We start from the raw sequence: 57,671 nt of genomic DNA, 5'->3' as shown, positions 1-57,671 counted from the left end.
GAATTCCGACTGGTTATTTCCCGGTTCGCCCGACCCCTGCATGGCAATGACGCCCGGCACGTTGCCGGCGAGCCCGTTCGAAATATTGGCGGTAGGCGTTCGCAGCTGGGCGACATCGACAGATGTGACCGCGCCAGTGACGGAAAGTTTTTTCTGCGGGCCGGCAGCGGTTACGATCACCTGGGTGAGGGCGCTGGAGTCGAGCGACTTAAGCGTCACGTTCAGCAGGCCTTTTGTACCGATCTTTATTTCCTGGGTGGCAAAACCGATATGTGAAAAGATCAGCGTGCTGTACGGTTCGGTACGAACGGTATACCGGCCTTTATCGTTCGTCATGGCGCCGCCGCCCACCTGGTTTTTGATGGTTACGCTTACGCCGGTGAGCGTGTTATTGAGGCCATCGGTTACGGTGCCCGACACCTGTATAAATTCCTGGGCGTGTGCAAAGAGGCAACTACCCAATATGAGCAGTAGAATGGTTATGTAACGTTTCATTGTAACTATATTGGGTTGAGGTTATTCAGTGGAGATAGTTCTGATACGGCGGTTTACCTGGTCGGCAACATAAAAAGTTCCCGAGGCCTGATCGTAAATGATGCCCCTCGGATTATGGAACTGCGCATCGCGTAATGCGCCATCGGCATAACCGCTGTTACGCGGACGGCCGGCAAATGTGCTTACCACGCCTTCAGGTGTTATTTTTCGAATGCAGTGATTGACCACATCGCACAGGTAGAAGTTATCATTTTCATCAAAGGCGCCCTGGTGCGGCTGATCGAAGCGCGCATCGACGCCAACGCCATCTTTATGGCCGGCGCTTCTTCTGCCGCCGACAAAATGCACAGGTGTTTCGAGTTCGCCGGTTTGCCGGTTGTACCTCGACTTAAGTATGTAATGCTGGTTTACCACAACTATATATGCGAAATCGCCGCTGGGTGCAAACTGAACGTTGAACTCCCAGCTTACATCGCCGATACGGTACAGTTCACGCGATACTTTGGCCGTTCTGTCCCATTTAAAAATGGCGCCGGTTGAATAGGCGTTGAAGAAATAATCGCCGGTTTGCGGTTGTGCGGCGCCGCCATTGGTGGTTTGACTGTAAATAAGTGACGTCCACCGGGTAAAGTTATCGGCTTTGGTGGCAACGGCCGTGCTGAGACCGGTCCAGTCCCACTGGTCGTTGGTAATATATAGTGTATCAAAGCCGGGGTTGAACGAAAGCGTCCGGGGCCGGCCCATACCGTTACCCGTTCTGAATTTCGTACTCACTTCGGTTCTATCGGCATTGATGAACCGAAGCCCGCGGTACTCTTCCAGCAGCCAGATATTCTTTTTATCATCGAAGCTCAGCCAGTATGGTTCTTCAAACTGTGCTTTATTGATGGGACCGTCAACGATGGCGGTTTTGCCGTCTTTGTCGGTAAAACCCGCCAGTGTGCTTACGCGGGGATAAAAGATATACCGGAATTCTACCGGAGCAATGGCCTCCTGTGTTGTTGAATGATCGCCAACAACCACTTTTACTTCACCGGAGCCGGCTTTCGATGGCACCAGCACATAGATGGCGGAACCGTTAGATCCTATCACCGGGGCGGGTTTGCCATTGATAAACACTTTAATAAGGGAAGTATCGGAGCCGAAGTTGGCGCCATAGATCATCAGCTGGGTGCTAACGCCACCGCTATCGGGTGTTATGCGGCTGATGGTTACCGGGGAAGAAGGATCGTATGGAACCCCGTTTTCGGTTGTGCTCTTTTTGGTACAGGCACAAAAGATAAACAGTACAAGGGAAGCCAATGTCAGGCCCCGCTTTGGTAAACAAGCAAGTTTAGGCGACATATGCAATCGTTATAAGTAGTTAGTATTAAAATAAAATTACACGAAGGTTTATTCAGCATTTATTCATCGTGTATCATTATTCATTCAAACCGTTTCATTTTGAGGTAACGGGGTTGGATATATTATTTATTTTATATAAATAATGTGTGCGCCATACCCAAAAAAGGATGGCGCACGGGGCTAATGGATTTTAGCTATGCAATAAAGGTGCAATCATGAAGAATAGTATCTTTGCGGCCATTCTATTTAAAACCAGTGAACATGATTATCCGCCATTCAGTTATTGCCGCCTGTTTTATTATTGGGTTAACTTCCTGCGCGCGTAAAATTACCGAAACCGGCAAAGGCTCTTATTATGCCGATAAATTCCAGGGCCGCACCACTTCCAGCGGCGCCAAATTCGACCAGCATAAAATGACAGCTGCGCATAAAACGCTGCCTTTTGGCACTAAAGTAAAAGTGGTGAATTTAGCCAATGGCCGTTCGGTAAATGTCACTATCAACGATCGTGGCCCATTTGTACCCGGCCGCATTATCGATGTATCGAAAAAGGCGGCAAAAAAGCTGGGTATGGTAAATGCCGGTGTGGCGAATGTGGAGATCAGGTATAAAAAGAAGAAGAAGTAAACCTGGATGTGATTTACTGTTTTACGCCTAAGGGAACAAATACATGAGCAGATACCCAATCAGGAATATCAGGGTCTATTATCTCTATTTTGCCATATTTAATCTCCAAAGTCCATTTATAGCTTTCTGCTGAATTATCAAACAGAAAGCAGTATTCATTATTTTTTGTGGCCGTTCCTTAAATTACAATTTATACTCCCCCATCTTCCTTACAAGCAGTTCGTATAACTTATCAAAATCCGTTTGTAAGGCATTCGCTGAGATACTTATCGGCGAACCATAACTTTTATAATTCAATTCCATGCCTTTCCTTTTCAAACCATTTGCCTGCCTGCTGATATAATCCTGCGGGTTCTTAACAATAAACATCAGGAACTTTTGATTCATGATCTGGAAAACCTTGATCTCTTCAATATCCGACCACAGCACAAGTCCGGCAGATACCCCGCTTGAATTGTCAATGATGCCCTTTTCATCGATGATCAAACCCGCTTTATTATCAGGCAGTTTGCGAATTACTACTACAGTCACCAACCCAAAGAATATCACCGATGCAAGTCCGGTTATAAATATGGTAGTGGGATTGCCAATCACCGGATTGCTGATCGTTGGCGGAGCAATCAAAAACCAACAGCCGATCGCAACAAAGCCAATGGCCCCCACAAGGGTCAATATTAATTTCTTTTTGCTTAACGGTATTTCAATTGTTTCAGGTGTCATAATTGAGCATATTGGTTTTATATATACCTGTTATATTTTGAGTTACCTGACAATAATTCTTTATCCATTGTCATGTTTCCCGCTATTATACGTCAATTTCCTGCCGGAAACAATGTTTGTCATATTTTATATTTAAACGCACCTTCCCCAACCAGGTTTTTAATAAAACTTTTCGGATTTTCACTATACCAACCGGGTATTTGAAAAAACTTTTCAGGTTTTCATTATACCAACCCGGTTTTTGAAAGGGCTGGCCGGGTAATTGACTTTCCTGATCGGTTTTTGACTTCACCAACTCAGCATTTGACCTTACCTGTTCACCCAAATCTGGTCACCATTCAGTTCCTGACCGCAATAATTTGTTTTCTGACCTTACCAATCCGGTTTTTACCTGACATTGATCAAATTGTAATGAAGAATGATCAAAGGTTACTTCACACTGATCTATCTACCTCTTTATTCCGGTCGGTTGTACCCCCTTACCTACCGGTAAACTCATTAACCCGGTTAGAGTTGGCCGTTCCTTTTTTGGGGAACGTCAAAAGCTGACCCAATGTATCAAACACCTGATTAGGCAGCCCCTAAACCCGATTAGAGCAAGGCCCGCACTGACCGGTAAAGGCTGTACACCAGCCCGCATACACCTTTGCCGGAAAAGGCGAAACCACAACCTTATCTGCGGACGCATCTCATTTATTATACGCAGGTGAATACAAACCGGCGAAAGCTTATTGCCTGTTGGCAGAAGCATCAACCCTGCCATCCATAGCATCTTCCAGACCAGGAAACAGGCTTACCTGGAAAAACCAGTCACATACCGGATTAGCGTTAGACATACACAAACCGGAGAGATGGGAATTCAGATCATGGGACGGTATAAATAACCGGGAGCTTCAGGTTATATACTGTACTACCTGGCAAACGTGCTGCCCTTCACAGAAAACCAATCACGTACCTGATACACTGCAATAAGGAGAAATAAAACCAATGCCATTTAAGTATCAACTCACGGAAAAAGATAACTTTTTCGCTTACCAACACTTGATCTAAATCAAGTTCATCTAAATATTAGCGCATATAACGCATATAACGCAATAGGCGCATGAGATTTGCCAAAAATTTGGAATTCACTTTTTTGCAATATTATATTTGTATGGAACAAAGACACCTGGTTGATTACCGGTCTCACTGACACTAGTAAAAGGATCCAACGGTGAGAAAAGTAAAACAAACGGGAAGTTCGACCCCCGCGTATTGGCCAATACGTTTTCCATCCGGGCCTTCATTCATTACCATTCAACAACACGTTTGTGTTACCAGCTTTAGCAACTGAGCTAAAGGTATATTACCGGAACAGGGTAATGTAACAGGCACAGGTATAGACGAAAGGTAAGGTTGCAATTAGTAGCGTAAGATCAGTAACCACAATTTTCAAATTTTTAAAACATTTTTATATGATACTCAAAATTAAAAAATCGTACAAAAAGCCAAGCGATACGTATATGCTTAAGTTAACGGGCCGCATACTGGAAAGCATGAAAAACAATCCATACTTTCCCAACCCAATGCCAACCCTTCCTGACGTGGAAAAGGCATTCGGTGAATTTCAGGTATCGCTTAACGTAGCCGGCAGAAACGACCGAACGCTGTCATCAGCTAAAAACGACAAAAAAGCTGTATTGAGCGGGTTGCTCGAAAAACTGGGCGATCATGTAACGTTAACCTGCAACGGTGACAAGACCATGCTGCTTAGCAGCGGGTTCGATATTACCGGGATCGGGGGCGCATCACAGGATTTGACACCTGTTGAACAACTGGATGTTGAGATTGGACCGCCCGGGCAGGCCATCGCCCGGGTGAAAAGGGTTACCGGGGCAAGGATGTATACCTTTCAGTGTACGCCCGACCCCGTAACAACCGACAGCGTGTGGGCAAGTGACACCACTTCCGATCCCCAAAACACGTTCACTAACCTGAACTCGATCGCCAGGTACTGGTTCCGCGTAATTGCCCATGGCCGCGGTAAACAATCGGTGGCCTCCGTACTCGTTTCAAGGGTTATTCAATAAGAAGAATAAACCGACATAGCAGTTACTTCCGGAACAGTCCGTAAGGCTGCGTAGAAAACCAAACAACCCCACTCAGCCTGAATGGGGTTGTTTTATAGTATAAACCCTGTTCGCTGCCGGGTATAACCAGCGGAACTGGCATAATGTAAAAAATTGTTATATCTTGTTGCCTGATTGAAAAATTAACATTGGGTCGAACCCGATCCAACACCCTTAAAATCAATAACATGAAAACAAAGGCCCCGCTCCTTTTGCTTGCCGTTCTTTTGTCATTCACGTCGTTTGCCCAAACTTTTGAAGGAAAGATCGTTTACAAAAACAAGTATAAAAGCAAAGCCCCCAATATAACCGATGCCCAGTTAAACTCCATGATGGGCTCGAAATACGATTATTATATCAAAAATGGCGATTATAGATCAACCACCAACGGCCTGTTACTGCAGTGGCAGTTATATGTGAATAAAGACAATAAACTCTACAACAAAATGGCCAGTGAAGAAGGAGCGCGCTGGAATGATTGTTCTATCAACACCGATTCAATTTTAAAAGTAGAGCTCAATGAAGGCGTAACCGAAATTCTGGGTTATAAATGCGATGAACTGGTGTTTACGTGTAAGAGCGGTATTCAAAAATATTATTTCAACAGGAAGATTGCCGTTGACCCGAAACTGTATGTAAACCACAAGTATTTCAACTGGTATGAATTTGTTTCAAGATCGAATGCATTGCCTTTGAAAGCGATCGTTGATATAAACCAGTTTACCTGGGAAAGCGTAGCAATGGAAGTACAGGAAATGAAACTGGACGCATCATTCTTTGCGTTACCGGCGGATCTTCCCACACAACAAAGCGATTATTAAACGTTATAAAAAAAATGCCCCCGCCAGCTGGCGGGGGCATTTTTTTATTGTATAATACCCTCTACATTATTCGCCCTTCATTTTCTTTGCTTCTTCCTTTTGCTCAAACTCCTGCTCATCAACCTTGTCCTTTTCTTCGTTCTCTTCCATTTTTTCGGCGGCATTATTCATCAGAGAACTAACCGGCCCCTTCATACTTTCCTGCGGGTCTGTTTTATGCAATGTTTCCGGATCGGGTTGTGAAACCGGGTTATCATGCTTTTCTTCTTTCTTTTTCTTATCGGCTAAATTACTATTGTTCTTGTTTTCCATAATCAAGCATTTTGGTATATTATGGAAAAATTGTGCCACGCTAACCAATTGGCAATGGGCAATATGCAATGGGTAAATAAAACCTGTATTCGAGTCCCGGATCTCCTCTTTTGCCAATTGCTTACTGCCTATTGCATATTGCTTATTGCCCAGTGCTAATTGCCAATTGCTTATTGCCCTTTGGTACGTACTTTTGCCGGATGCAGAAAACTACATTCTCCATTGAGAACACACTTTCCAATTTACAGATAGAGGCTTTGAACGAGATGCAGCAGGCATCTTTAGAGGCGAATAAAACGTCGAACGAGGTGGTATTGCTGGCCGATACCGGCTCTGGTAAAACGCTCGCTTTCCTGCTGCCCGTAACGCAGCTGCTTGAAAAGAAACCGGTGACCCAGGCATTGATCATTGTGCCTTCGCGCGAACTGGCCCTGCAAATTGAGCTTGTTTTCAAAAGAATGGGAACCGGTTTCAAGATCACCTGCTGTTATGGCGGTCATAAACGCGAAACCGAGGAGAACAACCTGCTGCAGGCGCCTGAACTGATCGTGGGCACACCGGGCCGCCTCGCCGATCATATTCGCCGTGGTAATATTACTACCACTCATATAGCATCTCTTGTGCTCGATGAGTTCGATAAATCGCTGGAGCAGGGTTTTGAAGATGAAATGTCGTTCATTATACAATCGCTGCCGGCGGTAAAGAAAAGAATACTCACCTCAGCTACCGAAGCGGTGGAAGTGCCGCCGTTTGTAGGATTACAGGAACCGGTTAAGCTCAATTTTTTAACAGGCGAAAAATCTCCGGCCCTCGCCGTTCAACAGGTGCGCAGCGATGACCGCGATAAATCAGACACCCTGTTCAGGCTTATCTGCGCACTGGGCAACCGTTCTACCATAATATTCTGCAACCAGCGCGAGTTTGTGGAAGAGGTAAGCGCATCGCTGAAAGACAAAGGCATCGTAAACGTATTTTACCATGGCGCCATGGAACAACAGGAACGCGACAGCGCTTTGTGTAAATTCCGCAACGGCAGCTCGAACGTACTGGTGACCACCGACCTCGCCGCACGCGGACTGGACATCCCCAACATCCGCTACATTATACATTACCAGTTACCCCCCAACCAGGAATCGTTCACCCATCGCAATGGCCGCACCGCCCGTATGGATGCCAGCGGCACCGCCATTCTCATCCTGGCCCCGCACGAATACCTCCCCGAATACATTACGCCGCCACCCGCAACCATCGAACTGCCCGCCTCACCCGTACTGCCCCAAAAACCGGTATGGACCACCCTGTTTGTAGGCGCCGGTAAAAAAGACAAAGTGAACAAGGTCGATATCGTAGGTTTTCTCGCCAATAAAGGCCAGCTGAAAAAAGAAGATATCGGGCTGATAGAGGTAAAAGATTTCTTCTCCTTTGTGGCCATACGTAAATCGCACGCAAGCCATACCATTACATTGATCAAAAATGAGAAGATCAAGAACAAAAAGGTGAAGATAGATATAGCGAAGTGATAACCGTCCACGGCCGCTGGTATGATTATTTAAGCGAATTCAGAAGATAAAAACTGCATTACAGTTGAAACTGATGAATCGCCTGAAAACCATATGGAAAGTGCTGCTGAAGTCTTTCAAGAGTTTTATGGAAGACAAGATCTTAAAATACAGCGCAGCACTCGCCTACACCACCGTTTTTTCGATGGGCCCACTGCTGGTAGTGATCATTTTTTTATGCAGTATTTTCCTGGGACAGGAAGCCATACAGGGGCAGATCAATGAACAGTTGCAACAGTTTGTTGGCCGTGAGGCGGCGTTACAACTTCAAACGATCATCAAGAACGCATCACTGAGCGGCAAGGAAACCTTTGCCGCCGTGATCGGTATTGTTACACTGCTGTTCAGCGCAACAGCGGTGTTTGCCGAGATCCAGGACTCCATCAATATCATCTGGGGCTTTAAAGCAAAACCGCAAAAAGGGTTTTGGCAATTTATCAGAACACGGTTCTTATCGTTTTCAATCATTGTGAGCCTCGGTTTCCTGTTGCTGGTTTCCCTGGCTATTTCAAGCGTCATTGAAGCATTGAGCAACCACTTAAAAGACAGCTTTCCAAACATTACCGTAGCGGTATTTTATATTTTAAACCTCCTCATCTCTTTCACCGTTATCACTTCGCTGTTTGCATTGATCTTTAAAGTACTGCCCGATGCAAAAACCAAATGGAAAGATGTGCTGCCCGGCGCCATCGCTTCCGGCATATTATTCATGATCGGCAAATTCGGCGTCTCCTTCTATATAGGAAGAAGCGATATCAGCTCAACCTATGGCGCAGCAGGCTCGCTGGTAGTATTGTTACTATGGGTTTATTACTCTGCCATCATATTATATATAGGCGCTGAATTTGCAAAAGCATGGAGCGCGCATAAAGGATCTTCCCTTCAACCCAATGATTATGCGGTATCGCTAAAAAAAATTGAAGTAGAAACCGATAAAGACAACAACACGTCAGTTAAAGAGATCAAAAAATAGAAACCGCCAAAAAGGTTATCGATACACATCCCCTTTTTGAGTTAGTATATACACGCAACAGTTATTCACAAAATGCATCCATATGTTTTTATTAACAGCTTTTATTTTTTAATCATGATCAATAAAAACTGTTTCTATTCTTCTTTTTATAAATTACCACAATGTGGTATTTGGTAACAAGAATCAATACACTACCTTTATTTTATTAATTGCTGATTTATTACTTCTGCACACATACCCCCCGTACCCAGCCGTTAGAAATACCCGAACACAGATTAGCACATTCAAAGATTCCTAAAATTCAATAATACTGTAATCATATAATGATATGATTCATGATGCTATTTCTTTAATCAGAAAAGAACTGGTAGTATACCTTGCTGCCCATGGTTATAGTCCTGAGTCGAACGCCGATACAATGGTGGTGGTGGAAAACATCGCCCTGTTTGAATCGAATTCGCCGGCTAACCTCGACGATAAGATCGTGTTTACCCTTGTAAACATAGAGGAAGAAAGTACGCTCAAGAATACACCGTACCAGAAACGCAATGGCGGCAATACCGCGCGATACGAGAACCCGCCGGTATATCTTAACTTATACCTGCTGGTGACATCGTGTAACAAAACCGCCGGACAAAACGATAACAATTATCTCGATGCCCTTGAAAAGTTATCGCATGTGATCAGGTTCTTCCAGGGCAGGAATTCATTTTCACTGGCCACGTCCTCATCTTATGATCCCGACAAATTCGTAAACGATGATCTTATCAATATGAGCATAAAGGCAGAGTTGTACACCCTTTCATTTGAACAGATCAATTATCTGTGGGCTTCGCTGGGCGGTAAACAAATGCCCTTTGTAATGTATAAACTACGCCTGGTAGCCATTACAGATCGCAAGCTGGTAAGGGAAGTACCATTGATAGAAGAGCTTACCAACAATTCCTCCTCAACGAAAATGCCGCCTGCCTGATGACCACCATATATAAAATATTATTTGAAGTACAGGTGCTGCATGAGTTCTACCTCACCAACCAGGACAATACCACCATCTTTGAAGGCACCGCGGCCGCGCGCCAGTTGTTCCTGGGCGACCGGTTCCTGAAAAATGCCCGCAGCATCAGCAGCGATCTGCGGTATGTAGTGCCGCCCTCCATGCAGGGCGTATTCAACAAATACCGGCTCAAACTCGTCACCGGTTATTCAGGATTTAAGATCGGGATAGAAGTAACCCCGGTTATCCTCGGCGGTAATATCAAAGCATATCGCCCCGTAGTGGAACTGCCCGATGACCTCGATATCAGGGTATTGTTGCTGCGTAAAGACCACAGTATCGATATTTACACCAACCGCCGGCTTCGCACCAGTCTTAAAACGGCCGGTTATTTCAGCAACGACGATCTGCCCGGCGCTAAAACCTTTCCATTCCTGAGCAACCCGGTAGCGGCCTTCGATGCAGCAGCGGTATATGAGCAGGGCGAACTCTCCGCTTTCGGCGCCAATGATACCCGCGCTTTTTTTGTTGATAACAGCGGCGGCGACCAGTTTTTGCCGGTAACGCCCGGTAATTACTACAACGAAGCAGACAACCTGCTTACCTCTCCTTATATTAATTATACATTTCCAACAGCCAATACCGTAACACAGGCCGGCTTTACGCTGAAAGACAACACCAATGCCACCATTCAAACCATACAGGCCGGCAGCGGCGGCAACCGCCTGTACACGGCATCGCTTGCATTCGATATTACCAAACTAAAAACAACCGCCGGCAACACCATCGATAATACACTGCTGTATACACTTGAAGTAAATGCCGATGACGGTTACAGCAATACCCATCCTTTATTATTCATCAGGGAACCGGGCATCGATGCAAAAGACATCTGGGGTATGGTGAATATAAAACCGGCGCCCGTCAATGCCGCATTCAATTTAATAGACGGCTCCGGTTTTTTGATCACCCGCCGCAATGAGGCCAATGCCGTTACCGTTTCGCCGCCCATTTTTGAAATATGGGTAAAAAGCCGGTTGAGCTTCTGGCGTTACTCCAGTATGGATGGCGGGGTGTTGAAGACCGGTACTCACGCCGACCTGCTTTTCTTTAATAACGGGCAGTTGATCTCCGACGGTCCGCGTTCACATAGTTACTACCCGACATTATATAAAAAAGCCGACAGCTCACTGCACTATCTGCCCAACCCGAAAGCGTACGAGCCGGTGCGGGTAGAAGGCAACAGGCTGTTTACAGAAATACCGGTACCAACCTCCGAAATGTTTCCACTGGGGCCATGAATAAAGCAGTCGTGCCACAGCCTGCCCCGATTAAGCCGGGGGGTACGATTGCGTCGCTGGCGAAACGTGGCCCGACTAAAAAAACAACAATCAGCACATCAAATATTTAATCCTTAAAACAATCGCATTATGCAGGAATATAAAACACCCGGAGTGTATATAGAAGAAATACCCAAACTTCCCCCTTCTATAGCATCTGTTGAAACAGCCATTCCGGCCTTTATTGGTTACACCCAGATCGCAAGGTTAAAAGAAGACAACGATCTTTTATTAAAACCGAAACGCATCAGCTCTATGCTGGAGTATGAACAATACTTCGGCTTTCCGGAACCCGAAACCACTATTACGGTAAACATCGATACCACCAATCCTTCGCGCATCGATGTACAGGGAAAAGTGACCACCCCTTCCAAATACCTCATGTATTATTCTTTACAAATGTTCTTTATCAATGGCGGCGGTCCCTGTTATATTGTTTCCGTTGGCGATTACTCGGGCGGCGGGGTGATCGACCTGGCCACATTACAGAATGGCCTCGATGAAATTGAAAAAGAGAACGAGGTTACCCTTATTCTTTTCCCCGACAGCATGAATATGAGCTCGCTCGGCGATTATTGCACCCTGCACCAGGAAGCGATGGACCAGTGTTTTGAATTGCAGGACCGCTTCACGGTTATGGATGTATGGCTCGATGCCGACCCCACCGTGGATAATATCACTGAATTCAGGAATACCATAGCGGGCGATATCAACCGTTTTAAATACGGCGCCGTTTATTATCCGCGTATATATACCCGCCTCGATTATTACTATAAGGTTCCGGGCACCGTGAACGACAACGATGCATCGGTAACCATCACCGGTATCGGCGGCGTGGCCAATCTCGATGAATTGAAAAGCTTCAATAACGCTTATTATTTCATGGCGAAGAATGCCATTAACCAGATAGAACTGTTGCTGCCCGCTTCTTCTGCCGTTGTAGGCAAATACGCCGTTACCGACAATAGCCGCGGGGTATGGAAAGCGCCTGCCAACGTCAGCATCGACTACGCATCGCGCCCCGAAGTTATCGTTACCAATAAAATGCAGGAAACGCTGAACGTTGACACTACCGCCGGTAAATCGATCAACGTTATCAGGTCATTTACCGGTATCAGTCCGGCCCTGATCTGGGGCGCCCGCACACTTGCCGGCAACGACAACGAATGGCGTTATATCTCCGTTCGCCGATTCTTCAATATGGTGGAAGAATCGACCAAGAACGCCACCCAGCAATTTGTTTTCGAACCCAACGACCGCAATACCTGGGTACGGGTAAAATCGATGATCGAAAATTATCTCACACAACAATGGAAGGCCGGAGCCCTGATGGGCGCCAGCACCAAAGAAGCCTTCTTTGTGCATGTGGGTTTAGGTGAAACCATGACCGAGCTCGACATCTGGGAAGGAAGAATGATAGTGGAAATAGGCATGGCAGTTGTTCGCCCCGCAGAATTCATCATCCTGCGCTTTATGCACAAAATGCTTGCAGAATCGTGAGACGGGAATCGGCAAGCGTGAAACGGCAGACGCGAAACGTGAAAGGGTTTCCGGCGTCCGGGATTGCGGTTCCAATAATCAGCAACCGTTGCCGCGAACCGTGGAACCTGTAACATGGGAACTGTATTCCCGGCAACCGGTAGCCCGCAACGCGTAGCTGTATTCGCTTTAGGCCTTCGGCTTTCAGCTTTCAGCCTGATGCTTAAGTAACCCAATAAACTTGCTAATGTGTCAGCCCGTTAATTTTCAACTTGAAACACTAAATTATCTATAATGGCCTATCAACAATCAAATACAAAAAAACCACCGGCCGAAAAGCCGTGTAACGATAATGGCAAAACGGCCACCAAAAGAACCATCAAACAAATAAAAGACACGTATTGCCAAAACCTGCGGGTGCTTACCGGTGAACTGAGCCAGAGCGAAGTCACCCATGAAGGTTATGTACGGGCATACCACCGCAAAAAATGCAGTTTCATTAAAACGGAAAAGAACTACCGCATCGTACGCAACCTCGAACTGAAGGTAGGCATCGAGCTGGTACAATCTTCCGAAGAAATAAAGAAGAACGTTGCCTCCTACGTAAAAATGAACGACGACCTGGTAAAGGCGTTGAAAGACGTACTGGCAGCCGCCAAGGAATCCAAGGCAAAATTCGGTGAACTGCGCGATGCGGCCACCAAACTCGACGCCGCCCGCAAGGATAGCTGCAACGCTTCTCAAATGATCATTCTGGGTTGCAAAAGCGGCGAAGAATGCGGTGATAAAAAAGACAATGACCAGAACGATAAAAAACCTGACGCCTGCGATAACGTTTGCGAAATACTCGATGACCTGGTAGAAGTGCCCGAAACACTGGCTAAAGACATCGATATCATTTTCACTTCCGCCGCAGAGATCCTCGGTATTCAAAGCTTCTCGAATATCAAAACGCTCGACAAATTCCAAACAGACCTGGCCGCCGCCGCCAAAGCATTCGACGATGTGGTGGCCGACAGAATGAAAGCCGGCGCTACCGCAACCACCAAAGCGCAGGAAGAACTGACCGCTGCCATTAAAACGCTTGCCACGGCCGGCCACGCCCTGTACAACAAACGCAACGAAATAGAAACCGACGACGACACCAAGGACTTCCTGTGCCACCACGATTGCGATTGCATAAAAGATTGCGGCTGCGATGATGACGACAACGATCGCCGCGACGATAACGACAACGACCGCAATAAAAAAGACCGCTTCAAAAAATGCAAATGCGAGATCTGCGATATCTGCAAAGACGTGAAGGACATTTATTGCGAAGACGAGCACAACCATAATCACAATCACCAACAGGCGCAAAGCCGCTGACACCCATTATTAACCCAATTAAAAATTCAGCCAGCATGTTAAAATATAGTACGCTGAGCAATATTGAAGAAGACATCTTCGATTGCTGCAAACAGGATAATGGCGGCGATACCCCCGGTGGTGATTGTTGCAATGACACCTGGAAAAAAGACCTGGTGGAGGTTACGGCCGACTGGAAGGAAGCCCTGGCCATAGCCAGCCATAAAGAGACCGAATACACCCTCGTCGTTGAATGGCGCGATAAACTGAAAGCCTGGTGCGCCGATTGGGAGCTCACCGATGAAAAAGCGGATGCCTTATGCCGCCAGCTCGAACTGTTCATCCTGCACCTTGAGAAGGTTTGCAAGATCACCGGCAAGGTGAACAAGGCCATTGAAATTCTCTTTTGTATGATCGAGGACCTGTACAAACGGGTCGACAGGCTGAAGATAAAATACGACGAGCTCATTCAGTGCATCAACTGCCTCAAACGGCCCGAGCTGGCCCCCGGCACCGGCATCATGAAATATATTGAAGAATATGGCAAAAAGCTCGACGCGGTGATTGCCACACGCGATAGTCTGATAGGAAAAGTGGTGATCGCCATCGAGCTCGCCTATGGCCTGCACATCCACATCTGTGAAGAATACGGGTTGAAGGAAGTGCTGAAATACTGGAAAAGCAAACTCAACTGCGGCTGCGATCCTGTAGAAGAGGATGAGCACGAAGATGAGCATGTGAAAGTGGATGACGGCAAATGCGGCGGTTACAAACACCATTGCCACCTGAAACCGAAGATCCGCTTTCCGCTCGACGACGATCCTTATTACAAACAGCTCGAAGAAGATTGCGACAAGGCCAAAGAAGAAGTGGAAGTGCTTAAGAAAGAGCTCGACAAAGCCAGGGAAAAACGCGATGCGTTGCAGGCATGCAAGGAAGCGCTTGAGAATGCTATTGCGCAAGTGGAGAGCAAGTGCAAATAAGGCAACGAGGCATCGAGGCATCGAGGCAACGAGGCATCGAGGCATCGAGGCAACGAGGCAACAAGGCATAAAGGCATAAAGCGAATCGCATCCCACAGTTTAACCGGTGCCCATAAACAATAAACCATAAACTAAAAGAAAGCGAGGCCCGCAATTAGTTATGAGCTTCGAATAAAAGAACCACAAACAACAAACCATAAACCACAAACTAAGAACCCAGTCGCGAGCTCCGAATAAAAGAACAATAAACAATAAACTAAAAGAAAGCGAAGCCCGCAATTAGTTATGAGCTTCGAATAAAAGAACCACAAACAACAAACCATAAACCACAAACTAAGAACCCAGTCGCGAGTTCCGAATAAAAGAACAATAAACAAAAAACAATAAACCATAAACCCAAAGAAGCGAGCCTTGCAATTAGTCTTGAGCTTCGAAATAAAGAACCACAAACAATAAACAAAAGAAAACGCCTTGCAATTAGTCTCGAGTTTCGAATAAAAGAACTATAAACAATAAACCATAAACAATAAACTAACAACTATGGCTGACGATCCAAAAAAGAACTATCCGCTCCCGAAATTCCATTTTCAACTCGATTGGGGCGGAACACGTATCGGTTTCACTGAAGTAACCGGTCTTGACTTCGAAACCGAAGTGATCGAATACCGTGAAGGCAGTAGTCCAACCTACAATAAAACAAAACAACCCGGCCTTACCAAGTTCAGCAACGTCACCCTTAAACGCGGCACCTTCCTGGGCGACTTCGAATTCTTTGAACAATGGAAAAAAACACAATTATTCCAGGAAGGCAAAGAAAAGTTCAGAAGAGATGTTACCATTCGCCTGCTCGATGAAGAGCACCAGCCCGTTATTTCCTGGACGCTTTCAAAAGCCTGGCCTTCCAAAGTCCAAAGCGGCGATCTGAAGGCCGATGCCAATGAAGTGGCCATCGAAACCATGGAACTGGTGCACGAAGGGTTATCGATTGTTGAAGCCAAGAAATAAACGCAATGGCTGAGAATTTTTATCAAACGGTCAATTTTCATTTCAGCGTTCAGTTTGCACTGGGTGAAGCAAAGGAAGTGGATGTAAAGTTTCAGTCGGTCAGCGGTCTCGATGGCAACGTCGATACCGAAACCATCAGGGAAGGCGGCGAGAATCATTTTGAACATGTGATCCCCACCCGCCGCAAATACGGCCCGCTGATATTGAAACGGGGTTTGCTGAAACCAACAGATTCCGGTCTTACCACCTGGCTGCAGAAAGCGTTCGACGATGGAAAATACGAAGTGATCCGCACGGTGCAGATCAACCTGCTCGATGAAGATCACCAGCCGCTGATGTATTGGGTCATCAACAATGTGTGGCCCCGCAGCTGGAAGCTGGGTGAACTGAATGCCGAACGCGGTGAGGTATTGCTCGAAACGCTGGAACTGAATTACAACAAGCTGTTGTTCAATCACGGTTAAATTTTCACATATGCCAATAGAAGTTCGCGAACTGGTGATAAAGGCCGTAGTAACGCAGGATAGCCCCAACGGTCAGTCGGCCGGCGCCTCCCAGGGAAGCGGCGGCTCACAGGAAGAGATCATCCAGGCCTGCGTGGAAAAAGTGATGGACATCTTAAAAGAAAAAAATGAGCGATAACAGCCTCCGCAAACTGGTGATCAAATCATTCGCCAACCGCGATTTCACAGGTGAAGACCCCACGCGGCAGTTTGCCACGCCCATCAACCCCGAATCGTTCTCACAAACCTATAAGGTGAATGTCGATACGCAAACGGGGCATGGCAACCAGGGCAGCGAAGCGCGGTATAAAAGCACCGCGCCCGAAGAACTGCGGCTGGAGTTCATTCTCGATGGCACCAAAACAATGGAAGGTTATGGCGGCGATAACAAAGAATACATCAATAAACCCGTGCACGACCAGCTGGCCGATCTCAAAAAATGCGTGTACAATATGGATGGCAACATTCACCGGCCGCGCTTCCTGATCGTACACTGGGGCTCGGAGATCGATTTCAGGTGTGTGCTTTCGAATCTCGAGCTGAACTTCTCCCTGTTCGAACCCGATGGCAAACCGTTACGGGTAAAAGTGAACGCCACCTTCCTTGCGCATAAGTCGAGGGAAGAGATCCAGGCAGAATCACGGCTTAGCTCACCCGACCTCACGCACTACCGCGCGGTTAAACAGGGCGACCGGCTCGACCTGATGACCTGGAGCATTTACAACGACCCGAATTATTTTCTGCAGGTGGCCAAAGTGAATGCGCTCACTACTATCAGAAAAATAAAACCGGGCAACGAGCTCTATTTTCCACCATTCGATAAAAACGAAGCCTGATGGAGGAACTGATCATACCAAACCCGTCGCAACACGATGTAAGCACTTTCAATATACTGGTGAACGAAACGCCGGTGAACCCATCGTACCAGGTGCTGGGTATTTCCATAACCAAAGAAGTGAACCGCATACCCACGGCAAAGATCATCCTGCGCGATGGCGATGCCGCGCAGCGCAGTTTCGACATCAGCAACAGCAATGATTTTGTACCCGGTAATAAAATAAAGATCAAAATAGGGTTCGACAGCAACAACAGCCAGGCTTTCAAAGGCATCATCACCCGCCACTCGGTAAAAATAAAAGAGAACGGCAAAAGCGAACTGCATATCGAATGCCGCGATGAAGCGGTGAAGATGACCATCGGCCGCCATAGCCGCTATTACGAACAGGTAAAGGACAGCCAGCTCTTCGACACGCTGATAAGCGCTTACAGCGGGTTATCAGGCGATGTTCAAACCACCACCCTAACACATAAGGAAGTGGTACAGCACCATGTGAGCGACTGGGACTTCCTGTTGCTGCGCGCTGAAGCCAACGGCATGCTGGTGTTTGTAAACGATGGTGAAATAAAGATCACCAAACCGGTTACCGCTGCCGAGCCCGTTATACAGGTAACCTACGGTTCATCGATCCTGGAACTGGAAGCATCGATGGATGCGCGCACGCAATGGAAAAACGTGGAAGCCGCCTCGTGGGATTATGCCGGTCAGCAATTGTTCAAAGCCGATGCCTCCGAAGCGCAGGGGTTTACCGAGCCGGGTAATATCGCTGGCAGCCACCTCGCAGAAGCTATTGACCTCGATAAATACCTCGTTCACCACAGCGGGCATTTACTGGAACAGGAACTGCAGGACTGGGCCGACGGCATTATGATGCGCAGCCGCCTGAGCAAAATAAGAGGGCGCGCACGCATCACCGGTTTTTCAGGCGTACAACCGGGCGATATGGTAAAGCTTGCCGGTATCGGCGACCGCTTTAACGGCAAAGCGCTGGTGACGGCAGTTGTACAGGATATAGCCAATGGCGCCTGGTATACGCATATCCAATTCGGTTACGACCCAACACAGTACGCGGCCAAAACCCCGCAGGTTGATGACATGCTCAGCGCCGGGCTGGTTGGTTCCATTCACGGTTTGCAGATAGGGATCGTAAAACGCCTCGCAACCGATCCAGACGGTGATGACCGCATCCTGGTTAAAATACCCGTTATCGATAACAATGCCGAAGGCACCTGGGTGCGCGTGGCCAGTCTCGATGCCGGTGATACGCGCGGCGCCTTCTTCCGGCCCGAAATAGGCGATGAAGTGATCGTAGGATTTATCAACGACGATCCGCGTCATGGCATTATGCTGGGCCAGTTGAACAGCAGCGCCAAACCCGCGCCCCTGCAGGCAGCCGATGCCAATGATGAAAAAGGCTTTTTTACACGCAGTAAAATGCGCATTCATTTTAACGACAATACAAAGACCATTACCATCGATACCCCCGCCGGCAACAGCATTCAGCTCGATGAAGCCGGAAGCAAAATAGAGATCAAAGATCAGAACAACAATAAAGTGACCATGGGCACCAGCGGTGTTTCGATAGAAAGCCCGCAGAATATAGAACTGAAGGCGGGTGCGAACCTCACCCTCTCGGCAGGCGCTACATTATCAATAGGCGGTATGTCGCTCTCGGTAAAAGCAGATGGCAATTGTGAAATACAGGGCGCCATGACGAAAGTATCGTCATCGGGCATTACCGACATCAGCGGTTCACTGGTAAAAATAAACTAACCAAAAAACAACAACATGCCCGCAGCAGCAAGAATAAGCGATATGCATACCTGTCCGCTTTCAAACGGGCCGGTACCACATGTAGGCGGCCCCATTACCGGTCCGGGTGTGGCCACGGTGCTGATCGGCAATATGCCGGCGGCAGTAGTGGGCGACTTATTGATCTGCACGGGTCCGCCCGATACTATTGTAAAAGGCTCTGTTACCGTATTGATCGGTGGCAAACCCGCGGCCCGGCAGGGCGATCTTACATCGCATGGCGGTGTTATCGTAGCCGGTTTCCCAACAGTACAGATAGGCGGATAAAAATTATTTCGTATGAACAAGGTATTCAATTCTTTTCTCGGCACAGGCTGGTCATTTCCGCCCACCTTCAACCGCGAAGCCGGTTCCGTTGAACTGGTAAGCGATGAAGAGGACATCAGGCAAAGCCTCAATATATTATTGTCGACAACACTCGGTGAACGGGTTATGCAGCCCCGTTATGGCTGCGATCTTACCAACTATGTATTCGAAACCATGAACAGCTCGGTGATCGGTTACCTGAAAGACAGGGTTAAGAATGCCATCCTGTATTATGAACCACGGATAGTGGCGGAGAAAATTGAAGTAACCGCAGCGGAATCGTTCGACCTTATAGAAGGTAAGTTCACCATCAGCATCGATTACAGCATACCGGGTACCAATTCAAGGTTCAACTATGTGTATGACTACTATAAGAACGAAGCGTTAAAGCCAGTATAAACTCGTTAACTCGTCAACAATGAATTGCCAGTCCCTGAAACATCCCTTTCAAAACGACCCCGGCGTTAGTCAGCAGCAGCGGGTAATGCACGAACTGCTGCAGGGCGAAGCCGCTATCGACGGCCGCACCCTGGCCGACCTGCTCGACTATTTCGTACAGCTCTCACAACACATCAACTACTACGACACCCAACTTAATATAAAAGACTGGCAGCCGTTCTTTCGCAGCAGCGCGCCATTTATCATTGCCTCCATCATTCGCTACAACAGAACCGCCAACGAAAACAAACTGGCCGCGTTCAAAAAAGCATTTGTAAAAAAACCATCGAAAGCTGGTTTGCAACTGTTGTTGAACTATGTAAACAATCAACTGATCGACAAAATAAACGAGTGGCAGTTAAAACTACCCGATGCTACCCTGCCAGTAAAAGTAACGCTGGGCAGCCTAATCAAAAACACACTCACCGATACCGTACGGCAATTCATGCTGTACAACAATGCCGCCGTTAAATGGTATTGCGTAAAGCCCCAAACCTTCAACCAACTGCTCGATAACGAAACCTGGGAGCTCGACATTACCGATGCATATGCCAATTTTACCAGCGAAGCATTCGGCGCAAAGGGAAAAACCAAAAGAAAAAGATTACTGGCGCTGTATAAAGATATAGAACAGCTGGTACCTGCCTTTTTAGATGCCATTCGCATTATCTCGGGCAGTGCTGAACAAAGCCTGCAACAAAGTTTGCTGCCCTTACAGGACGACCTGCAGGAGAAACACCACCCGCACCTCGCACTGCTGTTCTCCTTCCTGAAATTATTCACCCACCTGCAAACCGACCTGAACAGCTTTTCGAAAAAACACCTCGACTTCTTCTATAAAAAAGTATTGAAGCTGCAGCCACAGCAGGCTGTGCCCGACAAAGCGCATATTGTTTTTGAAATACAGAACCAGCTGAACGCTTACCTGCTGCAAAAAGGCCTGCAGTTGAAAGATGGCAAAGACCTTAACAAACAGGAAATACTATTTGCCACCGACCAGGAAATTGTAGTGAATAAAGCACAGGTAAGCGATATACGAACCCTGTTCCTGAACAACAACACCATTTCAACCACCACCTGGCTCGAAGGTGTTTACATGGCGCCCGATGCCCGTAAAGCCAATGGCATCGATAAAGAATTTAAAGAGGAACCGAACAGCTGGCCAACACCCGGCGCCCGCTACAGCAAATACACCGATCCTGAAAATAAGTTCATTCACCCCTACCCCAATGCCCGTATTGCATTTATACTGGCATCGCCCGTATTGCTGTTGAATGAAGGCACCCGTAAAGTGACCATCACCCTAAGCTGTTTGCTAAAGAACAATTATTGCAGCGGGCTGCAACCGGTAACGGGCGTTTCCAATTCCTGTTGCGATCCCGGTTCAACAACAGGGGGCGGCACAGCCAGCAGCGGCTCGTATAACAGCCTTGTGCCGGCCGATACGCTGTACAATGACATAAGGGCCCTGCTGGGCCAGTCGTTCTATTATCTCAACAGGACCATACTGGCGGCCATTGTAAAAAAAGGCATCTGCAAAGACCTGAACGACCGGTTGAACAAACTGCTCACCATCCGTTATATAAAATCGGAAGCCGAACGCAGGGATGCCAGCGACCGGCTCGATACGGATATCTGTTATTGCGCCCGGGAAGAAAAAATATTCGAGACCACCATTACTAAAACGCAGTTTGAAAGCAAATTCAATGAAGCGGAAAGAATGATCCTCGCTGAATTCCTGCAGCCACGCAAAGCATTAACCGTTTCGTTCAGTGGTGAAAAAGAATGGATAATGCCCGAAACGCCACCGGTGATCACAATGGCGCCCGGCGCCATGGCGCCATCAGGTTCAGATAAACCCTTCACCCTTACCATAACCGCCGAACTGCAGGCCCATCAGAAAGCAGTTACGTTTTATAATGCAGCAAACCTGAAAGAAGAACTAAGCACTACCCTGCCTGTGGTAAAGGTTGAACTGGATGATAAAATAAAACTGTTCGAAACCATTACGGCCACCGCAATAAAAGAACAATGCTGCGAAAGAAAACCTGAAGAGCGGGAACAACCGGTATCGCTGTACCATTTCTTCAGGAATGTGATCGTTGCCGGCGACAACCTGTCGAAGATAGAAACAACGGTATGCGGACTGAAAAACTTTATTGTACAGAACGATGAAAGTTTACAGAACGTAAACGCGCCGGTATATCCGTTTGGCACCCGGCCCGTAGTGATCGATTTCGACGTTACCAATCCACCACCCGTTCCCGTACCGAACCCCGTTCCCAAACTCAACCTGGTTGGCCCGAATTTCTATATCGGCAGCCAGGAAGTGTTTGGTAAAAAATGGAATGAGGTGTTTGTGAACATCAACTGGAAAGACAAACCAACCGATTTCAACAAACATTATAAAGGATATCTCGTAAGGGAAAATTATCATAATTGTGAAGACCCAGCGAACAATGACAAATCGATCTACGGACTGAATGAGTGCGATTTTCAAATGAACCTCGCGCTGCTCGAAAACGGCAACTGGATAAAAGAAAAAACAGGTACGCCATTCACCACAACCGTATTGAATGAGTTTACCAAAGACAATAACCGGCAATTGTTTGAACAGGGCATTTCATCGGTAACATGCCATCCGGTAGTACTGGAAGATCCTGATGATCCCTCCAGCGCCATTCCCCCGTTCGATCAAACGATAAGGCTGTTTCATGATGCTGCGCTGGCATCGGCGCCGCAATTCGATGTTACCCAGGCGTTCAACATCACGGGTGAACCGCTAAGCCCTTTTGGCGTGAACTCGAGAAATAATTTCCTGCGGATCAACCTGCAGAACCAGGATTTCCTGCACAAGAACTATTCGTATGTGCTTGCCCGGCAAATGATGGCCTTTGGCCGTTACCCCGACCTTATTAACGGGGCCGTGTATGACGACGAGAACGCCATTCCATCGGTTTTCGATATTTCTATCTTCTTCGGCAATATTGGTCCGCGTGTAATACAGGTGGCCGGCCAGGTGGTGAACTCCGCCATAGAAGACGTTTTACTCGACCTCATCAGCGTAGTGGAAAGCAAGATCGACGAAGGGGTGAACGTACCCTTCCTGAACAATGTAATTGCCGATTGTAAAACGGTGCTTGACAATATTGCAGGCATTGCATCGCTCTCCATCACCGATCTGTTCAATAATGATTTCGAGACCGGCGATCTTACCGCATCGGAGCAGGACAATGTAAATGCAGAAGTAAGAGCTTTCTTTACCAGCTTGTTCACATTACTGAACACCGACCTCACCGGGGTGGCCGATGACCTGAAAGGCATCATCAGGGGTAAGTTCAACGATATTCTCGACGATATCGACCTCGGCGATTTCTTTTCAGGAAGTTTTGGCGAGAAAACAGTGGTGATCCCCAACGAACCCTGGACGCCGGTGATCAAAGAAATGTCTATCGATTACAAAGCCACCGCCGCTATTACCGATATCGATCTTATTCATTTATATCCATACACCGGCACCTACAAAGCCGAAGAACTGGAAACGCGGCCTTCCCTGTTTCCAACCTTCTGCGATGAAGGCAATTTATACCTCGGCCTGAAGGACCTGCAACCCGGCAGCAACCTGAACATACTGTTCCAGCTGGCCGAAGCCACCGCCGATTCAGAATCGCAGAAAGAAGACATCCAATGGTATTATCTCGAGAACAATACCTGGAAACTGCTGCGCACCGGTTTTGAAGTGCTGGAAGATGCTACGGAAGGATTGACCACCTCGGGTATTATCCGGTTCGCGCTTCCCGGCAATATGACCAATGAGAACACCGTATTGCCCAAAGGCCTGCACTGGATAAAAGCGGCCATCCCCATCAACAGCCGCTCGGTGGCCGAAACCATCGGCATCTTTACACAGGCGGTAAGGGCCACCTTTACCAATGACGAAGCCAACGACAAACAGCGGCTCGATGAAACGCTGCCCGCCGCTTCGCTTACAAAACTGAAAGTGGCCGATACCGCCGTTAAAAAAATTACGCAGCCTTACGAAACCTTTGGCGGCCGGGTACCCGAAGAAACGGGGCAATACTATGTACGCGTAAGCGAACTGTTACGCCATAAAGGAAGGGCCATTCAAAAATTCGATTATGAACGGCTGGTGCTCGATGCCTTTCCACAGGTGTTCAAAGCCAAATGCATCAACCACAGTTTTGCGCTCGATGCGCATAAGTACAGGAACGATCACCCGGTAGCGCCCGGCTACGTGCTGCTGGCAGTAATACCCGATATGAACAAGCTTAAGGCCATGCAGCAATTCGAGCCACGCGTGCCGGTAAGCATGCTGGAATCGATACAACAATACATAGCGAAAAAAACGGCGCCCTTTGTGCGGTTACGGGTAATGAACCCCCGTTATGAAAAAGTGCAGTTCTGTTTGCGGGTGAAATTATACCTCGGTAAGGACGAGCATTTTTATAAAGAAAAACTGCAGGGAGACCTGCGCGAATTCCTGGCTCCCTGGGCCGTGGGTGTATACGACAAACTCACGTTTGGCCAATGCATCAACCGGTCGGATATTATCCGCTTCCTGGAGTCGCGCGATTATGTAGACTATATCATCGAGCTGAGAATGCGGCATGAGGACGATGAAACCAATGCAGCGCCCATCGACCAGGCAGCCGTTTGCCCCGTTACCCCGCGGTCGATCCTGATCGCCGGCGAAATCGATGTATGTATTCAGCAACAGGATTGTGAAACCTGGCATCCGCAACTGGCATGCGATAACCAGCCGATGAAGATAAATACCATATGCAAATAATATTGAAAATGGCAATCCGGTTATGGCAGACGAACTATTAAATACAAAAGTGATCAGCAAGAACAACTCCGGTTTCCCCGGGTACCTCAACTTTGACGAACTGCGCAGCGAAGGCATTGCCTACCTGGGTAAACTGAGCGGGAAAATATGGACAGATCATAACGTGCACGACCCCGGTATAACCATACTCGAAGCATTGTGTTATGCCCTGCTCGACCTGGGTTACCGCACCAATTTGCCGGTAGAGGATATTTTATCACGCGCGCCCGGCGATACCGGCAGCGACAATAATTTTTTCACCGCTGCACAAATACTGGGCTGCAACCCGCTCACCATAACCGATTACCGTAAACTGCTGGTTGATATCGATGGCGTGAAGAATGCCTGGCTTGAAGTGGCCACCGATCAAAAAGACTGGTGCCGCAACTCCAACCAGCCGGCACCGGACCCCATACCCGGCACCGTTCCCGGTGCAGCCCGTAGCGCGTGCACCGAATACCTGAACGGGTTATACCACGTATATATTGAAACCGAAAAAAATCCCGATAAAGATTTTACCACCGCTGCCCAAAAAGCAGCCTACATAAACGATATAACCTGCCGCGTGAAAAAAGCGCTGATGGCGCATCGTAACCTCTGCGAAGATTTTGTCGACATCTACGTCCTGTGTAAACTCGAAATGGGTGTTTGCGCCGATCTTGAACTGGAATCCGACGCCGATGCCGATAAAGTTTACCTGGCAGTTGCGCAGGCATTACGCGCCTTCTTTTCACCTGCCCCGCGATTTTATACCCTGCCCCAGTTGCTCGACAGGCAATTGCCTGTTGAAGCCATCTTTGCGGGCCGCCCTTACAACGTTACCGAAAGCCATGGCTTCGTAGATACCGGCGAGTTTGAACAGATAGAACTGAAAAAAGAGATCCACCTTTCCGATGTGTTCAATGTAATACTGCAGGTGCCCGGCATTCGAAAAGTAAAGAACCTGCAACTGCGCACCTGTAATGGCGCGCCGGTGAACCCAACCGGCTGGAAGTTCAAACTGCCAAAGAATTATGTACCGGATTTCACCATCGGCTGCTCAGGTTTTCAGTTCTCGAAAAATGGCCGGCCCGTTACCGTCGATACCGCCAAATACCAGGGATTGCTGAACATCAATTTCAGCAACACCGGTAAAATATTATATACAGAAGCACTTCCCAACCTCGACAGCGCCATACCCGGCGGCATCTATCGCAGCGACCTCAGCGATTATTATTCCATTCAAAACGATTTCCCGCGGGTATATGGCATAGGCGAAGGCGGGTTGCCCGACTCGGCGCCGGCAACCAGGAAAGCGCAGGCCCTGCAGCTGAAAGGTTACCTCCTGTTCTTTGATCAGCTGTTGGCGAATTACCTGACGCAGTTAACGAATATCCGTTCGCTGTTTGCCTTATCGGCCCCCGGTGACAATGAACGGCATACGTATTTTCTCAATTCGCTCAATTCGGTGCCAGATCTTGCCAAACTGTTGCGGATGCCGGCCACCGATAGCGATGCACTGGCCGCAGGCACCCAGGGAAGCACGCTGGTATATCCCGTTGCAAAAAACGACCTGTTGCAATGGATCGCCGCTCATCCCGATACCACATTCGATGCCGGTGCATTACCACCATACACCGTTGGTTCGCTTGCCGAACAGGAGATCATTTTGCAACAGCTGAAAGAAGACCTGTTACAGCAACAGTACACCACCGGTTATATAGGCAACGCGCCCGCCATTCATTATTACCTGCTCACTTCGCAGGATGATTTTGCGTTGGTGAGTAAAAAACATTTTGCTGCTACTGCGGAAGCAGATGCAGAACTGGGCACCGTGATCTACATTGCCGGTTTCGATGCCAATTACCGCACCTATATCACCGGCAGCAACCGCGTAAGCTTTGATTTGGAGTTGAACCTGGTATCCTTTGCCAGCTACCTGCAGGAAATAGTAGAGGACGATGCCCTGTATGCCACCCGCCGCAATACGTTCCTCGATCACCTGTTAAGCCGGTTTGCCGAACAGTTTACCGATTTTGCGTTATTGTCGTATAAACAGTATACAACCGAAGAGGCCGCAACACAGGCCAACATAGAAGCGAAAGAAAACTTTTTGACGCACTACGATACTATCAGCCGCGATCGCGGAAAGGCGTATGATTATTTTGAGAACAACTGGAACACCGGTAACATTTCGGGGTTTGAACAATCGGTTAAATATATCAGCGGCATAGAGAACAAACTGGCGCACAGCCTGTGCAATTTTATTGTAACGCAATACGATGAGCTGTTCCAGGTGAACATCACCATTGCCAACCGTGCGTTTATGTCGTTACCCGGCAAATTCAACAGCCGGCCCGAAGCACAGGAAACGGCGCGTTCGGTTTTCAATGCATTGGGTAACCCCGGTAATTTATCAACCCGCTACCTGGCGCATGAGAGATTGTACACCCTGCAATTGCAATACGGCAATGGCAGCTTTGCCAATGTAGCTTATACCTGGCCCACCGAACAGGAGGCAGATGAAGTGCGCGCTGCGCTCAGCAGGGCATTCGATCTGCAACCACGGCCGGATGATGTTTTTGTAAGCGAACACATGTACCGGCTGCAATTGCAGAACAATACCGGCATTGTAATACGCACCGCCGTTGACTTTACTACCGTTGAACAGGAAGCGCAAAACGCTTTACAGCGATCAAACGAAGGCATCGATGACAACACCCGGTGGACACCCGTTGCGGACGCCGCGCAACCTGGTAACTTATACCTCGTTGCGGTTACGGCCAATATGGTTGAGTTCATCGATGTACATGCGTTCAAGATAGATATAGATAACACCATCGTAGGCCATCCCGATAATTTCACCTACGAAGTGCTCGACCGCACCAATGCCTTTAAATTCACCCCTGTTGAAATGTTCAATTCAACCGAAGAAGCGCAGGCGCATTGTTACAGTGTGCTGGCGCTGGGCGCTATTGAAAGCAATTACCAGGTGGGCAGAAATATGCCGCACCGGAAATTCACGCTCGGTATTACCGGCAATGGCATTTTACAGGCTATTTGTGCAACGGAATTCGATACTGACGAAGACGCCATTCGCGCCAAAGATCATATTCATCAAATAATCCGCAACTGGGTATACCAGGTAAACATAGATAAAAGCCCGTATCGCTGGCGGTTCAATTATTACCTGGGTTTTGAAGAGAACGCCCGTTTTATTTTTACCAGCGTAGAAGAATATGCCGCATCGTCAGCAGCGTTACGGTCGGCCACCCTGCTGCACCAGTCGGCCAACGAATTACAGGTACGGCACCAGGAAAACCGCATCCTGTTGACCGCCGGCAAAAAAAACGGCCATGTGCCCGTGGTAGCAACCCCGGTACAACCGGATGGAACACCCACGGTAGCCGCCGTTTCGACAGCGCTGGATACGCAAAAAAGCATTACGCCCATGCTGGGCAACCCTAACCCTGAAGTGTACGACCGGTTTGTAGAACCCGATGAAATAAGCCGGCAGGGTTTGTACGTATACCAGTTGGTTGATAAAGACAATGTATACGCTGCCTATTCCGAAAGCTATGGCAGTTTTACGCAGGCCGATGAAGCCCGTAAAAAAATGGCGGCCTGGCTGCGGCAGCATGCCGTTGCGCAAACCGATGCCATTAAAAAAGTGAAATACCGTTCGCAGCAATTTTTCGATCTGTTCCCCTGCGAAGATGGAACGGTAATACCTCCTTGTAGTTGCTCAACCGATCCCGAAGCAGATTATGTGTACTATTTCAGCCTCACCGTTGACGCCGCCGGCAATACCGCCTGGCGCAGCCTGCAGCACTATGCTACCGAAGAAGCGGCCCGTAAAGACTACCAGTTCTTCCTTATCTTATTGAAATATGCCGGCAACCTGTTTGTTCATTGTGATAACTGCAACAAAGAAGGCAAACGCACCTGGCGCATTTATATTCGCGAAGTGCTGGCCGAAAGCGCCCGCCGTTTTATGACGGAAGAAGCCGCCTGGAGCAATGCAGGAATTGAAAAATTCATTTGCGCGGTACAATCGGGTTTGGGTTTTCATAACTACCTGCGCACAACCGATTGTTGTTATTCTTTTTATCTCAACTGCGGAGCCGACCTTATCGTTCACCCCTGTAAATACGATACGGCCGCTAAACGCACCGCGGTTATGCACGAAATGTATTACCGGCTGCAGCGGTTTATTGAATCAAGGGCATACTCCACCCGCTGGGAACAGAACACCCTTGTACTGCTCGATCATACAGCGCAGCCCTTTGCCCGGCATACCTTCGACAGTGCCGATGGCCAGAACCTGTGTAACTGGCTGGTGCAACTGCCCAATGAAATAACCGACAGCCGCAATAGTTATATTCTAAAGGATGGTACGTTATACCTGGTGGATGCCGGCGGACAAACCATTCTTCAATCTTACAACAACAACTACAACCTCGAAAACTGGAAAACCGGGCTGCAACAATTCGCCTGTTATTTTCCAATAGTGGCAAACACCGATGAAGCCACCGGCCGCACCTCGTATTGCATCGAAATAAAAATACCCGGTTTCAATAGCTGCCCCGATGACCGGCTGGAACTGCAGCCCTGCGGTTGCGGCGACCAGGCGCCGGTAACGGAACCGGATTGTTACGTTGCGTGGAGATCGGTTTGCTGTTACGACAGTTGCCAGCAGGCGCAGGCGGCGCTGATCTATGCCATGCGCCTGTTGCTGAATTTCGAAAACTACCAGGCGGTGTTCGACTGCGAATGCAATTCATTCGGCATTGCCCTGAACTATAGTATCACCGGCCGTGAGCAAACCCCAAACGACCTGAAACCGGGCGGCGAACTGATTGCATACAACCCGCAATGTTATCCAACGCCCGACAGCGTATGTGATGCCGTACGCCGCGCCAAAAAACTAACCAATGCCGAAGGACTGCATGTGGTTGAACATATTTTATTACGGCCGCTCAATTACGACGACTGCCATTGCCGCCGGGAAATTGGCTGCGGCGAGCGCATGCGCGACTGCGATTTTGTATGGAAAGTACCTGACGAAGATCCCTGCAGCACCGAACAGGATATTTGTTTTGTACCCGGCGCCGACCCGTATTCATTTATCGCCACCGTGGTACTGCCCGCATGGCCCGTTCGCTTTCGCACACCCGAAGGCCGGCAGTTGATGGAAAATATTATATACCGTAGCGCACCTGCACATGTATTGCTGCGCATCTTATGGCTGGCGCCGCACGATTTCTGCTGTTTTGAAGGAAAATATAAAAACTGGCGCCGTCACCTGGCGCAGAAACAGGTTTGCAGTGATAACTTCTCTGTATGCGACCTGCTCGATTTTCTATTCCGCAGAAATTTTGAATGTTTGCCCGATTGTACCGACTGCGGCCCATGTGCCAGTGACCAGCCCCAGGTACAACCCTGCTTCAGTGAAAGCGGCAACCGCCCCGAACAAGACCAGTACTGGTTCACCAACCTGGTGAATGAGACCTTCTGCTGGCAACAAATAGTTTGTGAAAAATACCGGTATACCCCCTGCGATCAGCCGGTGATAACGCGGGTACCCGGCACTGTTGACGAGGTTTCGCCGTTATTGGTTGAGGAAACCCCGGCAGAAACAGTTGCAGCAGAACCGCCGGCAACGCCAGATGAAACAACGGCGCCGGAAGAACCGGAAACAACCCAGCCCGCTGAAACGGCCGCTGCCGCAGAACCGGTAGCAGCAGGCACAACACCGGGGGAAGAAACGGCAGCGCCATCGGCCAGAACGCTTTTTATAAACAGCCGCATGGCCGGTTACCAGGCAGTTGCCCGCGATGTAACAGAACGATCGAACAACAACCCGTTGGCGGTAATGGCACAGGCATACCTGAACGATCCCGACCCTACCCCGCAAAAAACAGATACGCTGATCACCCGTTTGCTCAGTAACGCCAAACCCGAAGATGCAACCGTAAAACGCCTGAGCCGCGATATGAAAAAAGACATCATCACCGCACTCGTTTGGTTCTACCTCGACAAAATAAGTTTTGAGCACATGGAAGTAAAACATATAAAACAGTCGGCCAAAACATTTGAAAAATTACGCAAGGCCAAAATAGGCATCCAGGGCATTTACGACGACTGGAACGGTGTGGAAGTAAAAAAATACGAACCCGGTGTAAACCTCAACCTGTTGCATGAAGTAGTGACCGGTATCAAAAAATAACAGGCAGTATGCAGCACCTGATAAAAAAACAGATAATTGAGCTCACGATCGACAAACGCCTCGATGCGTTCGATATTCAGCAGCAGGTAAGCGACTGGTACTGGCATCATTTCCTGTCGCTGTTGGAAATTGAATTGAATAAATTATCTGCACCCGGAACAGTACAATACATCGACCGCCTGGAAATTGACCTCGGCGCAATCGATGTACAACAATTACAAAAAACACAATTGCATAAAATAGCAATACCGGCCATCACTAATAAGCTACAGGAGCACATAGACGTTCACCATACAACAACCGGTAAACGTGCAGGCCCGCAACATGCATTTACCCAATGGCTGCATTACATGCAAAAAGGCTATCTGCCCTGGAATGTGTTACGCATATCGGAAGATTGGCTGCACAAAGTGCTGGAAGAACTGGCGGTTAATCATCACAGCGTAACCATGCTACGCGAGGAAATAAGGAACAACAAGACCGTAGCCATACGAATTGCACAGCAGCATACCGCTGCCTGGCTCACTCAACTCATTACCGTATTTACTGCCAGTGATCAAAACCGGTTACCCGGGGCCATTGCAGAAGCAGAACAGTTTTTTAACAGCTTACAGAAAGCAGGCGCAGCGCAACTGGCTGTACCAAACCGTAAGGAATGCTGGCAGCAAATAATAACCCTTGCCGCCGCAACCGGAACAACGCTTACAACCACCCAACTGGCCACTACCATAATACAGGAAAATCTTACCATTGAACACCTGCCTGCACTGGAAAAAATAATGCCGCAGACGGCAGGTTACACCCAATTACAACCGGCGCTGGCGGCAGTTCAGCACCAACTGCAGCGGGAAGCAGGCGCCCGGCAGCGCGAGGCCGGCGATACAGCGATCAGTCGTGATAAGAAGAACATCGCTGACAACGGCGAACAACCCGCAGCTGATAGCAAACGGCGGTGGCTGAAGGAAGAAGACGGAATGTTTGTTCAACATGCCGGCCTGGTACTGGTACATCCCTTTCTCCGCTCGCTGTTCTCGCTTTGCGGCCTGCTCGGTGGAAAACATTTTTCCAATGCGGCCAGCCGGCAAAAAGCCATTTACCTGTTGCATTACATAGCCACAGGCGCAACAACAGCTGAAGAGCATGAACTGGTTATACCGAAAATATTATGTGGTTATGCTATTGAAGAACCGGTAAACACAGACATAATTCTTACCATAAACGAATTACAGGAAGCCGACGATCTCCTGCGCGCGGCCATTTCGCAGTGGAACATTTTGAAAAACACTTCGCCCGATGGATTGCGCCAGGGCTTTCTGCAACGGAATGGTAAACTGTATACAAAAAATGAACAACTGTACATAGCGGTAGAAAAGAACGCCATCGATGTACTGCTCGATCATTTGCCATGGAACCTGAGTTTGATCAGGCTGCCATGGTGGGGTGAAATTATCAGAGTTGAATGGAGATAAATCATCTGCCATGAAAACACACGCTACAAAAACCACGGCGCCTGCGGCTGCCACGGGCAGCGCACCTTTCTTTAGCAAAGGTGGCGGGCAGGCTATGCAGAACAGGGAAACGGGCGGTTCGTTCTTTAATACAGGACAAACACCCGCCATACAAACCAAAACGGCCGGTGATAAACACGAACAGGAAGCGGAAGGCACGGCCGACCAGGTAGTGCAGCGTTCGGGTGAAACACCGGCGCCTGTAGGTGAAACAAGCGGCGCCCCGGCCATACAGGCCGATTGGATGCTGGGCGACCTATGGCCTTCGGAAGAGCCGCCAACCGACGGGCAATGTCATGTGATCCTCGGCGGCCGAAGGATCGATCACTGGTCGGGGTATGTGCCGGCCATGCGGCATTTGTATATTGATTACTATCTGAACAGTTCCGATTATGGGGTTATAGAAGCAGGGCCGGTTCCTTCGCACGCAACAACAGGCGGCGGTCATAGCGGCGCCTGGGTAAAACCAGGCACCTGGGAAGCACGCGGCGTACAATGGGACATTACACCAACCGATTGTCCGGCATTTATCAATTGTCTCAAAACGCGCACCGCAGCTTATCATGCTGCAGGCCACCCATACCATGCTACCAGCGGCCCCAACAGTAATTCATTTGCCTGGTGGGTATTGAACCAATGCGGTATCAATGTAAATTTCCTTTTGGGGCCATACCCCTATCTCGGCTACAATTACTGGCAAACCCATACGGCTGCCACACGCACCCCGGCTCCCGCTGGAACGCCGGTTCCAGCGCCGGTCCCGGCCGAAGTTCAACCCAAATTGACAGTGGGCCAACCCAATGATAAATATGAACAGGAAGCCGATTCAGTAGCCGACCATGTGGTACAACGTATGTCCGGTACCGGTAATATTCAAACCAAACCCGTCAGCGGTATTACGCCCTTTACACCCGGCCTGCAAACAAAATGTCCGGCCTGTGAAAAGGAAGAAGCAGTGCAAAAAAAGGGAAGCGACGGAACAGCGCCGGCCAATATAGAGCAGCAGCTGTCATCTTCCCGGGGCAAAGGGGCGCCCCTGCCCCCACAGGTACGCAGTAAGATGGAAAACGGCATTGGCAGTGATCTCAGCAAGGTAAGAGTTCATACCGGCGGCGATGCAGTACAAATGAACCGGCAATTACATGCACAGGCATTTACTCATGGGAACGACATTTACTTCAACAGCGGAAAGTACAATACCGACAGTGCGGCCGGGCAACATTTGCTGGCGCATGAATTAACACATACCGTACAGCAATCGGGCAACGCTTCGGCTCCGGTACAACAAAAACCAGAAGGTGTGCCCAATATTCAACGCGTTGCGTTCCTTGCACCGCTGGCTGGCATTGGCGCGCGCTACGTAGCGGGCCGGCTGATAAGGTGGGGCGTTGAAAAACTGCTCGACGATAATGAAGAGGCCGATATGGTACGCATGGGTAATCATATCATCAAAACCCTGCTGGCCATTCCTATCAACCTGAAGGGCATGCCATTATTCGATCCGCCCTCGTACATTGCCAATCACATCAAAGCCTTTGCTACACTTGTACAATGGTATGAAGAAAACAAAACCACCGCAACCACGTTCGGCATCTCATTCGACGACCAGTTAAAGAACGGTGTTCTATTGAATATCAAATACGGTAACCTCGCTTCGAAAAAAGGCGTTCGTATCCGGTACCATCTTGCCACCGGCCACTACGAAATGCCGGCACAGTTCATGGAAATGACGCACCCTGCGTTCAACATGGAAGGCAAAAAAGAAAATACTTATCTCGCGGTTGGCATAGACGGTACAGACAGTTCCATTTACGGCGGCATTGCGGTGCTGCCCCGCGGCTGGATGGTAAGGGCCGCCGGTAAAACAGCTATGCAACAATTGTTTGATGAAACATTGCTGATAAAACTGGTATTTGGGGAAGACTACCCGGTTGAACTGTTTACAAAAGTAATATACCAGAATGCCATTACCGGCGGTATGCTGCAGTTCAACCTGGCCGGTTATTATAAGATCAGCGACGGACAGGTGCTGATCGGCAGCATTGCCATCATCGATGACATTTTCGCCTGGGATGGTTCGCTGCGGCTTCAGGTGAAAGGATTGGAAGATAAAGAAATGCAGCTTGAACGCGATCGCCGCGCAAAACTGCACGGGATCATCCCCGACATGCAGCTGAACAAGACCTGGAACATCAATAATATCACCGCTTCGCTGCATGCTTCCTATGCAGCCGGCATACTCGACATTCGCGGCGAAGCAGCATATATACCAACAGATAATAAGGGCCGGGTCAAAAGCGCAAAAGCCACGCTGATAGTAACTACAATAGAAAAAGCCTGGGAAGAAGTTGGTCAGCAGTTACCTGCCATGGAAGATGACGGTCCTGTATCGTTATCTACCCTTTCAGCAACAGGAAATGAGCTGGTGGTGGCTGGTTGGGGTCTTATAGAATTATCTATCGTCAAAAACGAGGACGGCTCAGACCTTGTAAGCGGGAAAGCTGGGGTTGTAATAGATCCTGATGGGCATATAACCGTAAGCGGCAGCATTACTGTTGAAAAAATGTATACGCTGATGCACCCAACGGGTACCGACTGGGAACCGGTACATCCCGCGCTGGAAAAATCGTTTGGTCCATATATGATCTATATACCAGGTGTGCCCGCCGGTTTGTATTTCAAAGGCCACGGCGGTTTGTATTACAAATACATGCTGGGGCCATTGACATTACACGACATTACCATTGCCGGCCTTTATTCAACCAACCCGGCTATCAACAAGGAATTATCCGTGTCGGCACGGCTAAATCTCTCTGCTGAATTGAATGGGAAAGTGAATATCTGGGCGAAAGCCGCAGTGCGGGTGGGAACAAAGATCCCTTACCTGGGCTTTAACCTGTCTTCAGTTGTAGTGGATGTGGATGGTGAAGCCGCTCTCAAAACCTATCTCGACCTTGCGGCCACTTTTGGCGTAAGACAAAAAACAAAACCAGGCACCAAAGATGAAAAAGTGCCAAGAACCTATATCAAAGGCGCGCTGCAACTGGCAGGCGAATTAACACTTGCACTAAAAGGGTTAATAGATTTTTCCGTAGCGGGCGGCACGGTAACCGACCCGAAGATCGACAAACAATGGCCTGTTGCAAACGCCGGCCTGACGGTTGACTTTGACTACGATATCGGCGACAAACTCACCAAAGAAAAGCTAAGGGAAATAGTCAAATTCAGACGCTCATCGTTCAACAACAAGAATTTCGTAAAGGGCGTGCTGCAAAACAAAACGCCCAAAGAAACGAATGCGAACAAAAGCAAATTCACTAATGAAGAAAGCAAAGAGGTAACGGAAGGAAGCAAGGACCCCATACCTATTCCTGAGAAAACGATACCGCCTACTGCCATTAAAGACGACTTCCAGATGGAAGGCGTATGGCATTATCTTGAACTAACCGCAGGCGAACCCGGCCAGCCGGTTACTCTTAAAATGGCAAGCACACCAAAGGAATTGTCTGAAAAGATAAGAGCAGAACGGGACCGCACGGTTATGTTACTAAAAACTGAAAAGGACGATGACAGGAAAAAAGAACTGCAACGGAAGCTCGACGACCTCGACGAATTACAGAAAAGCGCCGGCACCCTTATTAACCGCACCCGCGATAAAGGGCTCGACCCAAAAACTTATGAAGTTCCCGGATTTCATCCATTGAGCAGGCAGATCGCTGATTTTGGCAAACGGTATGGCATAAAAGACCTGGGCGCCACAGCAGCATCAACACCTTCGCCGGGAAGCGCAACACCCAATGCAGCACTGGGCGATGGCAGTTATGAATACCCGATCCCCATCAGGTGGGCTAAACGCGGTTATCATTCGCCCATTACGTTAACACCCTATTCGCCGAGATGGGGAAAGATACCGCCGCCGCCTGAGGTCACCGCCGCATGGGATGGGAAAACAAAACTCGAACTGCCACCCACGCAAAATAAATCATTCCCAGGCGATGCAAAATCTGAAACCCGTAACGGGCATACAGTGAAATTCATTTACATTGGAATAGACCCCCTGTACCAGGCAAAACAAATAAGGGATAATAAAAAGCGATTGAAACGAAGGAAGTCGCCGCAAAAATATAGCGTGTCGAATAAAGTAAGGACGCTGTTTGAGAACTATAATTATAGCTGGAAGCTGGGACCAACCGATGCCGACCACGCATTGGACCAGGGCCTGGGCGGCAATGATACATTGAATAATGTATGGCCCATCTACGATACCATGAACCGCCAATATGCAAACGAGATCTATGATCAACCGGTACAATATATAGAGAACGGCGAAGTGAAACAAAGCACCCCGCGGGAACTGTATGGAAAAATGTTCATCATCAATTCCATTGGCGATCCTGATAAACCCTGATAAAAACAACCGGATTTGAAAGCGCATTCACCAACCAGCACCACAACCACTGCCCCCGGCAGCAAACCTTTCTTCAACAGGAAAGGCGGTGAAGCGGCTTTCAACAATGAAACTTCTTTTTTCAAAAAAAGCGATCCGCCTGTTCAGGCAAAACTGAATGTAGGCCGGCCCAATGACAAATATGAACAGGAGGCAGATCATGTTGCCGATAAAGTAGTGCAGCGGCTGCACGATCCGAAGCAACAAACAAAACCGGTTACGGCAACCACTCCGGTAACGCCCTTTGTTCAAACAAAATGCGCCGAATGCGAAAAAGAGGAAAAACTGCAGCAAAAAGAAGAAGGGGAAACAAACAATGAACCGCCGTTGAAGAACACGGCTCCCCCGCCCCCGCACGAATTCCCTGAGGAAAAAGACGACGGTGTTGTGCAAATGTGCGGTTGCCACGTAGAAAAAGATGTACAGAAAAAAGGAGATGACGATTCAGGAACACCGGGCCTGGAAGAACGTTTATCGGCCACGGAGGGCCAGGGCGCTGCACTACCCGACCCCGTGCGCACTAATATGGAAACCGCGATGGGCGCCGATCTCAGCGATGTGCGTATTCATACCAACAGCCATGCCGCTCAAATGAACCAGGGCCTGCATGCACAGGCTTTCACGCATGGCAACAATATTTACTTCAACGAAGGCAGATACGATACGAACAGTGTGGCCGGGCAGCACCTGCTGGCGCATGAGTTAACGCATACCATACAACAGGGAGCAGTACCCCAACGGCAACCCGCCGCCAGTGAAACCGGTACAAATAATTCATTATCGCCGGAAACAGCGGTTGAACCGGCATCACCCGCGCCAGCAACGGCTGTACCTGCTCCCGCCGCCCTGCCCGAAGCCGTAACCGCTCAACCGGAGATGCCGGCCGCTAATTACCAGGCTACGCCGCAGCAAAGCGGCAACCTGCCTGCCGTGGCGAAAGCACCATCACCGGCACAACAGGCTGCACCACCTGCCGTGGCTGGTGCACCATCACTGGCGCAAGCGGCACCTGCAGCAGCGGCCGCTGAACCCGCGCCGGTTCCACAGGGCGCACCTGTACCGGAAGCAACAAACGCCGGCATGGAAGCAGCAACAGCGGTGGGTGAACAAATACCCGGCGGCGAACCCGCACCGGCAACCAGGGAAGAGCAGTCAACCGGCAACGAAACAGAAGAAGGGCTGTTAATGAACCGGCTGGCACAGGCGGAAGATTCACCGTTAAAACAGGAAGCGCAATCGCAGGCGAACTTTATGCGCCAGGATGCATCGATGTCGGAAATGGCGGCCAACCGCATTGCCTTCCGCAGATCGGTTGAGTACAGTGCGTATTTTGGTACAGTGCGGGAAAATATTACCGGTTTTGTGCTCGACCGTGTTCTGCAGGTGCAACTATCGCTCATCAACAGCCGGCAGTTCCTGTCAATGAATGCCGAAACCGTTAAAGCGCATATCAGCGCCATGGTTACCGGCGCATTGACGCGCGGTTTAACCACCAGTCTGCAATTCGTAAACAATATTTCATCGTTCGTAACCAGCACCCAACAAAGCATCATCGGGGTAATCGGCGGTATTGCGGGCCGCATATCCGCATTGGTGCAATCGATCAGTTTGCCCAACCTGCCCGGCGTTGAAACACTACGCAACAGCATTGTCAGCGTCATTAACCGCATCACCGGTTTTATCAATACGGCGCTCGACACCGTAGTGTCATTCATTACATCGATGCTGCAAAAGGCGATGAACGCCATTGCCCTTATTGTTGAAAAGCTGAACCAGTTTGTAAACCGCTTGCTCGATATAGCGCTGGCAGCGGTTAACCGGCTTATCAGTATGGTCTTTGGTTATCTCGAACGTATTGGCGCTGCCGTCATAAACACCCTGATGGGCATCCTGAACAATACGGTATTCCCGGTTTTGCAGCGGGTTGAAAGAATGATCCTGCAAAAGATCGAGCTCACGCGCAGGCAGATCATCCGCATGATCCGCAAAAATTACCGGCAGGCCCTTCAAAGGATCGCAGACCTGGTATCGCCCGGCCCGGCTGCACAAACCGCCGGTCAGCATCAAAACGGAGCTCCCCTTACCATTCAACAACAAGTTCAACAAATAAGCGCTGTTGCGTACCAGTTTGCCACCGCCAACGCTTTTATAATCGACGACTTCGAACAAAAGACGGCAGCTGTATTTTCGATGCTGGTGCAGCAACTGTTATCGGCCATACAACAGGTTAAACTGCAAATTCAGGTAGCCATTGCCCGCATAGCGGTAAGAATAGCGCAGTTCATCTTACGCATGATCGATCAGTTGGGACGTATTATAGATCTGGTAGCCCGCGCAGTAGACCGTATAATACAATCTGTGATCGATTCGTTTACGCGGTTGTATGAAGCGATAACCAACCTTATCGGTAATCCTGTACGGGCCCTGCAACTGGCGGCGCAGAACATATGGGAGCGCATACAAACCTTTATCGGGGATGCCGTCAGTAATTTTGTAACGGGCGGCGCATTTGATGTAAACAGTTTGAGCGGCGGCTCGCGTGCGTTGTTTGCACCGCCGGCTTTACTGGCGCCCGCTTTCCTGGCGCCGCCGGTGATCGTAGAAGTAATCATTGTAACCGTTGTCGTAATTGGCGGCGCCGTCGTTATATTCGTTGAAGGATCTGTGGTCATCATCATTGGCGGAGTTGTCATCATTATAGCGGAAGAAGTGCTGATTGCCATTATCATCATTATCGCTATCATAATTATCATCATCATCCTGATCCTGATAGCGATCCTGCTCTATTTGCTGTACAAACTGGTGCAGGCAATACTAAAACCCGCGCCGATACCTGTACCCGGTCCTGGCCCCGGCCCTGGTCCCGGTCCCGGACCGCAGCCGAAACCCAAGCCCAAACCCAAACCCTGTCTTGTATATCCCCTCGGGTACCACAGGGGAGGAAATGCAAGGCATAATTTCTGTGCCGATACGGTTCCGCCCAACGTATTCCCGGGTAACGATATTGAAGTGGTACACCCCGCCCTGGGCAGAAAAAGTTATGATGCGATAGACCTGGCCGATCGTTTGTGGGAAGTGAAAACAAATAATTACAGTAATTATGGTCCGTGGTTACGCCGCATTACCATTAACAAGGCGCTGGCTGAAATTGCAAGGGAATTGCCGCTGGCAACGGCCTGTTTGCATGGTTATGTTTTTGCAGTAACCGACCAGCAAATGTACCTCGATCTGTTACCAAGGATACCACCGGGTGTAAATTTGCTATTGATAAATTGTTAATTTGTAGTATGAGCAAACTGGTAAAATTATTTTGTCCTTTCAATACGCCTGTGCCGGTTCAGCCGGTACTTGATCTGCTGACCCGGCAGTTCCCCGGCGATGCCTTTGATAAAACAATTGATATAGAAGGAGAACTGGTACTACTGGAAGACGCCCCGTTATTTATTAAAGATACCATTCACCATAACGAACGCATACCCCTGATCACCAATGGCAACGAGCGGTTGATGGTTGAGCTTTCCGGTTTTGCCCTTAAAAAACCATTTGGTTATGCAGGTGAAAATGTATGGTATATCCTTATTGAAATGTCGGATGAAGTGCAGCCGGCCGCTTCTTACCTCAGTTTCATGGAAGAACTGATTGCCCTGTGGCGCCCATACTGGGCTGTTATGAACGACAGCAATACAGAAGGGTATGCAGCCCTGCAGCTGCAGCCAGTGGGGTTTGAAATAGCCGCGAAGCTGGGCCTGCCCCGGTTAAAGCCCCCTGCAAAATACCGCGGCCCTTTTATTCCTTCCGGCATGGCGTGGATCAATTACTGGAGCAAAACAACCGTTGAGCAGATGCGGGTAAACTACAATACACTTAAAGAACAGGTGTTCTCAGTAAAACAAACCGCTGATGCGGGACTGTTATTTCAGCTCACCGAAAACGTTTTGAGTATTGAAAACCGCGAAGACCTGCAACTGCTGATCAGCATGTTCGATGCCTACCCCGATGTGGGCGGCCGGCTTATACAATAACAAATACCGATCGATCAAAACACAAAAGCACTGTAATGAAAGAACTCATATATCTTGAACAACTGGTCAGGTACCGGCTCAACGGATATTTTCCATCGGGCAGTGAGGAAGCAGAGCCGGTGATGCCTACCCTCGACCAATGGCATTATCCGCTGGCCGATTTTGTGCACCGGAACAAACTCAACGTACATGAAGCAACGCTGCTGCTGGTAGCGCTGGCGCCGCATGTACAACCCGATCTGTTCGATAGCGCCGTGGAAGGCAAACTGAGCGACCCGGGTAATTTTCCAAGGATCGGCGGCGTACGGGGAAAGAATTCGCGCACCTTTTTACCCACCGGTGAAACGCTGCTCTTCCTGCTGGCTGGCGGGCAACTGGCCCAGCGAATGCAGGTGCAACAGCTATTCGGTTCGCAACACCTGTTTGCAAAGAAAAAGATCCTGTGGCTGGAAGAACTGCCGACCGGCGAGCCGGCCATGAGCGGCCGTATTATTATGTCGCCCGATTATATCGACACCTTTTTAATTGGCAAACCCTCCCCACCCCATTTCAGTACCACGTTCCCGGCCAAACGCATCGGGGAAAGCAGAACATGGGCCTCACTGGTGATCAATGACGACCTGAAAAAACAGATAGAAGAGATCAGGAGCTGGCTAAAATACAACCAGCAATTGATGAATGAATATGGCATGAAAGACCGGATCAAAAAAGGCTACCGCGCCCTGTTTTATGGTACACCCGGCACCGGCAAAACACTCACCGCCGGCATCCTCGGCAATGAAATGGGTAAAGAAGTGTATAAGATCGATCTGTCGATGGTGGTGAGCAAATACATAGGCGAAACCGAAAAGAACCTCGAAATGCTTTTTGCCCGCGCCGAAGACAAAGGCTGGATCCTGTTCTTTGACGAAGCCGATGCCCTGTTCGGCAAACGTACCAGCGTTCGCGACGCACACGACAAATACGCCAACCAGGAAGTATCGTACCTGTTGCAGCGTATTGAAGATTACAATGGACTGATCATTCTGGCCACGAATATGAAAAGCAATATCGACGACGCCTTTATGCGCCGTTTCAACGCCACGCTTCGCTTTCCTTTCCCCGATGCCGGCGAACGCATGCAGATCTGGAAAAAATCATTTCCTGAAAATGCCTTATTTGCCAAAGAACCGGCCGCCCCCGGCAATGACGCCGGCAGCGTAGACGTTCCTGATCTGGTAAAGAAATATGAAATGGCCGGCGGCAGTATCATCAACGTAGTGCACTATGCCAGTCTGAAAGCGCTGGAACGCCGTAACGGGCACGATAGCGACGCCAACGACAAACTAACCATTTACCTCAGCGATGTACTGCAGGGCATTCAGAAGGAAATGATGAAGGAAGGGAAGCCGTTCCAATAGGCCGGCAGCCTTCGGAACGAAATAATTACTTTACGAAAAATGCTCAAGATAAACGTATAACTCCTCCGGATCGCGGTAATAAAAATTCACCGAGCTAATATTGCCATTCTCGAAACGCCACACATCGACAAAAGTCATACTGCCGATACTGGCCCCGGGAACAGTGATCTGGATGTTTCCCAGCACAATGATCATACTTCCCTGCTCAACGAAATGATCTGCGTTCTTTTTGATACCGGTGCCTGGCCGGTAAAAGGCCGGCACCTGTTGCAGTATACCTTCGCGGCCGCGCCTGTTGCCGCCCATACACTGCGCGGTGTATACCCAAACGCCATCATCCAAAGCAATCACCAGTTTGCCAATGTTTCCCTGCTCCATGGATGCATACAGATCGCGGATAGTAAGTAAGGCCAGCGTCATAAGTTGTTTCAACCCGTTGTTTTAGTCGAACAACAAAATGATCAACTACTATACCACCTTACAAAGCGGCCCCGGGGCGCCGGTATAATTGCCTGATCATGTTCAACATTGCCCTTTGCCCCATAAAATGATGTTACCGGCATTCATTATGCTCCGAAAATCCCGGAGTACTCCGAAAATCTCCGAAATTCCCGTATTTTTAAAGGCGATAGCTGCCGGACTATAGGCATGAACGTTACCCGCATTTATTCTCCGGCAAACGCAATCCAATGATCTTTATAGAATACGCAACCGGTTAACCGGCCCCGTTTACTTTCTTTAGCAAGGCTGGACGATTTTTTGCCTGTAATCATACTTAAACCAAACAACTGTTTTGTGCGTAACACCCGATATGTCATTGTAGCGGTTTCCATCTTACTCACCTGCTGTGCCCGGCTGGCGGCACAAAATAATTTAGCGGCTGAACGCGACAGCCTGATCGGGCTGATCGCCAAAGCGCCGGATGATACCGCCAAAGCGAACAATTACATAAAACTGCTTGCCAACTATTATTCGAAGTACTTTTATCAGGGTGCAGAAGATTCGGTCACCTATTTCAAAACGGCTGCTGCTGCTGCCAGGCTTTGCAAAAACTGAATTATGAGCAGGGCCTCGGAAACTGTTACCTCTTTGAAGCCAAAGGATATCATGTTAATAAAGATCAGGAAAAAGTAAACAGCCAGCTGCAAAAAGCAATGGCTTCCTATACAACGGCAAAATATAACCCGGGACTCGCAGATGTCTGCCTCTTCAGGGCAAGGATAACCCCCATGGACGATTCATTAAAAAAAAGCCGGTTGTTCGATAGCGCATTGCATTTTATCAGGGAAGCGGGAGATGTAATAAAGGAAGCGTTTATCCTGAAAGACATTGCCGACTTCCATTTAAATCAACGTAAATATGAACTGGCCATTCAGGAACTTTTGAGCCTTTTGGAATTCCAGAAAAAAACAGGCGACATAAAGATCCACTATACCACCGATCTGCTGGTACCCTGTTATAGAAGTGTTGGCAACCGCAAAGAAGCCCTTCGCTATGCTATAGCAACTATTGATCATTCCCAAAAGGTTAAAGACACCGCCTATATCTTTACATTTTATCAGCGGCTGGCACAGATCTACTTTGATCTTGGGAACTTCGACAAAGCGGAAATTTATTATAAAAAGGGACTGGATTCCTATACCCATGGCAGGTGGGATCCTGGCAGCAGGATAGCGAGACAGTTTATGAATAATATAATTTCAACGCTTGCAGCCCGGTTAAAATGCGATGAAGCCCTGGATCTTTTAGAAAATTACCTGGCACCGGCTGCTAAAGAAGTTGCTGACGCTATGGATAATGTGAATGCACTATATACAGACATATATTTCTATAAAAATGATTTCAAAAAAGCTGAATCTTACTTTTTAAAAAGATTACAATATCAAAACCGGCCTTCATATAACAAAGAGCTTGAGGGCGTGTTTATGTCTAGGGGGGCAGAAATCTATTATGGGTTGAAACAATACGACAAAGCCAAATACTACAATGACAGCGCCTACCAATTCGGCAAAATGCTTGGCTCCGTTTTCATCCTGGAGGTTACTAATAAAATTCATTATAAACTGGATAGTATAACGGGCAATTATGCTTCGGCGCTCAGGCATTACCAGGAATACAAACGGTATTTCGATCTGTTGCAGGAAAACCAACTCGACAGGCAACTGATCGAGATCGCGGTGCAATACGAAACCGATCAAAAGAACAGCGAACTGAACCTACTGAATACGCAGGCAAAATTGCAGCAAAAAGCCATTCAACAGGGAAACACCCTGCGCAATTTCATGATCGCCGGTTCGGTGCTGTTGCTTTTGTTACTACTTGTGATCTTCAACCGTTACCGGGTAAAACAACGGGCCAATCAACTGCTGCAGAACAAACAGGCCGAGATCAACCGGCAAAACCAGGTGCTCGAAAAAATGGTGCAGGAAGAAAAAATGATCACCGCCGAAAAAGACAAACTGCTGCAGGAAAAAGAATGGCTCATGAAAGAGATCAACCACCGTGTTAAAAATAACCTGCAGGTAGTAATGAGCCTGCTGAACACCCAGTCGGCTTACTTAAAAGATGAGGCGGCACTCAACGCCATTCACGAAAGCCGGCATCGCGTACATGCCATTTCCCTCATCCACCGCAAACTGTACCAGAGCGATGAGCAGCTAACCGAAATAGATATGGCCTCGTATGTGAAAGAAGTTGCCGAATACCTGGCCGACAGCCTCGACACCAGCCACCGCATAAACTTCCGGTTGCTTATAGACCCCGTAAAGCTCGATGTAACCCAGGCGGTGCCAACCGGCCTTATCATTAACGAAGCGGTGACCAACGCGGTTAAATATGCCTTCCCAAACGAACGAAAAGGACAGATCGATATCAGCATGTATAAAAAAGTAAAAGGCCCCATTGAACTGACCATACAGGACGATGGCATTGGCTTACCGCCGGATTTCGACTGGCAACAAACCGAATCGCTCGGCATGAGCCTGATGCAGGGACTTTGCCGTCAGCTCGATGGCACCTTCGATGTGCTGCAACAGAATGGCGTTACGATTAAAATTTCTTTTGAACCGGCCAAATCAATGCTTGTATGAACAAAAAAATATTGATCGTAGAAGATGAATTTATTGTAGCTAACGACCTTCGCATCACGTTGAAAAATGCCGGTTACCAGGTATGCGCCATCACCGATACGTTCAACGGCGCCATGCAAGCTATTGAAACGCACGATCCTGAACTGGTCATACTCGATATCTATTTAAAAGGGAATAGAACAGGCATCGATCTGGCCCGGGTGCTGCATGAGAAAAATATCGCCTTTGTTTATCTCTCCGCCAACAATAATGAAACCGTGATGGAGGAAGCCAAAACCACCCAGCCTTATGGTTTCCTGGTAAAACCGTTCCGCGAAAAAGATGTGCTGGTAGCCCTCGAAATTGCACATTACCGGCATGCACATAGCATAGAGGCCAAACTGCGTAAAGAACAAACACTGCAGGTAGAGCTTACCAATATAATGACCAGTAAGGCCGGTTGGGAAGAACGTTTGCAGCAGATGGCCGCGATCCTGCAGCAGGCCATTCCCTTCGATTACATTTTGCTGGGTATGAACAATGCGCCTGAAGGGCACAATTGCGCCTGCAGCTTTTTCAGGCTCGGTTTTAATGAATACCAGCGCATTCGCCTCGCAGAATTGTCAAACGTGGCCAATATTCAACCAGAACAACTAACCGGCTTCATCAACCAAATGATAACGAACGAACCCGGTTTGTATAATCTCGATGCGTTTGAAACCCTGTGCGCACGGGTTCCCGAAAAGCGGTCACTTGCCCGGAAATTTTCTCTCGAAAGCAATCTCGACATAGCACTGCCACTCACAAAAGGCAGCATTTTTCTCTTTTCATTTTACAGCCGCCGGCCCGACACCTATAAAACGGAACATATTCAGTTATTACAACGCCTGCAAAATGCGTTACAGCTAACCATCGACCGGCTGATCGCTTTTGCTGAAATAGAGCGGCTGACCGAACAGCTTGAACGTGAAAAGAATTATTTACGCGAAGAAGTAAAAACAACGGCCAACTTTGAAGAGATCATTGGGTCCAGTTACAATATGCTGCGGGTATTTGATCTGGTTACCCAGGTAGCGCCGGTAGATACGTCGGTATTGCTACTGGGCGAAAGCGGAACCGGAAAGGAACTGGTGGCCCGCGCCATTCACAATTTATCGCCCCGCAAAGATAAATTACTGGTAAAAGTGAACTGCGCCGCCCTGCCCGCCAATTTAATTGAAAGCGAATTGTTCGGGCATGAAAAAGGCGCCTTCACCGGAGCCCATGACAAACGCATTGGCAAATTTGAACTGGCCCAGGGCGGCACTATTTTTCTGGATGAAATAGGCGAAATGCCGCCCGATATGCAATCGAAATTATTACGGGTTTTACAGGAAAAAGAAATTGAACGTATTGGCGGCCGGCATACGATAAAAGTTGACGTACGTATCATTGCCGCCACCAACCGGCACCTTGAAAAGGAAATTGCCGCCGGTAAATTCCGCCTCGACCTGTATTACAGGCTGAATGTATTTCCCATTACCCTCCCTCCCCTGCGTGAAAGAAAAGAAGACATTCCCCTGCTGGCCGGCTTTTTTGCACAAAAATTTTCGAGGAAAACCGGTAAAGCCTTTCATGGCATAAAACCCGAAGCGCAGGAGGAAATGATGCGGTATAACTGGCCCGGCAATATCCGGGAAATGGAGAACATCATTGAACAGGCATTTGTACTGAACGATGGCAAAAGCCCGCTTCAATGGGGCCGGCCATTGATCAATTCACCGGAAACGGCAACATCGTCGCCCACCATCATAACGCACCCGCGCACCCTCGATGAAGTAAAACAACAGCAACAGGATGCAGAAAGGGAATATATACTAGCGATACTGAAAGAAACGAATGGCCGCGTAAGAGGCGCAGGCGGGGCGGCAGAAAAATTAAACATGAAACCCACCACGCTTGAATCGAGAATGGAGAAGCTGGGCATCAAAAAAAACCATACGCCCAAAACAAAGGAAAACGGGAACTGATACAAGCGCCTCCAAAAAATTCGGAGGCTTTTTTATTTTCTTCGGACTTTTTCAGAGTTCCATAAAACAATCGCATATACGGTAAATGTAAAAACGCGACAAAAACGTTTTATACAACGGAAAACCGAATTCACCTGACCATGTTGTTCTGGCACGCAAATGGGAAACTTTGGTTAAATGTTACAATTATGCAAACCGCAAACATAAGAACGCAACACCATATGGTACCGCCACATTTGCCAACCCTGCATCACGAGGAAATGATCGGCGAAAGCCCCGCAACGAAAAAAACGCTGCAGCTCATCTCAAAAGTAGCCCCGTCTGCAAGTACCGTGCTGGTGCTCGGCGAAACGGGTACGGGAAAGGAACTGATAGCCCGCGCTATTCATCAGCGTTCGCCCCGTTATAAAAAACCAATGATAAAGGTGAACTGTGCAGCATTGCCGGTGAACCTGATAGAAAGCGAACTATTCGGGCATGAAAAAGGCAGCTTCACGGGAGCGTATGATCGCCGGATAGGTAAATTCGAACTGGCGCACGAAGGCACTTTGTTCCTCGATGAGATCGGCGAACTGCCAATAGAACTGCAGGGAAAATTATTACGCGTATTGCAGGAAAAAGAACTGGAACGTATAGGTGGCAATACAAGTATAAAAACAGATGTACGTATCATTGCCGCTACCAACCGGGTGCTGGAAGAAGACATTGAAGCCGGCAAATTCCGCCCCGACCTGTATTACCGGCTGAATGTATTTCCCATACAACTGCAACCGCTTCGACACCGGCCCGAAGAAATTCCTGTGCTGGCCCGGCATTTTATTCGCCTGTACAGCGAAAAGAACAACCGGGTCATTTATGATATCGATGAGAAGGCCATGGAACAGTTAGTGAACTATACGTGGCCCGGGAACATCCGCCAGCTTGAACACGTAATAGAACTAAGCGTATTGCTCACTGATGGGAGTACAATCAATCATATACAGTTACCTGCCGCTACCCCATCCCGTGATAATTATGACAGGCTGCTCAAAACGATAGACGAGAATGAGCGCGATCATATCATCCTGATCATGAAACATTGCAAAGGGCGCATTGCAGGAAGAGACGGCGCTGCCGGTATCCTTGGCGTTCCGCCCAGCACGCTACATTCAAAGCTGAAACGGCTGGGTATTACAAAAGAACACCTGTAACAACTGCTGATATAAAGGCCACGGGGCCGGCCTTTCTGTTGAATGAAAAGTAAGATCATCCCTGTTGCAGTTCATGCTCATCCCGATCGGGCCGTAACGGGGTACCTAACAGTTGAATGGCCGTAAACGACATCAGCCCCATACTGGTTGCCAGCGCTTCCTCATCTACATCGAATGTCGTTGTATGTAAAGAAGAAGTGATCCCCTTTTGTTGATTGCCTGTTCCCAGCAAATAAAAACAGGAAGGCGCCAGTTGCGAATAACGGGCAAAATCTTCGGCAGCCATCCATATTTCGGCTTCTTCTACGTTACTGCCGCCAAGATATGTATGTGCACAAGCGGTTAAATGTTCCGTTATCACCGCGTCGTTGATGAGAAAAGGATAACCCCGGTTGATGACGAAGGAACAACTGCCGCCCATGCTTCTGGCAATGCCTTCGGCCATTTCTTTCATTCGCTGATGTGCTTCATTGCGCCAGTCTTCATTCATTGTGCGGAAGGTGCCTTCGAGGTACAATTCATCGGGGATAACATTAATGGCCCCATTGGCAATCACTTTTCCAAACGAAAGCACCGTTGGCATGGAAGGATTGGCAAAACGGCTTACCAACTGTTGAAGCGCAACCAGCACCTGGGCTGCGATCATTACCGGATCGATATTGCGATGCGGCTGGGCGGCATGCCCGCCCTTTCCACGAACGGTAACAAACAGTTCGTCCATCGATGCCATGAATTTTCCTTTGCGTACTGCTATTTTACCCGACTCAAGAAAAGGAGATACATGCTGGCCGATCACTGCCAATGGAACAGGATCTTCCAATACGCCTTCTTTGATCATTTGCAATGCGCCGCCGGGAAGTACTTCCTCTGCCGGTTGAAATAATAATTTTATATGCCCCCCGAATAAATCACGCAATGAATGAAGTATTTCTGCAGCGCCTAACAAAGAAGCGGTATGAAAATCATGTCCGCAGGCATGCATCACGCCGGGGTTGGCAGAAGTGTAAGAACATCGGTTCGCTTCTGTAATGGGCAACGCATCCATATCGGCGCGCAGGGCAATAACGCGGTCTGAAGCAAGCTTTCCTTTTACGGCAGCAAGCACCCCTGTTCCGGCAATTGGTTTCCATTCGATACCCATTTCATCCAGTTTGCTCTTAATGAACGCACTGGTTTGGTATTCCTGGAACGACAATTCAGGATGTGCATGCAGATGCCTTCTGTAACCAGTTATTTTCTCTGAAAGTGCTGCAGCCTTTTGTTGTATTGCACCGATCATGCTCCTTATTTTTTATACGCCGTTTTTGCCCGCGTCATCATTGTACCCAGCCGTACGGGTTTGCCGCCCGTTTGTTTACTTTTTTCCGCCGCTTCCAGAAAAGCGATCAGCTCCAGTGTTTCTTCTTTTGCTACCGGGCTTTTACCGCTGTTGAAAAATGCGGTTACCTGTTGTAGCAATGCTTCATATCCTGTAAATGTTCCCAATGATACAATGTTCTTTTCACAGTAACAAGTTCCGCCAAAGTCTGTTTTACCGGCGCGCAATCCCCTGAATGTTCCAATGCGGCCATCTTTCCATGTGGCAGTTACAAAATCACTATCAGTTGTAAAATGACGCTGCACCGAAATACACCCCATGCCCATCAATGCATACAGCATTTCCACGCCGTGAATGCCGTACCAGAACAGGTCGGGATGCGTAGGTTCCAAAAAAGCCGGACTAAAGACATCCGCTCCGGTTATCTTTCCGTACCTCCCGGTTTGTATCTCCTGAACCGGTTGCAGGTACCTTAATGCAGATGAACTGAACAGGGGAATATTATACTTTTCTGCCGCAGCAAAAATAGCCAGCGTATCTTTTAATGACGCTGCAATGGGTTTATCGATAAAAACGGGTTTGCCGGCCCGAAATACTTCCAGCGCCTGTTCTTTGTGCAGGCGGCCATCGTTTGTTTCGAGCAACACCACATCTACCAGGCGCAATAACTCCTGTATGCCTGTTGTTACCTGTACCCCCAGGGTCTTTATTTCTTCGGTATATAAAGGGATGCGTTTTTGGCTTAATGCAAGCTCCCTGCTGCCGAAAGGATAAGCCGCCACTACCTTATAGCCATCGTATGTATCGCCTGCTGCAGCATTATTCAGCAGCCTGGTAAAAGCGATACTGTGCGAAGTATCGAGCCCGATAATACCAACCCGTTTCCCTTTTTCAACAGCAGGCAGGGCGGTTCGCTCAGCAAACACCTTACTCCCTGCAAACAACGCCAAAGCGGTACGAAGAAATACTTTCCGGTTCATACGAACTTTTTGTTTGTTAAAGGATGGTTGCAGCACATTTCATGCGGCCTGTTCACTACAGACCTCCTATGGCCTGTATTTCCAAAGCTCCACGGAACGGCGGAAATAGATCGTTCCTTCTTTATCCATGGCAAACAAAGAAGCCTTCGTATTCAAAATGGTCACTGCCCTGGTTTGCGGATCGATTGTAAACAAATTGTTATTTCCCGTTCCATAAACCATACCCGAAGGATGTATGGCCATTGCGGCACTGCGCCAGATGTGGCTGTTGAACGGCGGATAATCGTACAATTTATTGGTGGAGATCACTGCTCTTTTATCTGCATCAAAAATAAACAGGGTACCATCGGCCACCCCCCAGATATGATTATCAGGTCCTTTTATTAAACAGGTGATAGCGGCCGCACCCGGTACCGGAACCAGCTCAAATATCTTTTCATTACGGGCAATATCCCATCCAAATAAAACAGCTTCTTTTGTTGAAGGTTTGATACCTAACCCACCCGATATGCTGGTACCGCCAAGTACAGTAGCTTCGTTCTGCACCAGGCTAACCACCGACTGCTGCGCCACCGGTTGATCAAACACGGTAAATTTATTGTTCTTCTCATTGTAAACAACCAATGCACCGCCCAGTTTTCCATACTCGGGCACGGTGCCGAAAAATATTTCCTGTTCAGTTGCCGTATGTATTTTCAATACGGCAAACGCACGGCTCTGTCCTTCCGCTTCACCTATCAATACAGGATTATTTTCTGCCACATTCCAATGGCGTTTTGTATCATACATGTAAAAACGTCCCCCGGGATAAATGCCGAAGAATATTTTGCTGCCGCTTACCGTCATTCCTTCCGTTTGATCGAGCCCGGTATATTTTGTATTGACGCCGGTTCGCGGATCGTAGGTGGCATGACCGCCGGCAAGGTAACCGCCCATCCAGATCTTTTCATCAGGGCCGTACAGCAATGCATTGATAGGAATGGGCTGCGGCGGTATGTGCAGTTTCATTTTTTCAATGACGCCTGTTGAAAGATGATACTTGACAAGGTCAGCGCCTGACGTAAGCATATACAAGATGTTCTTTGCACCAAACGCAAATGCATTGGCCGTTCCTACGCCGGCTGCCAGTTGGTTTGCAGTAGCTGCGGGTTTCGAGGCGTTAAACTGCATAAGCCTTTTACCGGATGTATAAAAAACAGTTTGTGTTTTCTTATCGGTCAATACTGCTTTCATATCCATTCCTTCAATTTCCTGTTCAACCTGTTTTGTGTGCAGGTTATATACAAGCGTGGTATTACCGGTAGTGAGTAATGCGAGTAAACGATCGTGCCCTTTTTTACCGGGCGCCAGTTCAAGCCCATACACAAAATCTTTATCGCGGTATTTTTCCGGAAGCAGTTCTTTTTTTTGCCCGGTAACCGGATCCATTTCCAACAGGTGCGCATGCGATCCTACACCTGCATAAAGCAATCCTGTTTTCGCATCGTAGGCCAGGCTGCGTACATAGTTCTCTCCTTCTACCAGCGGGCCTTTGCCTGCATCGGAAAACCCTTGTTTGGGATGGTAGCGAAACACCCTGCAGCCCGGATAGGTTGCACCAAACACTTCTCCTGCTTTACCGGAAACGAGATTCCATACATAGGTTTGCCCCGGCAATGCCTGACCAAGATTTTTCACTTCCCCGGTACCGGGTTTATGACTAAACAAAAAACCACTGGCGCCGGGTATATACAAGGTGCCATCTGTTGCCACTGCCAGGTCCCAGGCGCCATCGGCCCCTTCAAGCGGTGCATCGAGCAACAGTTCACCCGTGGCTACATCGTACGCCAACAGGTGCGCAGGTTCGCCCCGTACCACCGTATAAACCAACGCTCTTCCTTTGCTATCTTTTAAAAAGATGCTACCCTGGATCATGGAGGCGCCCAGCTGCGGGCCAAGATTGGTAAACGTTCCCGGTTGATCCTGGGTAAAACTATTTACGGAATATAAAAGCAGCAAAAGCACCATCAGTTTGTTTCTCATAACAACCCTTTTTCGCTTTTGATAAATTCTTTTACAAACGCATCATCATGTAAATGCGGGTATGCATCGTACACCCGGCTGATGGCTTCGCTTTGCAGGGCCGACAATTGTTCATCCTTATCCAGGCACCAGGTCCCTTCCAGTAAACCCTGCCTGCGCAAAAATTCATGTATACCGGGTATACAACTGTGAAACTGGTTGGCAGCATCGAACATGGCGGCATTTACATCGGTAACTTCTACCCCCCGGGTTTGCAGCGCAGCAAGCTTAAATGCATCGGGGTCCTTCTTCACCGCTTTCACTTCTTCCAGCAGTTCAACGGCCTTCTTTGTCCACACAGCCCAATGCCCTAACAAACCGCCCACAAATTCCTTTTCTACTATTGTATCATTTACGGTAAAGCGATACTTCGTCAACAGGTCGGCAACAATATTATCATCGTTACCGGTGTACATTGCAATTTCATCTTTGCGGTGGCTGTTACAAACGGCACGCATTACATCCAGGGTCTGATAGCGGTTGAAAGCGGCCACTTTAATGGCTTCAACATTGGGAATACCGGCAAAAGCTTTCCAGAAATCATAGCTGAACACCCTGCCCCCAACAGCCGGTTGCAGGTAAAAACCAAACACCGGTATTACCGCCGCAACAGACCGTACACGGTCGAGAATGGCTTCTTCAGTAAGGCCTTTAAGACCACCCATACTCAGCAGGCCCATATCATAACCAAAACGTAAAGCGGTTTCCGCTTCGTTGAGCGCCTGTTGGGTAGGACCACATAAACCGGCTATTTTCAAAAATGGTCTTTGCAAACCGGCCTTTGCTATTTCCTCCGCTGCCAACTCCAGCACGGGCGCATACAGATCGATCCCCGGCTTTCTGATCTCAAATTGTGTTGAATGAACGCCCACCGCAATACCGCCGGCGCCGGTTGCCATATAGTACCGTGTTAGCAGCCGTTGCCTTTGTTCATCTAATTTTCTTTCTGCATTTAATGCCAGCGGATGCGCAGGAATAACAGTACCGGCATGAAGATGTTGTTTCAGCGACTCGTTTAATTTTTTCATCAGAATTTTCCCTCCCTTTCCTGGAAATGAGTAGCCTTGCCCGAAATGGCGCCGCCCTTTTGCATCCAGGTAGCCGTGATGTCAATAATTTGTTTTATACTAACCGAAGGATAACCGAACAGGCGATGACATTCGCCCGCATTGCTGAGTAAAGCTGTGGGTTGTTCTTCGTTTATAAATAAGGGTTCTTTACCGAAGATGGCTCCAAACTGATGCGCCAGCCAGCGTATAGAAAGCGTTTCGGGGCCGGTTACATTCAACAACCTCGCCGGTGTGGCGCAATGCAGCAAAGAACGGATGGCGATCTCATTGGCATCGCCCTGCCAGATCACATTTACATTTCCGGTACGCAGGTCAATGGCACGGCCTTCCAGCACTGCCTTCGCCACCTCCAGCACCACACCATAACGAAAATCAACGGCATAGTTCAACCGGTAGATGAGTGCAGGTGTCTGATTCAGGTTTGAAAAATACTGGAAGATGCGCTCACGGCCCAGGCAGGATTGCCCGTACTCGCCCAATGGCGCCGGCGTTGCGTCTTCCGATAATCCTCCTGAACTAACAGGAACAAAAGGCAACACATTGCCCGTGGAAAAAGCAACGATCCGCGACTGTTTGTATTTCTCAGCTACACGACCGGGTAAGTAAGCGTTCATGGCCCAGGTAAACGGCTCTTTACCCGTGGTGCCGAATTTATGCCCCGCCAGGTAAATTACATTTGGTACAAAGGGCAACGCAGCCAGCTCCGCTTCATTAAGCAGGTCGGCTGCAATGGTATGCACGCCGGCTGCTTCCAGGCTGGCCCTGAGCTGTTCATCGGAAAAGCGCGATACTGCGATTACCCGATGGGGTAACCCGGCCTTGTGCATTGCCTCTTTTGCCAGCAGGGCAAGCGAGGGGCCCATTTTACCACCGGCGCCCAGTAACAAAATATCGCCATTGATGCGCCGCAAATCATTCAGCAACGCCTCAGAAGGCGCCAGCAGTTCTTTTTCAAACAACAAAAGTTCATTCATAACAATTGGTTCCTGATATTTAGTTCGCAATAGCATTTAACACATGAGTTGATAAAAATTCCACACAGCCAAACCGGTTAACAACAACAAACCGGTTGCACCGCTGACCTTATAAAAACGGTTATTCACACGCTGCCCCATAATGGCGCCATCGTTGGCAACGGTGTACATGGCAAAGCCGATCAGTGGTACAAGGAAAATGGTTACGCTCTGCGCAAAAATGATGAGCTCCAACGGCAGCTTTCCAAACACCAGTGCAATGGTGGCACCGGCTATCATCACCAGGGCGATCAAACCTTTCACTGCAACATCGTTTAATTTACTTCCCAGCCCCAATGCATCGCCCAACAAACTGCCGCCCACCGTTGCATTGCCCACCAGCGATGAAAATGAAGCCCCGAACAAACCGGTAAGGAAAAGATTGGCCGCATACGAACCGAATAACGGGGCCAGCGCACCCGACATTTCAGCTGCACTGTTTACACGTTTCCCCTGCGGATGCAAAACAGCCGCAGCACAAATGATCACTACCGTACTCATTACACCCAGTAACAGAATGCCGGTACTGCTTTTGCTTTTTCCATTACCTGTACTGGCGGGCCTGTTTTCCTGCTCGAGATACGATTGATAAAAAGCACCGACAATAGAAAAACAGGAGGCCATAAAAGCGATAAGCAAACCGGCGGAACCGGCGGGAATATGCGGAACAAGTCCGCCCGCAATGGCAGCCGGGGAAGGTTTGACAAGAAAAAGCGTGGTAATAAAAGAGAACAACATAAGCGCTACGAGGGCAATCATCAGTTTCTCCAGCGTTTTATAAAAACTACGGAAAAACAACAACCCTATTCCCAGCAAATTGAACAATACAACCCACCACCACACAGGCGTGCCAGTTGCTTCCGAAATGGCAATGCCCACACCTACGGAATTACCGGCCTGGAACGAGGTGGTCACTAAAAACACCCCGGCGCCGATGAGCAGTGTGATCCTGTTGCCCCACTTATTACGGATATGGCCAAGTAAACTGATATTGCTTCCGGCACCGATGCGCGCGCCCATGGACGTAAACACCAGCATAAAAAAAATAGCCACTGCCACAATCCAAAGCAGGGAGTACCCGTAATCGGCGCCCAAACGTGAAGTGATGGTCATCTTACTTGGGCCAAACACCAATGCGGCAGTAATAATTCCCGGAACTATGGCCCGGGCTTTGTTCATGATCGATCTTTTTAGATGACTTTTTTCCATTCTATTTACCGGCGGGTTTGTGTAATTGTTTTTTTGCTTACTGCTGTTGCTTTGTTACCCCAGCTGCTGCGGATGTAATTGATCACTGCGGTCATTTCTTCATCCTTTAAAAAAGAAAAGGCAGGCATCGCCGATCCGTCTTTTCCTTTTTTTCCTTTCAACAACAGTTCTATTAAGTGATGAGCCGAACCGTTTACTATCGCTGAGTTTTTTAGTGCAGGAAATATCCCCTTCACGCCTGTTCCTTCGGGCTTGTGGCACGAAGCACAATACTGTTGATAGAGCTCCTGCCCGTTCAACTTTATAACGGCGCCCGCCGAACTGCTTTTCAGTACCGTGTAGATCGCCTTTCCGGCAGGTGTGATCTTCAGTATGCGGTCATCGCCCTGTTTGGGAAAACCGGTTCCGGGATTCCAGTCGCGGTTGCTGGTACTGACATAAACAGCGCCATCCTTTCCCGAACACACATCCCGTATTCTTCCATAGCGGTCTGCAAAAAAAACCTCCTCTTTTACAATTGCGGTACCCGCATCGTTCAGCTGCAACACCCGCAGGCTTTGCGTTTTCAACGTGCCCAATAAAAGACTGTTTGTCCATTCGGGTATGGCGGGGTGATTATAGAATGTCATGCCCGAAGGCGCCACAACCGGTGTCCAGGCATGCAACGGCTCCAGGGAGCTGCCGGCTGCAGCAAATACCTGTTCCTTTTCCAGGTTATGAAAACCTTCCACAACAGGCCATCCATAATTTGCACCTTTAACGATCAGGTTTATTTCATCTTCGATCGCATCGCCATGTTCAGATGTATATAGGATGCCTTTATCGGAATACGTCAATCCCTGTATGTTGCGGAAACCTTTGGCCCACACATAACTTTTGGGATCGGGATTATCTGCAGGAATATTCCCATCCATATCGAGGCGTAAAATCTTTCCGTTCAAACAGGTATCTTCCTGCGCACTCATTACCCCATGCGCATCGCCGGTAGCCCACATAATTTTTCCATCGGGTGATACGGTAATACGGGAACCGTTGTGGCCGGTATTACCGCCGATCTCCAGCATCGTTGCCGGTTCAACCAGGGTATCGTTCTGAAAACGGTATCGTTCCAGCCGCGAAAAGATGCGGCTATCCCGCATGAGTGTGTAGTTCAGAAATACAAAAGGATTATGCGCAAAATTGGGGTGCAGGGTAATGCCCAGCAGTCCGGTTGTGCGTTGGCGCCATACATCGCGGATGTACAGTACCTGTTTTCTTTCGCCCGTAGCCGGGTGAATGCGCCATACGTTTCCGCCCTGTTCGGTTACCCACAAAT

General features: G+C 48.6%; 40 protein-coding genes (2 of these 40 running past the window's edge). 28 read left to right on the top strand and 12 right to left on the bottom strand.

Annotated elements, in window-relative coordinates; all coding sequences use genetic code 11:
- Together A4R26_RS00675 and A4R26_RS00670 are read right to left on the bottom strand one after the other, a co-directional pair.
- Window positions 1–495, bottom strand: the 5' portion of a protein-coding gene (locus A4R26_RS00675) for a SusC/RagA family TonB-linked outer membrane protein (protein WP_081158617.1). Its footprint begins 2,583 nt before the window's first position; 495 of the gene's 3,078 nt are visible here — the first part of the coding sequence; it begins with the start codon at window positions 493–495; its stop codon lies off the left edge, out of view.
- A 21-nt stretch (window positions 496–516) separates the two neighbouring features.
- Window positions 517–1,839: an IPT/TIG domain-containing protein gene (locus A4R26_RS00670; RefSeq protein WP_081158615.1), complete on the bottom strand. Its 1,323-nt coding sequence runs from the start codon at window positions 1,837–1,839 to the stop codon at window positions 517–519.
- A gap of 261 nt (window positions 1,840–2,100) precedes the next feature.
- Here A4R26_RS00670 and A4R26_RS00665 point away from each other — a divergent pair, with 261 nt between their 5' ends.
- On the top strand, window positions 2,101–2,466 hold the full coding sequence (locus tag A4R26_RS00665; RefSeq protein ID WP_081158613.1) for a septal ring lytic transglycosylase RlpA family protein: 366 nt from the start codon (window positions 2,101–2,103) through the stop codon (window positions 2,464–2,466).
- 183 nt (window positions 2,467–2,649) lie between these two features.
- Here A4R26_RS00665 and A4R26_RS00660 read toward each other — a convergent pair whose 3' ends face one another.
- Window positions 2,650–3,186: an STM3941 family protein gene (locus A4R26_RS00660; RefSeq protein ID WP_081158611.1), complete on the bottom strand. Its 537-nt coding sequence runs from the start codon at window positions 3,184–3,186 to the stop codon at window positions 2,650–2,652.
- A gap of 1,454 nt (window positions 3,187–4,640) precedes the next feature.
- On the opposite strand from A4R26_RS00660, the gene A4R26_RS00650 reads away from it, so the two are divergent.
- Window positions 4,641–5,255, top strand: a complete 615-nt coding sequence (locus A4R26_RS00650; RefSeq protein WP_081158607.1) for a hypothetical protein — start codon at window positions 4,641–4,643, stop codon at window positions 5,253–5,255.
- Window positions 5,256–5,482: 227 nt separating this feature from the next.
- Window positions 5,483–6,115: a hypothetical protein gene (locus tag A4R26_RS00640; RefSeq protein WP_081158604.1), complete on the top strand. Its 633-nt coding sequence runs from the start codon at window positions 5,483–5,485 to the stop codon at window positions 6,113–6,115.
- A gap of 66 nt (window positions 6,116–6,181) precedes the next feature.
- Here A4R26_RS00640 and A4R26_RS00635 read toward each other — a convergent pair whose 3' ends face one another.
- A complete protein-coding gene (locus A4R26_RS00635) occupies window positions 6,182–6,427 on the bottom strand; it encodes a hypothetical protein (protein WP_081158603.1) in 246 nt (81 codons plus the stop codon).
- A gap of 200 nt (window positions 6,428–6,627) precedes the next feature.
- Here A4R26_RS00635 and A4R26_RS00630 point away from each other — a divergent pair, with 200 nt between their 5' ends.
- The 21 genes from A4R26_RS00630 (at window position 6,628) to A4R26_RS00535 (ending at window position 42,438) form a co-directional block, all read left to right on the top strand.
- Window positions 6,628–7,947: a DEAD/DEAH box helicase gene (locus tag A4R26_RS00630; RefSeq protein ID WP_081158602.1), complete on the top strand. Its 1,320-nt coding sequence runs from the start codon at window positions 6,628–6,630 to the stop codon at window positions 7,945–7,947.
- Window positions 7,948–8,020: 73 nt separating this feature from the next.
- Window positions 8,021–8,959, top strand: coding sequence for a YihY/virulence factor BrkB family protein (locus tag A4R26_RS00625; RefSeq protein WP_081158600.1), 939 nt, complete (start codon window positions 8,021–8,023; stop codon window positions 8,957–8,959).
- Between the two features lie 328 nt (window positions 8,960–9,287).
- Window positions 9,288–9,932: a Pvc16 family protein gene (locus A4R26_RS00620; protein ID WP_081158598.1), complete on the top strand. Its 645-nt coding sequence runs from the start codon at window positions 9,288–9,290 to the stop codon at window positions 9,930–9,932.
- On the top strand, window positions 9,932–11,254 hold the full coding sequence (locus A4R26_RS00615; protein WP_081158596.1) for a hypothetical protein: 1,323 nt from the start codon (window positions 9,932–9,934) through the stop codon (window positions 11,252–11,254). The genes A4R26_RS00620 and A4R26_RS00615 overlap by 1 nt, the downstream gene beginning before the upstream one ends.
- Window positions 11,255–11,383: 129 nt before the next feature.
- Window positions 11,384–12,793, top strand: a complete 1,410-nt coding sequence (locus tag A4R26_RS00610; RefSeq protein WP_081158594.1) for a phage tail sheath family protein — start codon at window positions 11,384–11,386, stop codon at window positions 12,791–12,793.
- Window positions 12,794–13,066: 273 nt separating this feature from the next.
- Window positions 13,067–14,140, top strand: a complete 1,074-nt coding sequence (locus A4R26_RS00605; protein WP_081158592.1) for a hypothetical protein — start codon at window positions 13,067–13,069, stop codon at window positions 14,138–14,140.
- Window positions 14,141–14,175: 35 nt separating this feature from the next.
- A complete protein-coding gene (locus tag A4R26_RS00600; protein ID WP_081158590.1) occupies window positions 14,176–15,102 on the top strand; it encodes a coiled-coil domain-containing protein in 927 nt (308 codons plus the stop codon).
- A gap of 540 nt (window positions 15,103–15,642) precedes the next feature.
- Entirely contained in the window at window positions 15,643–16,107 is a 465-nt protein-coding gene (locus A4R26_RS00595) for a phage tail protein (RefSeq protein ID WP_081158588.1), read from the top strand.
- A gap of 5 nt (window positions 16,108–16,112) precedes the next feature.
- Entirely contained in the window at window positions 16,113–16,571 is a 459-nt protein-coding gene (locus A4R26_RS00590) for a phage tail protein (protein WP_081158586.1), read from the top strand.
- A 10-nt stretch (window positions 16,572–16,581) separates the two neighbouring features.
- Window positions 16,582–16,749, top strand: coding sequence for a DUF5908 family protein (locus tag A4R26_RS34710; protein WP_165760108.1), 168 nt, complete (start codon window positions 16,582–16,584; stop codon window positions 16,747–16,749).
- Window positions 16,739–17,446, top strand: coding sequence for a CIS tube protein (locus tag A4R26_RS00585; protein WP_081158584.1), 708 nt, complete (start codon window positions 16,739–16,741; stop codon window positions 17,444–17,446). Before A4R26_RS34710 ends, A4R26_RS00585 begins: the two co-directional genes overlap by 11 nt.
- Complete coding sequence (gene vgrG, locus A4R26_RS00580; protein WP_081158582.1) at window positions 17,446–19,221, top strand: type VI secretion system tip protein VgrG; 1,776 nt, start codon at window positions 17,446–17,448, stop codon at window positions 19,219–19,221. Before A4R26_RS00585 ends, vgrG begins: the two co-directional genes overlap by 1 nt.
- A 15-nt stretch (window positions 19,222–19,236) precedes the next feature.
- Complete coding sequence (locus A4R26_RS00575) at window positions 19,237–19,527, top strand: PAAR domain-containing protein (RefSeq protein ID WP_081158580.1); 291 nt, start codon at window positions 19,237–19,239, stop codon at window positions 19,525–19,527.
- A 12-nt stretch (window positions 19,528–19,539) separates the two neighbouring features.
- The gene (locus tag A4R26_RS00570; RefSeq protein WP_081158578.1) at window positions 19,540–19,965 is read left to right on the top strand and encodes a GPW/gp25 family protein; all 426 of its coding nucleotides are present in this window, start codon (window positions 19,540–19,542) and stop codon (window positions 19,963–19,965) included.
- 19 nt (window positions 19,966–19,984) lie between these two features.
- The gene (locus A4R26_RS00565; RefSeq protein ID WP_081158576.1) at window positions 19,985–24,814 is read left to right on the top strand and encodes a baseplate J/gp47 family protein; all 4,830 of its coding nucleotides are present in this window, start codon (window positions 19,985–19,987) and stop codon (window positions 24,812–24,814) included.
- A gap of 22 nt (window positions 24,815–24,836) precedes the next feature.
- Window positions 24,837–31,061 (top strand): hypothetical protein, encoded by a 6,225-nt coding sequence (locus tag A4R26_RS00560; protein WP_081158574.1) that lies wholly within the window; start codon window positions 24,837–24,839, stop codon window positions 31,059–31,061.
- Window positions 31,062–31,069: 8 nt separating this feature from the next.
- Window positions 31,070–32,530, top strand: coding sequence for a contractile injection system tape measure protein (locus tag A4R26_RS00555; protein ID WP_081158572.1), 1,461 nt, complete (start codon window positions 31,070–31,072; stop codon window positions 32,528–32,530).
- Window positions 32,531–32,540: 10 nt separating this feature from the next.
- Complete coding sequence (locus A4R26_RS00550; protein ID WP_081158570.1) at window positions 32,541–36,977, top strand: eCIS core domain-containing protein; 4,437 nt, start codon at window positions 32,541–32,543, stop codon at window positions 36,975–36,977.
- A 15-nt stretch (window positions 36,978–36,992) separates the two neighbouring features.
- Complete coding sequence (locus A4R26_RS00545) at window positions 36,993–40,295, top strand: eCIS core domain-containing protein (protein WP_081158568.1); 3,303 nt, start codon at window positions 36,993–36,995, stop codon at window positions 40,293–40,295.
- A gap of 8 nt (window positions 40,296–40,303) precedes the next feature.
- On the top strand, window positions 40,304–41,038 hold the full coding sequence (locus A4R26_RS00540; protein WP_081158566.1) for a DUF5953 family protein: 735 nt from the start codon (window positions 40,304–40,306) through the stop codon (window positions 41,036–41,038).
- A 35-nt stretch (window positions 41,039–41,073) separates the two neighbouring features.
- The gene (locus A4R26_RS00535) at window positions 41,074–42,438 is read left to right on the top strand and encodes an ATP-binding protein (RefSeq protein ID WP_081158564.1); all 1,365 of its coding nucleotides are present in this window, start codon (window positions 41,074–41,076) and stop codon (window positions 42,436–42,438) included.
- A gap of 30 nt (window positions 42,439–42,468) precedes the next feature.
- On the opposite strand, the gene A4R26_RS00530 is transcribed toward A4R26_RS00535, so the two are convergent.
- The gene (locus A4R26_RS00530) at window positions 42,469–42,870 is read right to left on the bottom strand and encodes a nuclear transport factor 2 family protein (protein WP_133054500.1); all 402 of its coding nucleotides are present in this window, start codon (window positions 42,868–42,870) and stop codon (window positions 42,469–42,471) included.
- 363 nt (window positions 42,871–43,233) lie between these two features.
- On the opposite strand from A4R26_RS00530, the gene A4R26_RS00525 reads away from it, so the two are divergent.
- The 4 genes from A4R26_RS00525 (at window position 43,234) to A4R26_RS00510 (ending at window position 48,705) form a co-directional block, all read left to right on the top strand.
- Window positions 43,234–43,494, top strand: a complete 261-nt coding sequence (locus tag A4R26_RS00525; RefSeq protein ID WP_081158560.1) for a hypothetical protein — start codon at window positions 43,234–43,236, stop codon at window positions 43,492–43,494.
- Window positions 43,482–45,527 carry a tetratricopeptide repeat-containing sensor histidine kinase gene (locus tag A4R26_RS00520; RefSeq protein ID WP_081158558.1) on the top strand — a complete coding sequence of 682 codons (2,046 nt, stop codon included), beginning with the start codon at window positions 43,482–43,484 and terminating at the stop codon, window positions 45,525–45,527. Before A4R26_RS00525 ends, A4R26_RS00520 begins: the two co-directional genes overlap by 13 nt.
- The gene (locus tag A4R26_RS00515; RefSeq protein WP_081158556.1) at window positions 45,524–47,515 is read left to right on the top strand and encodes a sigma 54-interacting transcriptional regulator; all 1,992 of its coding nucleotides are present in this window, start codon (window positions 45,524–45,526) and stop codon (window positions 47,513–47,515) included. Before A4R26_RS00520 ends, A4R26_RS00515 begins: the two co-directional genes overlap by 4 nt.
- A gap of 188 nt (window positions 47,516–47,703) precedes the next feature.
- Window positions 47,704–48,705 carry a sigma-54 interaction domain-containing protein gene (locus tag A4R26_RS00510; protein WP_242674791.1) on the top strand — a complete coding sequence of 334 codons (1,002 nt, stop codon included), beginning with the start codon at window positions 47,704–47,706 and terminating at the stop codon, window positions 48,703–48,705.
- A 55-nt stretch (window positions 48,706–48,760) separates the two neighbouring features.
- Here A4R26_RS00510 and A4R26_RS00505 read toward each other — a convergent pair whose 3' ends face one another.
- The 7 genes from A4R26_RS00505 to A4R26_RS00475 form a co-directional block, all read right to left on the bottom strand.
- Entirely contained in the window at window positions 48,761–49,984 is a 1,224-nt protein-coding gene (locus A4R26_RS00505; protein ID WP_081158552.1) for a M20 metallopeptidase family protein, read from the bottom strand.
- Window positions 49,985–49,989: 5 nt separating this feature from the next.
- Window positions 49,990–51,003 carry a Gfo/Idh/MocA family oxidoreductase gene (locus A4R26_RS00500; protein WP_081158550.1) on the bottom strand — a complete coding sequence of 338 codons (1,014 nt, stop codon included), beginning with the start codon at window positions 51,001–51,003 and terminating at the stop codon, window positions 49,990–49,992.
- Window positions 51,004–51,069: 66 nt separating this feature from the next.
- Window positions 51,070–53,025, bottom strand: coding sequence for a ligand-binding sensor domain-containing protein (locus tag A4R26_RS00495; RefSeq protein WP_081158548.1), 1,956 nt, complete (start codon window positions 53,023–53,025; stop codon window positions 51,070–51,072).
- Window positions 53,022–54,092: a dihydrodipicolinate synthase family protein gene (locus A4R26_RS00490; protein WP_081158546.1), complete on the bottom strand. Its 1,071-nt coding sequence runs from the start codon at window positions 54,090–54,092 to the stop codon at window positions 53,022–53,024. Before A4R26_RS00490 ends, A4R26_RS00495 begins: the two co-directional genes overlap by 4 nt.
- Entirely contained in the window at window positions 54,092–55,108 is a 1,017-nt protein-coding gene (locus A4R26_RS00485; protein WP_081158543.1) for an NAD-dependent epimerase/dehydratase family protein, read from the bottom strand. The genes A4R26_RS00490 and A4R26_RS00485 overlap by 1 nt, the downstream gene beginning before the upstream one ends.
- Window positions 55,109–55,144: 36 nt before the next feature.
- Window positions 55,145–56,356: an NRAMP family divalent metal transporter gene (locus A4R26_RS00480; RefSeq protein ID WP_081158541.1), complete on the bottom strand. Its 1,212-nt coding sequence runs from the start codon at window positions 56,354–56,356 to the stop codon at window positions 55,145–55,147.
- Between the two features lie 5 nt (window positions 56,357–56,361).
- On the bottom strand, window positions 56,362–57,671 hold the 3' portion of the coding sequence (locus tag A4R26_RS00475; RefSeq protein ID WP_207625652.1) for a PQQ-dependent sugar dehydrogenase. Its footprint extends 175 nt past the window's final position; the window shows 1,310 of its 1,485 coding nt (coding positions 176–1,485); the start codon falls outside the window, past its right edge — the gene reads right to left on this strand; it ends in the stop codon at window positions 56,362–56,364.

Origin of the sequence: Niastella populi (assembly GCF_002078015.1) — a bacterium.
GTDB lineage: Bacteria > Bacteroidota > Bacteroidia > Chitinophagales > Chitinophagaceae > Niastella > Niastella populi.
The sequence above is the reverse complement of the archived record's forward strand: the minus strand, read 5'-3'. Positions and strand labels throughout refer to the sequence as shown.

Bases quoted from the DNA above. Each gene is read 5' to 3' on its own strand.
- A4R26_RS00565 (WP_081158576.1), top strand. From the start codon at position 19,985: ATGAATTGCCAGTCCCTGAAACATCCCTTTCAAAACGACCCCGGCGTT.
- A4R26_RS00560 (WP_081158574.1), top strand. From the start codon at position 24,837: ATGGCAGACGAACTATTAAATACAAAAGTGATCAGCAAGAACAACTCC.
- A4R26_RS00610 (WP_081158594.1), top strand. From the start codon at position 11,384: ATGCAGGAATATAAAACACCCGGAGTGTATATAGAAGAAATACCCAAA.
- A4R26_RS00550 (WP_081158570.1), top strand. From the start codon at position 32,541: ATGAAAACACACGCTACAAAAACCACGGCGCCTGCGGCTGCCACGGGC.
- A4R26_RS00535 (WP_081158564.1), top strand. From the start codon at position 41,074: ATGAAAGAACTCATATATCTTGAACAACTGGTCAGGTACCGGCTCAAC.
- A4R26_RS00515 (WP_081158556.1), top strand. From the start codon at position 45,524: ATGAACAAAAAAATATTGATCGTAGAAGATGAATTTATTGTAGCTAAC.
- A4R26_RS00590 (WP_081158586.1), top strand. From the start codon at position 16,113: ATGGCTGAGAATTTTTATCAAACGGTCAATTTTCATTTCAGCGTTCAG.
- A4R26_RS00510 (WP_242674791.1), top strand. From the start codon at position 47,704: ATGCAAACCGCAAACATAAGAACGCAACACCATATGGTACCGCCACAT.
- A4R26_RS00585 (WP_081158584.1), top strand. From the start codon at position 16,739: ATGAGCGATAACAGCCTCCGCAAACTGGTGATCAAATCATTCGCCAAC.
- A4R26_RS00615 (WP_081158596.1), top strand. From the start codon at position 9,932: ATGACCACCATATATAAAATATTATTTGAAGTACAGGTGCTGCATGAG.
- A4R26_RS00595 (WP_081158588.1), top strand. From the start codon at position 15,643: ATGGCTGACGATCCAAAAAAGAACTATCCGCTCCCGAAATTCCATTTT.
- A4R26_RS00505 (WP_081158552.1), bottom strand. From the start codon at position 49,984: ATGATCGGTGCAATACAACAAAAGGCTGCAGCACTTTCAGAGAAAATA.
- A4R26_RS00635 (WP_081158603.1), bottom strand. From the start codon at position 6,427: ATGGAAAACAAGAACAATAGTAATTTAGCCGATAAGAAAAAGAAAGAA.
- A4R26_RS00660 (WP_081158611.1), bottom strand. From the start codon at position 3,186: ATGACACCTGAAACAATTGAAATACCGTTAAGCAAAAAGAAATTAATA.
- A4R26_RS00625 (WP_081158600.1), top strand. From the start codon at position 8,021: ATGAATCGCCTGAAAACCATATGGAAAGTGCTGCTGAAGTCTTTCAAG.
- vgrG (WP_081158582.1), top strand. From the start codon at position 17,446: ATGGAGGAACTGATCATACCAAACCCGTCGCAACACGATGTAAGCACT.
- A4R26_RS00630 (WP_081158602.1), top strand. From the start codon at position 6,628: ATGCAGAAAACTACATTCTCCATTGAGAACACACTTTCCAATTTACAG.
- A4R26_RS00570 (WP_081158578.1), top strand. From the start codon at position 19,540: ATGAACAAGGTATTCAATTCTTTTCTCGGCACAGGCTGGTCATTTCCG.
- A4R26_RS00650 (WP_081158607.1), top strand. From the start codon at position 4,641: ATGATACTCAAAATTAAAAAATCGTACAAAAAGCCAAGCGATACGTAT.
- A4R26_RS00555 (WP_081158572.1), top strand. From the start codon at position 31,070: ATGCAGCACCTGATAAAAAAACAGATAATTGAGCTCACGATCGACAAA.
- A4R26_RS00640 (WP_081158604.1), top strand. From the start codon at position 5,483: ATGAAAACAAAGGCCCCGCTCCTTTTGCTTGCCGTTCTTTTGTCATTC.
- A4R26_RS00600 (WP_081158590.1), top strand. From the start codon at position 14,176: ATGTTAAAATATAGTACGCTGAGCAATATTGAAGAAGACATCTTCGAT.
- A4R26_RS00490 (WP_081158546.1), bottom strand. From the start codon at position 54,092: ATGAAAAAATTAAACGAGTCGCTGAAACAACATCTTCATGCCGGTACT.
- A4R26_RS00480 (WP_081158541.1), bottom strand. From the start codon at position 56,356: ATGGAAAAAAGTCATCTAAAAAGATCGATCATGAACAAAGCCCGGGCC.
- A4R26_RS34710 (WP_165760108.1), top strand. From the start codon at position 16,582: ATGCCAATAGAAGTTCGCGAACTGGTGATAAAGGCCGTAGTAACGCAG.
- A4R26_RS00665 (WP_081158613.1), top strand. From the start codon at position 2,101: ATGATTATCCGCCATTCAGTTATTGCCGCCTGTTTTATTATTGGGTTA.
- A4R26_RS00500 (WP_081158550.1), bottom strand. From the start codon at position 51,003: ATGAACCGGAAAGTATTTCTTCGTACCGCTTTGGCGTTGTTTGCAGGG.
- A4R26_RS00495 (WP_081158548.1), bottom strand. From the start codon at position 53,025: ATGAGAAACAAACTGATGGTGCTTTTGCTGCTTTTATATTCCGTAAAT.
- A4R26_RS00670 (WP_081158615.1), bottom strand. From the start codon at position 1,839: ATGTCGCCTAAACTTGCTTGTTTACCAAAGCGGGGCCTGACATTGGCT.
- A4R26_RS00485 (WP_081158543.1), bottom strand. From the start codon at position 55,108: ATGAATGAACTTTTGTTGTTTGAAAAAGAACTGCTGGCGCCTTCTGAG.
- A4R26_RS00540 (WP_081158566.1), top strand. From the start codon at position 40,304: ATGAGCAAACTGGTAAAATTATTTTGTCCTTTCAATACGCCTGTGCCG.
- A4R26_RS00575 (WP_081158580.1), top strand. From the start codon at position 19,237: ATGCCCGCAGCAGCAAGAATAAGCGATATGCATACCTGTCCGCTTTCA.
- A4R26_RS00620 (WP_081158598.1), top strand. From the start codon at position 9,288: ATGATTCATGATGCTATTTCTTTAATCAGAAAAGAACTGGTAGTATAC.
- A4R26_RS00605 (WP_081158592.1), top strand. From the start codon at position 13,067: ATGGCCTATCAACAATCAAATACAAAAAAACCACCGGCCGAAAAGCCG.